The organism is Acidovorax sp. LjRoot74 (assembly GCF_964254355.1).
Classification (GTDB): Bacteria; Pseudomonadota; Gammaproteobacteria; order Burkholderiales; family Burkholderiaceae_C; genus Acidovorax.
In genome coordinates, this window is the sequence record NZ_CAXUTI020000001.1 from 3,897,652 (window position 1) to 3,952,611 (window position 54,960).

General features: G+C 66.4%; 57 protein-coding genes (2 of these 57 cut by a window edge). 22 read left to right on the forward strand and 35 right to left on the reverse strand.

The window, feature by feature from the left end:
• Positions 1–283, reverse strand: the 5' portion of a protein-coding gene (locus ACSQ3O_RS18575) for an efflux RND transporter permease subunit (RefSeq protein WP_137748552.1). Its footprint begins 2,900 nt before the window's first position; the window shows 283 of its 3,183 coding nt (coding positions 1–283); it begins with the start codon at positions 281–283; its stop codon lies off the left edge, out of view.
• A gap of 9 nt (positions 284–292) precedes the next feature.
• Complete coding sequence (locus ACSQ3O_RS18580) at positions 293–1,468, reverse strand: efflux RND transporter periplasmic adaptor subunit (protein WP_436140010.1); 1,176 nt, start codon at positions 1,466–1,468, stop codon at positions 293–295.
• 276 nt (positions 1,469–1,744) lie between these two features.
• Here ACSQ3O_RS18580 and hpnC point away from each other — a divergent pair, with 276 nt between their 5' ends.
• The 12 genes from hpnC (at position 1,745) to ACSQ3O_RS18640 (ending at position 15,027) form a co-directional block, all read left to right on the forward strand.
• Positions 1,745–2,614 (forward strand): squalene synthase HpnC, encoded by an 870-nt coding sequence (hpnC, locus tag ACSQ3O_RS18585; protein ID WP_436141148.1) that lies wholly within the window; start codon positions 1,745–1,747, stop codon positions 2,612–2,614.
• 321 nt (positions 2,615–2,935) lie between these two features.
• Positions 2,936–3,670 (forward strand): hypothetical protein, encoded by a 735-nt coding sequence (locus ACSQ3O_RS18590; RefSeq protein ID WP_436140011.1) that lies wholly within the window; start codon positions 2,936–2,938, stop codon positions 3,668–3,670.
• A gap of 11 nt (positions 3,671–3,681) precedes the next feature.
• Entirely contained in the window at positions 3,682–5,082 is a 1,401-nt protein-coding gene (locus tag ACSQ3O_RS18595) for an L-serine ammonia-lyase (RefSeq protein ID WP_436140012.1), read from the forward strand.
• 152 nt (positions 5,083–5,234) lie between these two features.
• On the forward strand, positions 5,235–6,131 hold the full coding sequence (locus ACSQ3O_RS18600) for an amino acid ABC transporter substrate-binding protein (RefSeq protein WP_436140013.1): 897 nt from the start codon (positions 5,235–5,237) through the stop codon (positions 6,129–6,131).
• A 189-nt stretch (positions 6,132–6,320) separates the two neighbouring features.
• Entirely contained in the window at positions 6,321–6,776 is a 456-nt protein-coding gene (locus ACSQ3O_RS18605; protein WP_249368232.1) for a TRAP transporter small permease subunit, read from the forward strand.
• The gene (locus tag ACSQ3O_RS18610; protein ID WP_436140014.1) at positions 6,773–8,275 is read left to right on the forward strand and encodes a TRAP transporter large permease subunit; all 1,503 of its coding nucleotides are present in this window, start codon (positions 6,773–6,775) and stop codon (positions 8,273–8,275) included. Before ACSQ3O_RS18605 ends, ACSQ3O_RS18610 begins: the two co-directional genes overlap by 4 nt.
• A gap of 37 nt (positions 8,276–8,312) precedes the next feature.
• On the forward strand, positions 8,313–9,155 hold the full coding sequence (hpnD, locus tag ACSQ3O_RS18615; protein WP_137748558.1) for a presqualene diphosphate synthase HpnD: 843 nt from the start codon (positions 8,313–8,315) through the stop codon (positions 9,153–9,155).
• Positions 9,156–9,171: 16 nt separating this feature from the next.
• Complete coding sequence (hpnE, locus tag ACSQ3O_RS18620) at positions 9,172–10,488, forward strand: hydroxysqualene dehydroxylase HpnE (RefSeq protein WP_436140015.1); 1,317 nt, start codon at positions 9,172–9,174, stop codon at positions 10,486–10,488.
• Between the two features lie 120 nt (positions 10,489–10,608).
• A complete protein-coding gene (locus ACSQ3O_RS18625) occupies positions 10,609–11,634 on the forward strand; it encodes a Bug family tripartite tricarboxylate transporter substrate binding protein (protein ID WP_436140016.1) in 1,026 nt (341 codons plus the stop codon).
• A 237-nt stretch (positions 11,635–11,871) separates the two neighbouring features.
• Positions 11,872–12,540 (forward strand): response regulator, encoded by a 669-nt coding sequence (locus tag ACSQ3O_RS18630; RefSeq protein ID WP_121419592.1) that lies wholly within the window; start codon positions 11,872–11,874, stop codon positions 12,538–12,540.
• Between the two features lie 3 nt (positions 12,541–12,543).
• The gene (locus ACSQ3O_RS18635) at positions 12,544–13,941 is read left to right on the forward strand and encodes a sensor histidine kinase (RefSeq protein WP_436140017.1); all 1,398 of its coding nucleotides are present in this window, start codon (positions 12,544–12,546) and stop codon (positions 13,939–13,941) included.
• A gap of 48 nt (positions 13,942–13,989) precedes the next feature.
• Positions 13,990–15,027, forward strand: coding sequence for a Bug family tripartite tricarboxylate transporter substrate binding protein (locus ACSQ3O_RS18640; RefSeq protein WP_436140018.1), 1,038 nt, complete (start codon positions 13,990–13,992; stop codon positions 15,025–15,027).
• 32 nt (positions 15,028–15,059) lie between these two features.
• On the opposite strand, the gene ACSQ3O_RS18645 is transcribed toward ACSQ3O_RS18640, so the two are convergent.
• From ACSQ3O_RS18645 to ACSQ3O_RS18700, 12 genes are all read right to left on the reverse strand, one after another.
• Entirely contained in the window at positions 15,060–15,578 is a 519-nt protein-coding gene (locus ACSQ3O_RS18645) for a nucleotidyltransferase family protein (RefSeq protein ID WP_436141149.1), read from the reverse strand.
• Between the two features lie 130 nt (positions 15,579–15,708).
• On the reverse strand, positions 15,709–15,921 hold the full coding sequence (locus ACSQ3O_RS18650) for a DUF2788 domain-containing protein (protein WP_436140019.1): 213 nt from the start codon (positions 15,919–15,921) through the stop codon (positions 15,709–15,711).
• The gene (locus ACSQ3O_RS18655) at positions 15,918–16,772 is read right to left on the reverse strand and encodes a DUF2189 domain-containing protein (protein WP_298454509.1); all 855 of its coding nucleotides are present in this window, start codon (positions 16,770–16,772) and stop codon (positions 15,918–15,920) included. The genes ACSQ3O_RS18650 and ACSQ3O_RS18655 overlap by 4 nt, the downstream gene beginning before the upstream one ends.
• Positions 16,773–16,895: 123 nt before the next feature.
• Positions 16,896–17,603 (reverse strand): HAD-IA family hydrolase, encoded by a 708-nt coding sequence (locus tag ACSQ3O_RS18660; protein WP_015014902.1) that lies wholly within the window; start codon positions 17,601–17,603, stop codon positions 16,896–16,898.
• Positions 17,604–17,703: 100 nt separating this feature from the next.
• Positions 17,704–18,780, reverse strand: a complete 1,077-nt coding sequence (locus ACSQ3O_RS18665) for a LacI family DNA-binding transcriptional regulator (RefSeq protein WP_436140020.1) — start codon at positions 18,778–18,780, stop codon at positions 17,704–17,706.
• Complete coding sequence (locus tag ACSQ3O_RS18670; RefSeq protein WP_137748569.1) at positions 18,777–19,802, reverse strand: 2-hydroxyacid dehydrogenase; 1,026 nt, start codon at positions 19,800–19,802, stop codon at positions 18,777–18,779. The genes ACSQ3O_RS18665 and ACSQ3O_RS18670 overlap by 4 nt, the downstream gene beginning before the upstream one ends.
• A complete protein-coding gene (locus tag ACSQ3O_RS18675; RefSeq protein WP_137748570.1) occupies positions 19,799–20,749 on the reverse strand; it encodes a sugar kinase in 951 nt (316 codons plus the stop codon). The genes ACSQ3O_RS18670 and ACSQ3O_RS18675 overlap by 4 nt, the downstream gene beginning before the upstream one ends.
• Positions 20,746–21,492 (reverse strand): sugar phosphate isomerase/epimerase family protein, encoded by a 747-nt coding sequence (locus ACSQ3O_RS18680; protein WP_137748571.1) that lies wholly within the window; start codon positions 21,490–21,492, stop codon positions 20,746–20,748. The genes ACSQ3O_RS18675 and ACSQ3O_RS18680 overlap by 4 nt, the downstream gene beginning before the upstream one ends.
• A 62-nt stretch (positions 21,493–21,554) precedes the next feature.
• Positions 21,555–22,334: an amino acid ABC transporter ATP-binding protein gene (locus tag ACSQ3O_RS18685; RefSeq protein ID WP_060984970.1), complete on the reverse strand. Its 780-nt coding sequence runs from the start codon at positions 22,332–22,334 to the stop codon at positions 21,555–21,557.
• Positions 22,335–22,361: 27 nt separating this feature from the next.
• Positions 22,362–23,168: a transporter substrate-binding domain-containing protein gene (locus tag ACSQ3O_RS18690; RefSeq protein WP_436140021.1), complete on the reverse strand. Its 807-nt coding sequence runs from the start codon at positions 23,166–23,168 to the stop codon at positions 22,362–22,364.
• 63 nt (positions 23,169–23,231) lie between these two features.
• Positions 23,232–23,885 (reverse strand): amino acid ABC transporter permease, encoded by a 654-nt coding sequence (locus ACSQ3O_RS18695; protein WP_015014909.1) that lies wholly within the window; start codon positions 23,883–23,885, stop codon positions 23,232–23,234.
• An 11-nt stretch (positions 23,886–23,896) separates the two neighbouring features.
• Positions 23,897–24,568 carry an amino acid ABC transporter permease gene (locus tag ACSQ3O_RS18700; protein ID WP_015014910.1) on the reverse strand — a complete coding sequence of 224 codons (672 nt, stop codon included), beginning with the start codon at positions 24,566–24,568 and terminating at the stop codon, positions 23,897–23,899.
• A gap of 202 nt (positions 24,569–24,770) precedes the next feature.
• On the opposite strand from ACSQ3O_RS18700, the gene hemH reads away from it, so the two are divergent.
• Positions 24,771–25,883, forward strand: a complete 1,113-nt coding sequence (hemH, locus tag ACSQ3O_RS18705) for a ferrochelatase (RefSeq protein ID WP_436140022.1) — start codon at positions 24,771–24,773, stop codon at positions 25,881–25,883.
• A 159-nt stretch (positions 25,884–26,042) separates the two neighbouring features.
• A complete protein-coding gene (locus ACSQ3O_RS18710) occupies positions 26,043–28,535 on the forward strand; it encodes a Lon protease family protein (protein WP_436140023.1) in 2,493 nt (830 codons plus the stop codon).
• Positions 28,536–29,145: 610 nt separating this feature from the next.
• On the opposite strand, the gene ACSQ3O_RS18715 is transcribed toward ACSQ3O_RS18710, so the two are convergent.
• Positions 29,146–30,645 (reverse strand): hypothetical protein, encoded by a 1,500-nt coding sequence (locus tag ACSQ3O_RS18715; RefSeq protein WP_436140024.1) that lies wholly within the window; start codon positions 30,643–30,645, stop codon positions 29,146–29,148.
• Between the two features lie 101 nt (positions 30,646–30,746).
• Positions 30,747–31,007: a hypothetical protein gene (locus ACSQ3O_RS18720; protein WP_436140025.1), complete on the reverse strand. Its 261-nt coding sequence runs from the start codon at positions 31,005–31,007 to the stop codon at positions 30,747–30,749.
• 197 nt (positions 31,008–31,204) lie between these two features.
• Between ACSQ3O_RS18720 and ACSQ3O_RS18725 the strand changes: the two genes are divergently transcribed.
• Both ACSQ3O_RS18725 and ACSQ3O_RS18730 read left to right on the forward strand, forming a co-directional pair.
• Entirely contained in the window at positions 31,205–31,591 is a 387-nt protein-coding gene (locus tag ACSQ3O_RS18725; RefSeq protein WP_436140026.1) for a DMP19 family protein, read from the forward strand.
• Between the two features lie 68 nt (positions 31,592–31,659).
• The gene (locus ACSQ3O_RS18730) at positions 31,660–31,983 is read left to right on the forward strand and encodes a barstar family protein (protein WP_436140027.1); all 324 of its coding nucleotides are present in this window, start codon (positions 31,660–31,662) and stop codon (positions 31,981–31,983) included.
• A gap of 213 nt (positions 31,984–32,196) precedes the next feature.
• Here ACSQ3O_RS18730 and ACSQ3O_RS18735 read toward each other — a convergent pair whose 3' ends face one another.
• The 7 genes from ACSQ3O_RS18735 to ACSQ3O_RS18765 all read right to left on the reverse strand — a co-directional run bounded on the left by ACSQ3O_RS18735 (position 32,197) and on the right by ACSQ3O_RS18765 (position 38,268).
• Positions 32,197–33,084 carry an alpha/beta fold hydrolase gene (locus ACSQ3O_RS18735; protein WP_436140028.1) on the reverse strand — a complete coding sequence of 296 codons (888 nt, stop codon included), beginning with the start codon at positions 33,082–33,084 and terminating at the stop codon, positions 32,197–32,199.
• 248 nt (positions 33,085–33,332) lie between these two features.
• Entirely contained in the window at positions 33,333–34,208 is an 876-nt protein-coding gene (locus tag ACSQ3O_RS18740) for an alpha/beta fold hydrolase (RefSeq protein WP_436140029.1), read from the reverse strand.
• A 94-nt stretch (positions 34,209–34,302) separates the two neighbouring features.
• The gene (locus ACSQ3O_RS18745; protein WP_436140030.1) at positions 34,303–35,856 is read right to left on the reverse strand and encodes a carotenoid oxygenase family protein; all 1,554 of its coding nucleotides are present in this window, start codon (positions 35,854–35,856) and stop codon (positions 34,303–34,305) included.
• Between the two features lie 18 nt (positions 35,857–35,874).
• Positions 35,875–36,294: a DUF2141 domain-containing protein gene (locus ACSQ3O_RS18750; protein WP_436140031.1), complete on the reverse strand. Its 420-nt coding sequence runs from the start codon at positions 36,292–36,294 to the stop codon at positions 35,875–35,877.
• Between the two features lie 52 nt (positions 36,295–36,346).
• Positions 36,347–36,784 carry a hypothetical protein gene (locus tag ACSQ3O_RS18755; RefSeq protein WP_436140032.1) on the reverse strand — a complete coding sequence of 146 codons (438 nt, stop codon included), beginning with the start codon at positions 36,782–36,784 and terminating at the stop codon, positions 36,347–36,349.
• 32 nt (positions 36,785–36,816) lie between these two features.
• Positions 36,817–37,422 carry a hypothetical protein gene (locus ACSQ3O_RS18760; protein ID WP_436140033.1) on the reverse strand — a complete coding sequence of 202 codons (606 nt, stop codon included), beginning with the start codon at positions 37,420–37,422 and terminating at the stop codon, positions 36,817–36,819.
• A 144-nt stretch (positions 37,423–37,566) separates the two neighbouring features.
• A complete protein-coding gene (locus tag ACSQ3O_RS18765) occupies positions 37,567–38,268 on the reverse strand; it encodes a class I SAM-dependent methyltransferase (RefSeq protein WP_436140034.1) in 702 nt (233 codons plus the stop codon).
• Between the two features lie 99 nt (positions 38,269–38,367).
• Between ACSQ3O_RS18765 and ACSQ3O_RS18770 the strand changes: the two genes are divergently transcribed.
• Positions 38,368–39,249 (forward strand): LysR family transcriptional regulator, encoded by an 882-nt coding sequence (locus ACSQ3O_RS18770; RefSeq protein ID WP_436140035.1) that lies wholly within the window; start codon positions 38,368–38,370, stop codon positions 39,247–39,249.
• A 34-nt stretch (positions 39,250–39,283) separates the two neighbouring features.
• On the opposite strand, the gene ACSQ3O_RS18775 is transcribed toward ACSQ3O_RS18770, so the two are convergent.
• From ACSQ3O_RS18775 to ACSQ3O_RS18785, 3 genes are all read right to left on the reverse strand, one after another.
• Positions 39,284–40,204 (reverse strand): alpha/beta hydrolase, encoded by a 921-nt coding sequence (locus tag ACSQ3O_RS18775; protein WP_436140036.1) that lies wholly within the window; start codon positions 40,202–40,204, stop codon positions 39,284–39,286.
• A 14-nt stretch (positions 40,205–40,218) separates the two neighbouring features.
• Entirely contained in the window at positions 40,219–40,986 is a 768-nt protein-coding gene (locus ACSQ3O_RS18780; protein WP_137748584.1) for a coniferyl-alcohol dehydrogenase, read from the reverse strand.
• Between the two features lie 189 nt (positions 40,987–41,175).
• Positions 41,176–42,651 carry a benzaldehyde dehydrogenase gene (locus tag ACSQ3O_RS18785; RefSeq protein WP_436140037.1) on the reverse strand — a complete coding sequence of 492 codons (1,476 nt, stop codon included), beginning with the start codon at positions 42,649–42,651 and terminating at the stop codon, positions 41,176–41,178.
• A 321-nt stretch (positions 42,652–42,972) separates the two neighbouring features.
• On the opposite strand from ACSQ3O_RS18785, the gene ACSQ3O_RS18790 reads away from it, so the two are divergent.
• From ACSQ3O_RS18790 to map, 4 genes are all read left to right on the forward strand, one after another.
• Complete coding sequence (locus ACSQ3O_RS18790; RefSeq protein WP_436140038.1) at positions 42,973–44,895, forward strand: sigma 54-interacting transcriptional regulator; 1,923 nt, start codon at positions 42,973–42,975, stop codon at positions 44,893–44,895.
• A 191-nt stretch (positions 44,896–45,086) separates the two neighbouring features.
• Positions 45,087–45,638 carry a hypothetical protein gene (locus tag ACSQ3O_RS18795; RefSeq protein ID WP_436140039.1) on the forward strand — a complete coding sequence of 184 codons (552 nt, stop codon included), beginning with the start codon at positions 45,087–45,089 and terminating at the stop codon, positions 45,636–45,638.
• A gap of 375 nt (positions 45,639–46,013) precedes the next feature.
• On the forward strand, positions 46,014–46,301 hold the full coding sequence (locus ACSQ3O_RS18800) for a ParD-like family protein (protein ID WP_436140040.1): 288 nt from the start codon (positions 46,014–46,016) through the stop codon (positions 46,299–46,301).
• Positions 46,301–47,101 carry a type I methionyl aminopeptidase gene (map, locus tag ACSQ3O_RS18805; protein ID WP_436140041.1) on the forward strand — a complete coding sequence of 267 codons (801 nt, stop codon included), beginning with the start codon at positions 46,301–46,303 and terminating at the stop codon, positions 47,099–47,101. The genes ACSQ3O_RS18800 and map overlap by 1 nt, the downstream gene beginning before the upstream one ends.
• Before the next feature lie 33 nt (positions 47,102–47,134).
• On the opposite strand, the gene ACSQ3O_RS18810 is transcribed toward map, so the two are convergent.
• The 7 genes from ACSQ3O_RS18810 to ACSQ3O_RS18840 all read right to left on the reverse strand — a co-directional run bounded on the left by ACSQ3O_RS18810 (position 47,135) and on the right by ACSQ3O_RS18840 (position 53,903).
• Positions 47,135–48,163, reverse strand: coding sequence for a phosphotransferase enzyme family protein (locus tag ACSQ3O_RS18810; RefSeq protein ID WP_436140042.1), 1,029 nt, complete (start codon positions 48,161–48,163; stop codon positions 47,135–47,137).
• 196 nt (positions 48,164–48,359) lie between these two features.
• Positions 48,360–49,073 carry an SDR family NAD(P)-dependent oxidoreductase gene (locus ACSQ3O_RS18815; RefSeq protein ID WP_436140043.1) on the reverse strand — a complete coding sequence of 238 codons (714 nt, stop codon included), beginning with the start codon at positions 49,071–49,073 and terminating at the stop codon, positions 48,360–48,362.
• A gap of 177 nt (positions 49,074–49,250) precedes the next feature.
• Positions 49,251–50,813 carry a cryptochrome/photolyase family protein gene (locus ACSQ3O_RS18820; protein ID WP_436140044.1) on the reverse strand — a complete coding sequence of 521 codons (1,563 nt, stop codon included), beginning with the start codon at positions 50,811–50,813 and terminating at the stop codon, positions 49,251–49,253.
• On the reverse strand, positions 50,810–52,126 hold the full coding sequence (locus ACSQ3O_RS18825) for a DASH family cryptochrome (RefSeq protein ID WP_436140045.1): 1,317 nt from the start codon (positions 52,124–52,126) through the stop codon (positions 50,810–50,812). The genes ACSQ3O_RS18820 and ACSQ3O_RS18825 overlap by 4 nt, the downstream gene beginning before the upstream one ends.
• Entirely contained in the window at positions 52,123–52,299 is a 177-nt protein-coding gene (locus tag ACSQ3O_RS18830) for a DUF2256 domain-containing protein (protein WP_436140046.1), read from the reverse strand. The genes ACSQ3O_RS18825 and ACSQ3O_RS18830 overlap by 4 nt, the downstream gene beginning before the upstream one ends.
• A gap of 18 nt (positions 52,300–52,317) precedes the next feature.
• Entirely contained in the window at positions 52,318–53,334 is a 1,017-nt protein-coding gene (locus ACSQ3O_RS18835) for an NAD(P)/FAD-dependent oxidoreductase (protein ID WP_436140047.1), read from the reverse strand.
• Positions 53,331–53,903, reverse strand: a complete 573-nt coding sequence (locus ACSQ3O_RS18840; RefSeq protein WP_436140048.1) for a lipocalin family protein — start codon at positions 53,901–53,903, stop codon at positions 53,331–53,333. The genes ACSQ3O_RS18835 and ACSQ3O_RS18840 overlap by 4 nt, the downstream gene beginning before the upstream one ends.
• 111 nt (positions 53,904–54,014) lie before the next feature.
• On the opposite strand from ACSQ3O_RS18840, the gene ACSQ3O_RS18845 reads away from it, so the two are divergent.
• Entirely contained in the window at positions 54,015–54,257 is a 243-nt protein-coding gene (locus ACSQ3O_RS18845; protein ID WP_137748596.1) for a glutaredoxin domain-containing protein, read from the forward strand.
• Between the two features lie 24 nt (positions 54,258–54,281).
• On the opposite strand, the gene ACSQ3O_RS18850 is transcribed toward ACSQ3O_RS18845, so the two are convergent.
• Both ACSQ3O_RS18850 and ACSQ3O_RS18855 read right to left on the reverse strand, forming a co-directional pair.
• Positions 54,282–54,749: a DM13 domain-containing protein gene (locus tag ACSQ3O_RS18850; RefSeq protein WP_436140049.1), complete on the reverse strand. Its 468-nt coding sequence runs from the start codon at positions 54,747–54,749 to the stop codon at positions 54,282–54,284.
• 80 nt (positions 54,750–54,829) lie between these two features.
• A protein-coding gene (locus ACSQ3O_RS18855; protein WP_436140050.1) for an alpha/beta fold hydrolase crosses the window boundary here: on the reverse strand, positions 54,830–54,960 show its final stretch. 736 nt of this gene lie beyond the right edge of the window; only the last 131 of its 867 coding nucleotides appear in the window; its start codon lies beyond the right edge, outside the window; the stop codon is at positions 54,830–54,832.

The following is a 54,960-nucleotide window of genomic DNA, read 5'->3' on the forward strand; positions in this document are numbered from 1 at the left end:
GCTTGGAATAGCTGCGGATCTTGTCGGCGTAAGGCACCTCCTGCAGCGTGCGCTCGATCTTGTCGGTGACCTGCTCGGCCACCTGCTGGGCCGTGGCGCCGGGCCAGTAGGTGCGCACCACCATCGCGCGGAAGGTGAAGGGCGGGTCTTCGTCCTGCCCCAGCTGGAAATAGGCCGCAAAGCCCAGCAGCATCAGCACCACCATGAGGTAGCGGGTGAGCGCCGGGTGGTCGAGCGCCCATTTGGAGAGGTTGAACCCCTCTTTGGGTTGTTGTTGTGACATGCGTGGCCCTTAGTTGGCAGCCGAGGCTGGTTTTGCTACCAATTCAGGAGCTACTTTCGCTTTACCAGCAGGCGCAGAGGCCGTTTTTGGCTGATAAACCATCACCTTCTGCCCGGGCGAGAGCACATGCACGCCCGTCGCCACCACCTGCATGCCGGGCGTGAGGCCCGCTGCCACCACGGCTTCGTTGCCGTCGGCCGTGGCAATCTGCACAGGCTGCGACTTCACTGTGCTGCTGGCGGGGTCGTACACCCACACGGCGGTGGCCTGGCCCTCCTGGCGCAGCGCGCTGGTGGGCAGCTTGATGGCCGGAATGCCCGCATGGCTCAGCGCCTTGGGCGTGACGTACACCGTGGCGCCCAGCGCAGGGGCTTCTGCGCTGTCGATGGCCACCTTCACCTGGTAGGTGCGCGTGGCAACATCGGCGCTGGCAGCCACCTCGCGCACGCGACCCGCCAGCGTGGCGCCGCCGGACCAGCCGCGCACCGCCACTTCCGAATCCGGCGCAATCTGCGCCACCTTGTCCTCGGGCACGGCAAACACCACATCGCGCGGACCATCCTGTGCAATGCGCACCACGGGCGCGCCCGCTGCCACCACCTGGCCGGGCTCGGCGTCAATGCCCGTGACCACGCCCGACACATCGGCCACCAGCGTGGTGTAGGCCGCCTGGTTGCCCTGCGACGAGAGCTGCGCACGCGCCTGGTCCAGCGTAGCCTGCGCGGCTTTCAGCGTGGCTTCGCGGCGCTCCAGCTCGGCGCCGCTGATGAAGTTCTGGTCTTTCAGGGTCTGGTAACGCTTGAGGTCCGCCGCCGCCAGGTCACGCTGCGTGGTGGCAGATGCCAGCTGCGCACGCGCTGCGTCGGTCGCGAGCTGGTAGTCCTTCGGGTCCAGCTGCGCAAGCACCTGGCCCGCCTTCACATGCTGGCCCAGCTCGGCCTGGCGCTTGACGATCTTGCCTGCCACCCGAAAGCCCAGGCGCGACTCGACCCGCGCTCGCACCTCGCCCGAATACTCCAGACTGGACTGCAGCGCGCCCACCCCCACCGTGAGCAGCTTGACGGAGCGCACAGGCTCCTCGGGCGGCGCGGGGCGCGAACAGGCGGCCAGCAAAGAAGCGGTGGCCAGCACCAGCAAGAACCGGGAGTGCCGTTGGAGGGGCCGCAAAGCGGAGGGTGTGCGCATGGGAAATCCGGTGAAAAAAAGGGCCACAAGGAAAGAGCGACGGAACCGCACGCACAGCACAGGCCTTGCGACCTGCGCTGCAACGGGGCGGGGGCCAGCCTCCTTGTCCCTGAATGGAATGGCTTTTTGATTACTGACTGACCGGTTAGTAATCTATGAGAAGCGCCCCCACCTTGTCAAGCGACAATCCGGGGTGTGAACGACCGCTCCAGCCCTCCCCCCTCGGCAGCTTCCCCTGCAGCCCCCCATGCAGCCGCCCCCGCAGCCACGGCTGCCATGGCCACCGCCGCGCCTGCACCCGCCGCAGCCCTGGCCGCGCCCGTGACGCACTACGAGAATTTCCCCGTGGCGTCCCTGCTGTGCCCGCCCCACCTGCGCCAGCCGATTGCCGCCATCTACGCCTTTGCCCGCACGGCCGACGACATCGCCGATGAAGGCGATGCCACACCCGCCGCCCGCCTGGCCGACCTGGCCGCCTACCTGGCCGACCTGCACGCGATTGCGCAGGGGCAGGCACCCTCGCCCCGCTGGGCGGATGTGTTCCTGCCGCTGCAAGGCGTGGTGCGCAGCCACCGTTTGCCGGTGCCGCTGCTCGAAGACCTGCTCAGCGCCTTCGCCCAGGATGTGGAAAAAACCCGCGATGCCGAAGGCTACGCCGACCGCGCTGAGCTGCTGGACTACTGCCGCCGCTCGGCCAACCCCGTGGGGCGCCTGCTGCTGCACCTGTATGGCGTGCACGACGCGCAGGCGCTGCAGCAAAGCGACGCGATCTGCACCGCACTGCAGCTCATCAACTTCTGGCAGGACCTGTCGGTGGACATCCCCCGCCACCGCCACTACCTGCCGCGCGCCGACTGCGCTGCCCATGGCGCCTGTCAGGCCGAACTGCTGGCCCTGCAAAGCACGCGCGAGAACGCACGCCTGATCGCCGATTGCGCCGACTGGGCTCGCACCACCATGGAGAGCGGCGCGCCCCTGGTGCACCGCCTGCCCGGCCGCGCGGGCTGGGAGCTGCGCCTGGTGGTGCAGGGCGGCCTGCGCATCCTCGACAAGGTCGAGGCCCTCAAGGGCGGCAGCCTGCACACCCGCCCGCGCCTGCACGCCTGGGACTGGCTAGTGATGCTGGGCCGCGCACTGGTGATGTAAGAAGAAAGATTCATGGGCCACAAGGCGCGCTGACATCGGCGCGCGCTCTGGCTGTGAACTTGAGGCAAAAATGGGCCTCTCCGCGCATCCATATTGCCTTAAAAGCTATCAATTTGTGAGCAATTGACTGTCTGCGCCGGATAGCGGGCAGCAGGCTGGCCACGGGCGGGGCAGGGATAGCGCGCATGGCGTCCTCTTTACAGCGCGCTAGTCTTGCGCCCCATGCGGCCAGCCGCCCGGGTCTTACCAGTTCCGGAACACAACAACAAAGACAACAATGTCCGCAAGCCAGTACCCGTGGCTTGCCAGGAGGGCCTTCCGTTGACTGCCAGACATCTCTTCAAGACCCTGCAGTGGGGGCTCATCCTTTTCTGCCTGGTGTTTTCCATCGTCGGGGGCGTGGCCGCAGAGCGGGTGCTGGATGTGCTCGCATGCCAGCCCCACACCAACCCGGCGCTGAGCACCTGCTCATCCCTCACCAACCCCATCGCGCTGCGGCTGGCCCCGTTTCTGTCGGCCGGCAGCATCGTGGACTACCCCTTTGTGCTGCTGCGCAACTTCTGGGCGCTGCTGCTGGTGTGGGGGCTGGCGCTGTATGCCGCGCGCTGGGCGGACCGCAACCCCACCGCCGCGGCGGCCCTGCTGCCTCGCCCGGGCCGCGCCCACCCGGCAGATGTGCTGCGCTGGAGCGTGGGCGGCCTGTTCTGGCTGTTGCTGGCGGGCTTCATCATGTTCATCTTTGCGCTGGGCCTGCCCATCGTGGGCAACCAGACCGCGCGCACCATCCTCGAAAGCCTGGGCTGCTCGCCCGGCACCTTTGACCCCTTCTCATCGCCCTGCATGAGAGCCCCCGGATTCTGGACACCCCGCCTCTCCCTGTACGTCCTCCCCCTCGCAGGCCCCCTGCTGGCGCCCGTGTGGCTGGTCATGGGGTTCTGGGATGTCCTGCTGGGCTGGCTGGCACTGATCGTGGCCACCTACGCACTGAAATCGCACCTGTCGCAGCCTACCCGGCCGCCAGTCCGCCCACACCCATCGGCCAAACCACTGCGCTAAGAACCTTCACCATGTCCGTCAGCGTTTTCGACCTCTTCAAGATCGGCATCGGCCCGTCCAGCTCCCACACCGTGGGGCCCATGATTGCGGCGCGGCAGTTTGCATGCCATGTGCAGGGCACCCTGGGCCTGACCGCCGTGCACCACGTCACGGTGGAGCTTTTTGGCTCCCTGTCCGCCACGGGCGTGGGCCACGGCACCGACAAGGCCGTGCTGCTGGGCCTGGCCGGGCATGAGCCCGACCACATAGACCCCGACCAGATCCAGCCCGCCATTGCCGACATCCGCACCCGGCAAACACTGGCCCTGCTGGGCGAGCACCCGGTGCCGTTTGTCGAAAAGGAACACCTGCTGTTTCGCCGCAAAAGCCTGCCGCTGCACCCCAACGGCATGGCCTTCCATGCGTTTGACGCGCAGGGCACCGAGATCGCCACTCGCGAGTACTACTCGGTGGGCGGCGGTTTTGTGATCGATGCGGCGGGCGAGCGTGTGCTCAACAGCGCCGCCACCGCAGGGCCTGATGCGGCAGGCCATGCCCAGGGCCTGCCCCACCCCTTCCGCACCGGGGCCGAGCTGCTGGCCCAGTGCCAGGCCACGGGCCTGACCCCGGCGCAGCTCATGACCGCCAACGAGCAACACTGGCGCAGCAGCGCCGAGGTGCGCCGCCAGCTCATGGCCATCTGGAAAACCATGGCCGGGGCCGTGCAACGCGGCTGTGCCAGCACCGGCACCCTGCCCGGCCCCATGCATGTGCGCCGCCGCGCGGCCGAGCTGCACCACAAGCTGAGCAGCGCACCCGAGGCCGCGCTGCGCGACCCGCTCTCGATGCTGGACTGGGTGAACCTCTACGCCATGGCCGTCAACGAAGAAAACGCCGCTGGCGGCCGCGTGGTGACGGCGCCCACCAACGGCGCGGCGGGCGTGATCCCGGCCGTGCTGCACTACTACGTGAACTTCTTGCCCAGTGCGAACGAGGATGGGATTGCCACCTTTTTGCTCACTGCAGGCGCCATCGGCATCATCTACAAGGAAAACGCCTCGCTTTCGGGGGCCGAGGTGGGCTGCCAGGGCGAGGTGGGCGTGGCCTGCTCCATGGCGGCAGGCGCCCTGGCCGCCGTGATGGGCGGCAGCCCCGAGCAGATCGAGAACGCCGCCGAGATCGGCATGGAGCACAACCTGGGCATGACCTGCGACCCGGTGGGCGGGCTGGTGCAGATCCCCTGCATCGAGCGCAACGCCATGGGCGCCATCAAGGCCATCAACGCCGCCCGCATGGCGCTGCGCGGCGACGGCCAGCATGTGGTCTCGCTCGACAAGGTCATCAAGACCATGATGCAGACCGGCGCAGACATGAAGATCAAATACAAAGAGACTTCGCGCGGCGGCTTGGCCGTGAATGTTGTGGAATGCTGACGCACCGCAGCATGCCTGCGTGGCAACCAGGCGGCATGGGTACACAATCCGCGCTCGGCTGGGCTTCCAGCCTTCTTGCAGGGCCCGTCTCCGGGCCGTTCTCCCCCGCGCCGTGAGGCGCCCTGTTGTTCTTTTCCCTCTTTTTCTCTTTCATGAAAATTTCTTCGATGCTGCGCCCCTGGGCGCTGATGGCGGCCGTGGTTCTGGCCAACGCCCCTGCGTGGGCAGAAGACACCCTGGCCCACATCGCCAGCACGGGCGAACTGCGCCTGGGTCATCGCGAAAAGTCCCTGCCGTTTTCGTACAAGGACGCCACCAGTGGCAAGGTGCAGGGCTACACGGTCGATATCTGCCTGCAGATCCATGAAGAAATCAAAAAGGAACTCAAGCGCCCCGACCTGCGCCTGAAGTACCTGCTGGTCGATGGCAAGAACCGCATCTCCGACGTGAAGGGCAATGTGGTGGACCTGGAGTGCGGCGGCACGGCCAACACCGCCGCGCGGCAAAAGGAGATTGCGTTCAGCCACCACATCTTTGTGGCCTCGTCCGCCTTCCTGGTGCGCAAAAGCGCGGGCATCAAGACACTGGACGACCTGCAGGGCAAAAAAATCGCCGTGCAGGCCAAGACCACCAACGAGAACCTGCTCAAGGCCAACGAACGCACCTTTGTACGCAAGTTCAACTACGTGCCAGTGGACAGCACACTGGACGCCGTGAACGCGCTGGCCAAGGGCGAAGCCGACGCTGCGTTTGCCGACGATGCGGGCATCTGGATTCCGCTCACCCGCATGGGCAAGGCCATGGACGAATACCAGTTCCTGGAAAAACGCCTCTCGGTCGAGCCCTACAGCATCGGCCTGCGCAAGGACGACCCCAAGTTCAAGGAACTGGTGGACCGCGTGACCCGCCGCATGATCCAGAACGGCGAGATGGCTGCGCTCTACAAGAAATGGTTCAGCTCCGACCAGGGCACGCTGCCCATGAGTGTGTTCATGAAAGAAGCCCTGCGCCGCCCGAGCGACATCGGCGTGGAACAGATCGCGTTCTAACCCACTGTTTTCTCCGAGCCGTACTTCGGAACCAGGCGTCCGTGCGCCAGATGGGGTGTGTTGGAATGCGATCTCCACGCCCGCCGCCACCCTTTGCCCATGCTCGATAACGCAGCGCCCCCTCCACCTCCAACCCCATGGGCCGCACGACGGCTGGAAGATGCGCTTGACTGGGTGGGCTCACTCTTCATGCCTCTGGCTCTGCTGATCGTCGTGCTGCTGTTTCTGCAGTGGCCTCTGAGAGACTGGCTCGGCGCAGGCTCCAGCAAGGCCAATGACCTGGCGCAGGCGATGTTTGCGCTGTATGTGGCAGTGGCTCTGCGGCATGCGGCCCGGCGCGATGCCCACTTGGTCAGCCGCCCCGACCTGACGCACGCTGGCGGCCGATGGCTGCGCACGCTGCGCGGCGTGGGTGCGCCGCTGGCCATATTGCCATGGGCGCTGTTCGTGTGCTGGCAGGGCACCCCCATGGTATGGCGCTCGGTGCGCGGGCTTGAAAGCTTTCCAGAAACCGCCAATCCTGGCTATTTTGTGGTGAAGGTAGCGCTGTTACTGCTGGCCGCTTTGCTCGCCCTGCAGTCACTGGTGGATCTGTGGCGCGCTGTGCGCCAGGCGGCCGCCAGCACGGGAGGGAACACCCCATGAGCCTGCTCGGGCTTCTGCTGCTGGTGCTGGCCCTGGTACTGATGATGACCACGGGCTGGGCCACCTATGCCGTGTTGCTGGCAGTGAGCACCCTGGGTGCGGTGCTGGGCCTGGCAGTGGGCGCATTCGATGCAGGCGTACTGCGTGCCCTGCCCGAGCGCATGGTGGGACTGCTGGAGCATGACCTGTTGCAGGCCCTGGTGCTGTATGCAATGGTGGGCGCCTTGCTCAATCACCTGGCCTTGATCAATGGTCTGTATGGAGGGCTCAGCAAAACGCTGGCGCGGCTCACGGGGCGGCGGGCTGCCTCTGAATTGGCCGGGCTGGGCGTGGGCATGCTCATGGCGCCCATGAATGGGTCGGTGGGGGCCAGCCTGGTCACCCTGTCGCGCACCGCCGAGCGGGCCTGGGCCGCCGAAGGTCTACCGCCCGAACGGCGTGTCACCCTGGTGGCCGTGGCCAGCACACTGGGTGTCATCGTTCCACCCTCGCTGGTGCTGCTTCTGCTGGGGGATGCAATGCTGCGTGCCCACACAGAAGGCCTGACCCTGGCCCGGCAGTTGGGTTTGCCTGCGGCACAGGCTGGAACCCGCATCATCAACACACAGGATGTGCTGCAGGCCGCACTGGCCCCTGGCGCCCTGCTGCTGCTCGTCTGGCTGGGCATCACCTGGTGGGTGGCACGGCGCCACGACCGTGCAGAGCCACCCACCACGACTGCCCGCCCTTCAGCGATGGCCCGCAGCGAGGGCTGGACGCTGTGCATCGTGCCCACGTTCATCATTGCGCTGCTGGCATTGGTGGCCACGGGCCGCATCCGTGCCGTGGAGGCCGCCGCTGCCGCTGGTGTGACATTGTTGGTGTGGGGCCTGGTATCGCGCCAACTCACCCGGCCCGTGCTGGCCCGCGTGCTGGACGATGCCCTGGCCCTCACCGGCGCGCTGTTCGCACTGCTGGTGGCCGCCGTTACCTTTTCACTGCTGCTGCGGGCCTTTGGCACCGATGTGCTGGTGACCGAATGGATGCGCACCCTGCAGGGCCAGCCCGCGCTGGCCATGGCTGCAGTGCTGCTGGTACTGCTGGCGTCGGCCTTTGTGCTGGACGCTTTTGAGCTGATCTTTCTGGTCATACCCATCGTGATGCCCCCGCTGTTGGCCCTGGGAGGGGACGCTGCATGGGTCGCAGCCTTGGCCCTGCTGGTGCTACAGGCCGGTTTTTTGCTGCCACCGCTGGGCTACGCCCTGGTGCTTTCCATGGGGCAGGTGGAACCACGCCCCTCCCAGCGCGCTGTGGTGCTCGCTCTGGCCCCCTATCTCCTCACGCTGGCTGGCGTGGTGGGTTTGGTGCTTGCAGCGCCCGAAACCACCCACTGGCTGCGCACCACGCCCGCAACGGTTCCCCAAATGACCATCGAGGGCGATGACCTGGATGCGCTGATGCGCGAGATGTCTGCCCCACCGGTTGAAACACCAAACGCTGGCGACGCCGCCGCAAAGTGAGGCGATGGCGCCCCGGTGCATGGGACAATCGCGCCCCATGACCCCACAGCAATACGTACAGCAAAAAGCCGTGGCCTCGGGCAGCAGCTTCTATTACGCCTTCCTGTTCCTGCCGGCCCCGCGCCGCGCCGCGATCACGGCGTTTTACGCCTTCTGCCGCGAAGTGGATGATGTGGTGGACGAAGTCTCTGACCCCGGCGTGGCCCGCACCAAGCTGGCCTGGTGGCAGGCCGAGGTGGCCAAGGCCTACGCAGGCCAGCCCACCCACCCCGTGATGCTGGCGCTGATGCCGCTGGCCGCCGACTACGGCATTGAACAACGCCACCTGCAGGCCGTGATCGACGGCTGCCAGATGGACCTGGAGCAAACCCGCTACCTCGACTTTGCGGGCCTAAAGGGCTACTGCCACCTGGTAGCAGGCATCGTGGGCGAAGTCGCCGCACGCATCTTTGGCCAGACCGACCCACGCACCACCGAATACGCCCACAAGCTGGGCCTGGCCTTCCAGCTCACCAACATCATCCGCGACGTGGGCGAAGACGCCATGCTGGGCCGCATCTACCTGCCGGTGAACGAGCTGCAGCAGTTTGACGTGAAGGCACACGAGATCCTCAAGCGCACCTACTCCGACCGCTTCACGGCGCTCATGCGTTTTCAGGCCGAGCGCGCGCACCGCCTGTACGACGAGGCCCTGGCCTTGCTGCCCGATGCCGACCGCCGCGCGCAAAAGCCCGGCCTGATGATGGCCAATATCTACCGCACCCTGCTGCGCGAGATTGAGCACGAGAACTTCCAGGTGCTGCACCAGCGCATCCGCCTCACGCCGCTGCGCAAGTTCTGGCTGGCGTGGAAGGTACAGGCCCTGGGCCGGATGTCATAGCCGTGGGCCCGCGTCCATGAAGGTCGCCGCGAACGTGGCAGTGGTGGGCGCAGGCTGGGCGGGCATGGCCGCCGCCATCGCCCACACCCAAATCGGCCGCGAGGTCACGGTGTTCGAAGCCGCGCGCACAGTGGGCGGCCGCGCACGGGCCGTGCCGGGCGCACTGCCCGGTGGCACGCCCGCCACCCTCGACAACGGCCAGCACATCCTGATTGGCGCCTACGCCGAAAGCCTGCGCCTGATGCGATTGGTGGGCGTGGACATCGACACCGCCCTGCTTCGCCTGCCGCTCACGCTGCAGTTCCCCGACGGCCAGGGCCTGCAACTGCCCGACCTGCCCCCGCCCCTCGATGCCCTGCTGGGCATTGCCCGCGCCAAGGGCTGGGGCTGGCGCGACAAGCTGACGCTGCTGCGCACGGCCACCGCGTGGCAACTCAAGGGGTTTCGCTGCGCGCCTGCGACCTCGGTGGCCGACCTGTGCGCGCCGCTCACGCCCCGGCTCATGGCCGAGTTCATCGACCCGCTGTGCGTCTCCGCCCTCAACACCCCGGCGCGCGAGGCCAGCGGCCAGGTGTTTCTGCGCGTGCTGCAGGACAGCCTGTTCAGCGGGCGTGGCGGCTCTAACCTGCTGCTGCCGCGTGCAGACCTGGGCGCCCTCTTCCCCGAAGCCGCCGTGCGCTGGCTGCAGCAGCAAGGCGGCCAGGTCATCACGGGCCAGCGCATTCAGCGCCTGCAGCCGTTGCCCGGCGGGCGCTGGCAACCGGTCGTGGCGGCCAACGGCACCGAAGAACCTGAAGCGTTCGACCACATTACCCTGGCCTGCCCGTCGTGGGAGGCGAGCCGCCTGGTCGAAAGCCTGGCGGGCACGGCGGGCCTGGCCAGTGCGGCCCGCTGGAGCGCCACCACCAGTGCCCTGCGGTTCGAGGCCATCACCACCGTCTATGCCCACTCACCGGGCGCCCACCTGCCCCAGCCCATGCTGGCACTGCGCAACACCGCTGCCCACCCGGCGCAGTTCGTGTTTGACCGGGGCCAGCTTGATGGCCAGCATGGGCTGCTGGCCTTTGTGGTGAGCGCGAGCGACGGCGACCGGGCCTTGCTGGAGCAGCAGGTGCTGCAGCAGGCCGCCGCACAACTGGGCCTGCCGGGCCTGCAGCCTGTGCAAACCGTGGTGGAAAAACGTGCCACCTTTGCCTGCACCCCCGGCCTGCAGCGGCCCGGCATGCAGGTGCTGCCAGGGCTGACTGCCTGCGGCGACTATGTGGACGGCCCCTACCCCGCCACGCTGGAAGGCGCGGTGCTCAGCGGCACCGCAGTGGCGGCGCTGGCGTAACGCACGCCTTGGCATCCCAGGTGCCCCCGGGAAAACCCCAAGCCGCTTGACAGCATTCCGAAAGCACGCGGCGCACACCATACGCCCTGCAACGCCTTGATGGCTTTCACGGAGACACCCATGCTGTTCGACAACGACATTTACCCCACCTCCCACCCCGCCTTCCAGCCCACCCGCCGCCACCTGCTGGGCGCAGGCAGTGCCCTGGCCCTGGGTGGCCTGCTGCCCAGCGCCGCATCGGCGCAGGCCGCGTGGCCCGCCAAGTCGATCCGCTTTGTGGTGCCCTTTGCCCCCGGTGGCAGCTCTGAGATCGTGGCGCGCTCCACGGCGGCCGAGCTGAGCAAGACCCTGGGCCAGAGCGTGTTTGTGGACAACAAGCCCGGCGCAGCAGGCAACATCGCCATGTCGGAAGTGGCCCGCGCAGACGACCAGCACACGCTGATCCTGGGCCACATCGGCACCCTGGCCGTGAACCCCTACATCTTCGACAAGCTGCCCTACGACGCCAACAAGGACTTCAAGCCCGTGAGCCTGCTGGCCAAGGTGCCCAGCCTGTACGTAGTGCACCCCGACGTGCCCGCCAAGAACCTCAAGGAATTCATTGCCTACGCCAAGAAGAACCCGGCCAAGCTCAGCTACGGCTCGGCGGGCAACGGCAGCGCGGGCCACCTGGCGTTTGAATACCTCAAGATGACCGCCGAGATCTTCATGCTGCACGTGCCCTACCGCGGCACCGGCCCCATGATGACCGACCTGCTCTCGGGCCGCCTTGATGCCGCCGCCGTGGGCGCTGCTGCCTTGCTGCCCTTCATCAAGTCCGGCAAGGTGCGCTGCATCGCCACCGGCTCCACCCAGCGCCTGCCGCAGTTGCCCGACGTGCCCACCGTGGCCGAGCAGGGCTTCCCGGGATTTGAGATGACCCAGTGGTACGGCATGCTGGCCCCGGCCACCCTGCCCAAGGAGCACCTGGACAAGCTGGCCATCGAAACCGCCAAGGCCGTCAAGGCGCCCGACTCCCTCAAGCGGCTGAACGGCGACGCCGCCGAGGCCATTGGTGGCACGCCCGCGCAGTTTGCGCAGTTCATTGCGACGGAGCAGGCACGCTGGCAAAAAGTGCTCAAGCGCGCACAGGTGAAACCGGACTAGAGAAGCACCCTGAGCCGCAACCCGCTCGGCGCCGCAGCCGGAGGCTGCAGCTCTTCGATGCCGTCAAAGCCTGCGCAGGCAGGCTTGGAGCCGCCGCATCTCAGCCCCCAGAGGGGGGACGCCACCCGTGGCCTGGCAAAGCCAGTTCCACGGTGGCGCTGGCGGGGCACGCCAGGCCTGCGGCCTGGGAGTGCAGGCCTCGGCGGCGGCACTGCACAACGGCATTAGCATCCCCCCATGCGCATCCTCCTGGCCGAAGACGACCACAACCTGGGCACCTGGCTCAGCCGCGCGCTGGAGCATGCGGGCATCCAGGTGGAATGGGTGAACGATGGCCGCCTGGCCGACCGCGCACTGCAACAGCACGACAACTACGACGCACTGGTGCTGGACCTGGGGCTGCCCGGGCTGGACGGCCAGGCCGTGCTGCAGCGCCTGCGTGACCGCGACCAGCGCCTGCCTGCGCTGATCCTCACGGCACGCGACTCGCTGGACGAGCGTGTGCGCTCGCTCAACGCCGGGGCAGACGACTTTCTGGCCAAACCCTTTGAGCTGGCCGAGCTGGAGGCGCGCCTGCACGCCCTGGTGCGCCGCGCGCGTGGCAACGAACACCCTCGCCTGGCCTGCGGCGCGCTGGTATACGACAACCCGCGCAAGCAGTTCACGCTGCACGGCGAGCCCCTGGCCCTGTCGCCGCGCGAGCACGCCGTGCTGCGCGTGCTGGTGCAGCGCAGCGGCGAGCCGTTCTCCAAGCAGCAGATTCTGGACCGCGTGTTCTCCGACGATGAGGACGTGCACCCCGAAGCCGTGGAGGTGTTTGTGCACCGCCTGCGCAAGCGGCTGGATGGCAGTGGTGTGCGCATCACCACGCTGCGCGGGCTGGGCTATGCGCTAGAGGCTGACTGAACCATGGGCCTGACCGCACGCCTGCGCCGTGCCAGCCTGTGGCGGCTGCTGGCCCTGCTGCTGCTGCCGCTGCTGGCCGTGGTGACGGGCGTGGAGCTGTGGATGACGCGGCACGATGCGCTGGAGGCCGCCAACGCGGCCTATGACCGCTCGCTGCTCGGGGCACTCAAATCCATTGACGCCAACATCTCCACCGCCTCGGGCGGCCTGTCGGCCGAGCTGCCCTACAGCATGCTCGAATTTTTCGAACTCACGGCCAGCGGCAATGTGTACTTCCGCGTCGCATCGTCCGATGGGCTGGTGGAGCTGGGCAACGCCGACCTGCCCCTGCCACCCGGCACGCTCACGCCCGGCGTGCCGCGCTTCTACGATGCCACCTACTTCGGTGAATCCGTGCGGCTGGCAGCCTACCGCCGCACGGTAGAGGGCGCCGCACCCGGGGCCGATGCCAGCAGCGTGCTGGTGCAGGTGGCCGAAAGCACCCGCTCGCGGCAGGAATTCACCAGCCGCTTTGTGCGCCGGGCCGCACTGCGCGACACGTTGGTGCTGGCACTCATGGTGCTGGGCACGGCCGCCACGCTGGCCGTGGCGCTGCGCCCGCTGGCACGCCTGGCGCGTGAGGTGCAGGCGCGCAGCCCCGATGACATGACCCCCATGGCCGACACCGACCTGCCCGCCGACATCCGCCCCCTGGTGGCCGCCGCCAACCAGCAGATGGCGCGCACGCAGGACCTGGTGGCGCAGCAGCGGCAGTTTCTGGACGATGCATCGCACCAGTTGCGCACCCACCTCACCACGCTGCAGATGCAGATCGACTACGCCCGGCGCGAGGCCGACGCCACCCAGGTGCAGCACACGCTCGACGCCATCGGGGGCGAGATTGCGCGCGCCACGCGCAGCACCCAGCAGCTTCTGGCCCTGGGCCGCAGCGACACGGCGGCGGTCGAGCTTGCCCCGTTCGACCTGGCCGCGCTGCTGCGCGCCGTGGCGCTGGAACTGCTGCCCCGCGCCCGCGCGCGGCAGATCGACTTTGGCATCCACACGCCCACGCCCGAGTTCATGGCCGTGGGCGACAGCGGCCTGCTGCGCGAGGCACTCACCAACCTGGCCGCCAACGCCATTGCCTACACGCCCGAGCACGGCACGGTCACCGTGTCGGCGGCGGGGGACGGCCTGGGCTGGAGCCTCAGCGTGGAAGACAACGGCCCCGGCCTGCCTGCGAGCGAACGCGATGCCCTTGGCCAGCGCTACCGGCGTGGCTCGCAGGCCGCAGCAGGTGGCTCGGGCCTGGGGCTGGCGATTGCGCGCTCCATCGCCGAACGGCACCGGGGCGGCCTGCGGCTGGAGGAAGGCTCTGGCGGCCGGGGCCTGCTGGCCATCCTGTGGTGGCCCCGGGGCTGAAAACCCCCATCCCGCAGCGCCCCAGATTCCGCCAGAATTCGCCCCGCCATGCCGTCCGCACCGACCTCACACCCCACCCTGCCCCGCCGCCGCACCCTGCAGTGGCTGGCAGCACTGGCGGGCGCATCGGCCGCTGCACGCGGGCCTGTGGCCTGGGCGGCCGACGCATCGCAAGAGCCCGCCGAATGCATCGCCCCCTCCCGCCCCGGCGGCGGGTTCGATCTGACCTGCGGCCTGGCCGCACAGGCGGTGCAGGCCGTGCGCCCAACCCGCCCACCACTGCAAACACGCTACCTGCCCGGTGGTATTGGCGCCATGGCGTTTGACCAGATCGCCACCGGGCGGCTGGGCGGGCCGGGCACGCTGGTGGCGTTCTCCAGCGGCTCGCTGCTCAACATCGCGCAGGGCCGCTTTGGCCCCCACCCGGTGAGTGCCGTGCGCTGGATCGCCACCCTGGGCACCGACTACGGCGTGGTGGCCGTGCACCGTGATTCACCCCACCAACGCCTGCAAGACGTGGTGGACGCGCTGCGCAAAGACCCGGCCCGCGTGGTGTTTGGCGCCGGTGGCACCCTGGGCAGCCAGGACTGGATGAAAGCCGCACTGCTGACCCGCGCCGCCGGGCTGGACCCCAAGCGCATGCGGTTTGTGTCGTTTGAAGGCGGCGGCGAGGCGCTCAAGGCGCTGCGCGGCGGCCACATCGGCGTCTTCACCGGCGATGCAGCCGAGGCCCGGCAGGCCCTGGACAAAGGCGCCCCCCTGCGCTTTCTGGCCGTGCTGGCCCAGGCCCGCCTGCCCGGCGCCCTGGCCGACCTGCCCACGGCGCGTGAGCAAGGCGTGGACCTGGTCTGGCCCACGGTGCGCGGCCTGTACATGGCAGCCAGCGCCCCCGACGCCGCCGTGCGCGCCTGGGTGGCCGCGTTTGCCGACGCACTGGCCGCGCCCGGCTATGCCGCGCTGTGCAGCCAGTACGGCCTGTACCCGTTTGCGCGCACCGGCGCTGCGCTGGAGGAGTTTGTGCAGCGCAGCCTGGCCGACTACCGCCAGCTGGCGCAGGAGCTGGGCCTGCGGTCCTGGCCGCGCTGAGGCGGCAATCGGCTGCGGCCCGTAAACCGGCCTCAGGCAGGGCAGATGGACAGCAGCGGCCAGCGCTCGGCAAATCGCTTGGACACCACGCGTTCGCGGTAGGTGCGGGCATCGGCGCGCACCGGGTTGTGGCGAACGATCAAGTGGAACAAGTCGTCCAGCCCGTGGGGAGCCACAACGCCGATGGAGTCGTCAGCGCGCAGAAAAACACCCACACAGGTGGCAATCTCCGGCCAGGTGCCCACGCCATCTTCCAGCGACACCAAGGGCGCCACCTGCTGCCCCAAATGGCACGCAAACCAGTGGTGCACGGTGGCCTGGTTGGTGACCTCCCATGCCACAGACGGCATCTCGCAGCGCAACCGATGTTCCAGCGCCGCGTCGTGTTCTGCACTTTCCACTGTGGGGTCGAAGTAGACAACATCCACGTCATCCAGCGGTGTGGGTTCTGCAAAACCGTGCATGGCATCCCACACCAGCGAGCGCACTGCGCCAGCCCCGATGCACCACGAGTTCAGTTCCAGCTTTCGCACGGCGCGGAGCGCACTCATCAGCGCAGGCGAAGCACGCACCAGCGTGACAAGCTGATGATGGTGACTCACAGGGCGGGCCGCGCGACGCGTCGGTCGGGGGCCGAAGGAAAGATCAGGGCGACCCCGCCCGTCTCACAAGCCAGCCGCTTCACTTCTCCAGCCACCACTGGATCACCAGCTTGGCCAGGAACCCCAGAAACCCCACGCCCAGGCCTAGGAAGAGCACAAAGGTGCCAAAGCGCCCCGCCTTGGACTCCCACGCCAGCTGCCCGATGATGAACAGCATGTAGGCGATGAACGCCCCCACGCCATAGGTGAGGAAGAAGCCCGAGATCTGCGCCTCGGTGAAGCCAAAAATCACGATGCCCCTCCAGGCGTGCGCGCTGGCGCAGCGGGTGCGGCCAGGTCGCGCTCGGGCAGGCTGGATGCGTCCACCAGGTCGCGGTAGGCGTGCCAGCTGGCGTGGCCCAGCATGGGCATCACGGCGATCAGGCCCAGCAGCAGCGAGCCCAGGCCCAGCAAGGTAAAGCCCAGGATGATCGCCGCCCAGAACGCCATGGGCAGCGGGTTGACCACCACGGCCTGCCAACTGGTCAGCACCGCCTGCAGCAGCGTGGCGCGGCGGTCCAGCAGCAGGGGCATGGCCACCACGCTGGACGCAAAAATGGGCGCGGCCATCAGGCTGCCCAGCGCCAGCCAGATTTCAAACAGCCAGCCCTCGCGCGCCATGACCACATGGCGCAGAAAGTCGAGCGGCGTCTCGATGGGCACCGGCGCCAGCAGGGTGATGAGCGCAGCCGAGGTCATGACCCAGCCCGAGGCCGCCAGCGCCAGCAAGGCACCAAACTGCACCATGCACCAGTAGTCGTTGCCCCATTTGTTCACATGGCTGTTCTGCCAGTTGAACCAGGTCTTGAGCACCACGCCCAGGTTGGCGCTTTCGCGGCGCTCCAGCGCGCGGCTCAGCGCATACAGGCTGGTGGCCAGCACCGGCGCCACCACCAGAAAGCCCGACAGCGCCCCCGCCAACAGCCAGAACCGGTGATGCGCCACCGCAAAGATGGCGGCTCCAAACAGCGTGAGCGCCAGGCCATGGGCAAAACTGATCCAGCCCGCCCGCGCCATGTCGCGCCAGGCCAGCACCAGCCAGGTCATGGGCTGCATCAGGCCGATGGTGCGGATGGCGGGCAACGGGGGGGGATTACGGGGCATGGTGGGAGGGGTCGCTGAGCGACGCTGGAGTGTGACGTTATCGGGCCGCAGCATCAACCGCCACGCGCCCAAACCTTGACCTGAGGCAAGAAACCGGGCCGGTGCAGCCGATCAGGCCAACCATCAAGCCAACAGTCGGCACAGCGCAGTGAGGCTGTCCACCGTGGCATGGGGCGGTGTGTCGTCGTGCGGCCAGGGGTGGTTGGCGCTGTTGATCCACACGGCCTGCATGCCCGCGTTCAGCGCGCCCTGCGCATCCAGCGTGGCGTCGTCGCCCACGTGCAGCACCTCGTGGGGCAGCACGTCCACGGCCGTGGCGGCCGCATGGAAGATGCGCACATCGGGCTTGGCGATGCCAAAGTCCGACGCGCTGATGCTGTGGCGAAAGTAGTGGCCGATGCCAATGCGGTGGATATCGGCATTGCCGTTGGACACCGCCACCACCGGGTAGCGCGCTGACAAGAAAGCCAGCGTGTCGTGCGCATCGTCAAACAGCTCCACCCGCTGGCGCTCGGCAAAGAACAAATCAAACGCCGGTTCGGCCAGCGCGGGCTCGTCACCGGCCTGCGTCAGCGCCAGCCGGATGGACTCGCGCCGCAACGCGCTCAGGTCGCCCTTCAGGTCGGGACGCAGGGTCACCATCTGGTTGCGGATGGCGCGCAGGGCCTCGGTGTCCGAGAAGAGTGCCGCTGTGGCGGGCGCGTGGTGGGTCAGCCAGTCCAGCAGCACACTTTCGGCCCGCGTGATGGTGGGCCAGATGGGCCAGAGCGTGTCGTCCAGATCGATGGAGATGGCGCGGATGCGGGAGGTGTCCAGAGAGGGATTTGGCACAGGGCGCACCTGAAGGATGAAGGCGAAAAAAGAGGCCCCGGCGATGCACCAGGGCGAGGGCCGCAAAGCATACCGCAGGCCTTTGCGGAATGCAGTGCGTTCAACCCGGGTCTGGCGCGCCCCCAGGCCCCAACGAAGATCCGCGCACCACCAGCAGCCCGGGCAGCAGGCTCTCGCGCGCAGGGCCTTCCAGGCCGTTGATGCGCTCCAGCAGGCACTGCGCTGCGCGTTGCCCGATGGCATCGGTGGGCTGGGCCACCGCGCTCAGGCCGGGCCGGATCAGCGACGCCCATTCGGGGTCGTCAAAGCCTACGAAACCCACCTGTTGCCCAAACGTCCACCCCAGGCGCGAGACGGACGCTGCCACCCGCAGCGTGACCACCGAATTGCCCGCCACCACCGCGCAGCGCTCACCGGGCCGGGCCTGCCGCAGCAGATCGGTAAGTGCCTGGTCCAGTACGTCGTCGCCCTGTTCGGCCGCCAGCTCCAGCACTGTGCCGCGCACCGCCGAGCCCTTGGAGGACACCAGCGCACGAAAGGCCTCCGTGCGCTCGATGCGGGAACTCACACCCAGCAAGGGCTGGGTGATGTAGAGCAGGCGCTGCCAGCCTTGCTGCTGCAGATGGGCGCAGGCTTCGCGCATGGCGCCCTGGTTGTCCAGCGAGACGAAGTCTGCAGCCAGCCCGGCATGGCGCCGGTCCACCAGCACGGCGGGCTTGCCGTGCAAGGTGTTCACATCCGCCTGCCCCTCGCCCTGCCCCAGCGTATTGAGGATGAAGCCATCCACCTGGTAGCTGGCCAGCGCGTCGATGGCCGCGCGCTCGCGCTCGCGGTCGTTGCCCAGGTTGAACAGCATGACCAGGTAGCCCGCGTCCTGGCAGGCTTTCTCGGCCCCGCGCAGCACAGCCACCGAATAGGGGTTGGTGATGTCGGCCACCACCAGGCCAATGAGCCGCGAGCGGCCATGGCTCAGCGCCTGGGCCATGGGGCTGGGCACATAAGCCAGCTTGGCGATGGCCGCCTCGACCCGCGCGGCAATGTCGGGGCTGAGCAGGCGTTCGCGGTGGTTGAAGTAACGCGACACCGTGGCCTTGGACACACCGGCCTCGGCCGCCACATCGGCGATGGTGGGACGGACGCGCGGCGCGGTGGAGGGCGCGGGTGTCGGCGGGCTCATGCGGGCACGGCGTTGTACACAGCAGCGGGCCGTTCGCCCGCCAGGGCCTGCAGCAGGTTGGTGGTGGCCAACGCGGCCATGGCATGGCGCGTGTCGTGCGTGGCCGATCCAATGTGCGGCAGCGGGGTCACGCGCGGGTGGGTGCGCAGGGGCGACGCCAGCGGCAGCGGCTCGGTGGCAAACACATCCAGCCCCGCTGCGCGCAGCGGGCCATGGTCCAGCGCGTGCAGCAGGTGTTGCTCCACCACGGTGGCGCCCCGGCCGCCATTGATGAAGATGGCGCCGGGCTTCATGGCCGCAAACAGTTCGGCGTTGACCATGCCCCGTGTGCTGTCCGACAAGGGCAGCATGGCCACCACAAAGTCCGACTGCGCCAGCAGCGCAGGCAGCGGCGTGTGGATGGCCTTGCCCTGTAACTCAGGGGCCTGGGTCGCCAGGTCCACCGGGCGGCGGGCGTGGTACATCACCGGCATGCCGAACCCCAGTGCGGCGCGGCGCGCCACGGCCTGGCCAATGCGGCCAAATCCGAGCAGGCCCAGCGTCTTGCCATGCACATCGCTGCCAAACAGGTCTTCTCCAATATTCTTGGTCCACCGGCCCTCGCGCACCAGCTGCGACAGCTCCACCAGCCTGCGGCTGGTGGCCATGAGGAGGGCAAACACCGAGTCTGCCACCGTTTCGTCGAGCACTCCGGGGGTGTGGCACAGCATGATGCCGCGCGCCTGCAGCACGTCCAGCGCGTAGTTGTCCACGCCCACCGAAATGCTGGACACCGCCTGCAGCCGGGGCGCACGTGCCAGCACGGCGGCATCGATGGGAAAGCTGGAGCCGATGAGCCCATGCGCCTGCGCCAGCGCTGCGTCAAACCGCGCGCGCTCGTCGGGCTTGCGCGGGTCGGCCACTGTCACGTCGTGCACGGCAGTCAACCGCGCGAGCTGGTCGGGCGGCAGCTCGCGAAACACCAGCACTTGCTTGCGCGCTGGGCTTGTGCTGCCGTCTGTTGAAGGTAGCGGCAGGCTCACAGGCCCGCCTCCTGCAGCTGGGCGCGGGTGGGCAGCCCCTCGGTGTCGCCCAGCACCTGCACGGCGCGGGCACCAATCCAGGCGCCACGGCGCACGGCGGCGGGCACAGTCAGGCCTTCCAGCAAAGCGCTGATCACGCCCACCGCAAAGCCATCACCCGCGCCCACGGTGTCCACCACCTGGGCCACGGGCACGCCGGGCACGCGGCCGGTGCCGGCCACGTCGCTGTCGTAGTACGCGCCCTCGGGCCCGAGCTTGACCACCACCAGCTTGGCGCCGCGCTCACGGTAAAAGCGTGCCACGCCCTCTGGAGTGGTTTCGCCGGTCAAAAACACGCCCTCTTCCATGCCCGGCAGCACCCAGTCGGCATAGGTGGCCAGGGTGTTGATCCAGTGGCGCATGGTCTCGGGCGACGACCACAAAGTGGGGCGCAGGTTGGGGTCGAAGGAGATGGTGCGGCCTGCAGCACGCATCACCTCCAGCGTGCGGATGGCGGCCTGCAGGCTGGTGTCGGAGATGGCGGCAAACACGCCTGTGGCATGCAGGTGGCGTGCAGACCGAAGCCAGGGCTCGTCCACATCGGCGGGCCCCATCTGGCTGGCGGCGGAGCCCTTGCGGTGGTATTCCACCTGCGGGTCGCGGCCATCCATCACGCGCTCTTTGAACTGGAAGCCCGTGCGCTGCGTGGCATCGCACACCACGTGCGAGCAATCTATGCCTTCGCCCTGCATGGCGGCCAGCAGCGCGCGGCCCATGGAGTCGGTGCCCAGGCGGCTAGCCCAGCCTACCTTCAGGCCCAGGCGCGCCAGGCCAATGGCCACATTGGTCTCGGCCCCGGCCGTGCGCTTGTGAAAGCCGGTGGCGTTCTCCAGCGGGCCCGGCTCGTTGGCTACCAGCAGCAGCATGGCCTCGCCAAACAGTGCAACGTCAGAAGCCGGGGCGGTCATGCAGCCTCCCGTGCCGCGCGGATGAAGGCCACCTGCTCGCGCGTGATGGCCACCAGGTCGTCCCCCACCAGCGGGTATTCAATGGCATGCGGCACATTGGCAGGCAAGGCACGCAACACGGCGCGCCAGGGCGCCAGCGAATCGGCCAGCGGCACCGCCACCCACTTGGCGGGCAGGCGCTGCACGCCCTTGCAATGCACATAGCGCACATAGGGCGCCAGGGCCTGCGCGGCCTGCAGCGGGCATTCGCCCTGCCAGTGCCAGTTGCCCATGTCAAAGGTCATACCCAAATCAAGCCCGGCCTGCGCCTGGGCCGCAAAAAACGCCTGCATGGCGGCGAGCGTGCCTGCGGTGGCGGTCTGGTCGTTCTCGATCACCAGCTCCACCTGCGGGGCGGCCTGCAGCAGGGCCTTGAGGCGTTGCAGCGAGGCATGCGACGAAGGGCTAAAGCCACCAACCGACATCTTCAGGCGCGGCGCGCGCAACACCTGCGCAGCCTGCGCGCCGCGCGCCAGGGCTGCTTCGTCCAATTCGCCCTGCTGGGTCCACAAGCCTTCGGGGCTGGAGTACACCGCTGCCCGGCCCGCCAGCGCGGGCAGCTCAGCAGCCGCGTCACGCAGCAGTTCGCCACGCACCTCCACACCGTCCGCGCCCGCTTGCTGGGCCAGGTCGGTGCACCACAGCTGGCCGTGGCGACCGGTTTCGGCCGCGCCGAAGGAGGACAGGGAAATCAATACCTTCATGTGTTTCTTTCAGGCTCCGCCCCACCGGGGCAGAGGCCATCAACCGCACGACCTGCCAGGTCTCAATGTGCGTGGTGGGAAGTCAGGATCTGGCCCAGGAACTGCCGCGTCTTGTCGTGCTGCGGCTGGCCAAAGAACTGCTGCGGCGGCGCCTGCTCCAGGATCTTGCCGTCGGCCATGAAGATCACCCGGTCGGCCACGCTGCGGGCAAAGCCCATTTCGTGCGTCACGCACAGCATGGTCATGCCGTCTTCGGCCAGGCTAATCATGGTGTCCAGCACTTCCTTGACCATCTCGGGGTCGAGCGCCGAGGTGGGTTCGTCAAACAGCATCACCTTGGGCGCCATGCACAGCGCACGCGCAATGGCCACGCGCTGCTGCTGCCCGCCCGACAGCTGGCTGGGGTGCTTGTGCGCCTGCTCGGGGATGCGCACGCGGGTCAGGTACTTCATGGCCACTTCTTCGGCCTGGGCCTTGCTCATGCCCCGTGACCGCATGGGGGCCAGCGTGCAATTTTCCAGAATGGTCAGGTGCGGGAACAGGTTGAACTGCTGAAACACCATGCCCACTTCAGCGCGCACAGCGTCCACGTTCTTGCCGCCGGCGGTCAGGTCAATGCCATCGACCTCAATGCGGCCCTTTTGCACCGTCTCCAGCCGGTTGATGCAGCGGATCAGCGTGGACTTGCCCGAGCCCGATGGCCCGCAGATCACGATGCGCTCGCCGGGCCGCACCGACAGGTTGATGTCGGTGAGCACCTGGAAGCTGTCGTACCACTTGTTGACCCCTTCCATGCGGATGATCGGCGGCGTGCCGGGGGCGGTCGTGACTGCGTCGCTCATCAATGGCTCCTTATCGTTCAGGCAGGCTTATTGCAGCTTGGGCAAGTCAGCGCCCAGCCACTTTTGGTACAGCTTGTTCAGCTCGCCATTGGCGGTGTTGCGGGCCACAAAGTCGTTCACGGCCTTGGTCAGCTCGTCCTGGCCGGGGCGCATGGCAATGCCCATGGCTTGCTGCAGCAGGTTGAACTTGTTCTCGAAGGTGTTGGCGGGCACGCGCTTGGCAATCTGCGCTGCCACGGTGACCGAGCAGCCAATCGCATCGACCTGGCCCGAGATCAGCGCCTGCATGGCCGATGCGTCGTCGTCAAAGCGGCGGATCTCAGTGCCCTCGGGCGCAGCCTTGGTCACGGCCACGTCTTGGGTGCTGGCACGGGCCACGCCTACGCGCACGGTCTTCAGGTCGGCAGCGCTCTTGATGTTGGCGCCGGCCTTGCCGTACAGCACGATGGTCGCGGCCGCATAGGGCTGCGAGAACTGCACCTGCTTGGAGCGCTCGGGCGTGATCGCGAGCGATGCCACCAGCACATCGACCTTGTTGGTCAGCAAAAACGGGATGCGATTGGGGCCTGTGACGGGCACGATGTTGGCCTTCACGCCCAGGTCCTTGGCCAGCAGCTTGGCCACGTCGGCGTCGTAGCCGTCGGGCTGGTTTTGTGCGTTGGTGGTGCCGTAGGGCGGAAAGTCCACCAGCATGCCGATGGTGATCTCACCCTTCTTCTTGATGTCTGCCACGGACTGTGCCGAGGCCAGCGGCGCAAACGCCGTGAGGGCGGCGCCCAGGCCCAAGGCTACCAAAGCGGCGGTGGCGGTGCGGCGTTGCAAAGAAAAAGTCATCGCATGTCTCCTGGTGGTTGGTGTGAACGAGAACAGAAAGAAAAGAAGGTTGCGGCGCGTGGGTCAGCGCGCCAGAGCACGGGCGCGCTTGCGCTCCATGCGTGCAGCCAGCAGCGACAGCGGCCAGCAGATCACGAAGTACAGCGCGGCCACGGTGGTGAACACATGCAGCGGCTGAAACGTGGCGTTGTTGATGATCTGCCCCGCCCGCGTGATCTCGGTGAAGCCGATGATGGCGGCCAGCGAAGTGCCCTTGATGATCTGCACCATGTAGCCCACCGTGGGCGGCAGCGCAATCTTGAAAGCCTGGGGTAGCACCACAAACCGCATGCGGGCCACGTACTTGAGGTTTAGGGCCTGCGCGGCCTCCCACTGGCCACGTGGCACTGCCTCGATACAGCCGCGCCAGATCTCGGCCAGAAAGGCCGCGCTGTTGAGCACCAGCGCCACGCCCGCCGCCACCCAGGGGTTGATGTCAAACCCCAACACGGGTGCGCCAAAGAAGATGAGGAACAGCTGCAGCAGCAGCGGCGTGCCCTGAAACACCTGGATGAACACGCGCGCCGCATTGCGTGCCGCAGCGTTCTCTGAGGTGCGCGACAGCGCCACCACCAGCCCCAGCAGCGCACCGCCCACAAAGGCAATGGCCGACAGCGCCAGCGTCCACTGCGCGGCCTGCACGATGAAAAGAAACTCGGAGAGTCCGAAGGTACGCATGGTCGGTCTCCTTATCGGCGGTCTGGGTAGTTAAGGACGCGCTGATAAATCAGCTTGAATAGCGCCGAGAAACTCAGCGCCAGCGCCAGGTAGATGGCTGTCACCACGATGTAGATCTCGAAGCTGCGGAAGGTCTGCGACTGCAGGTTGGCCGCCACCGAGGTCAGGTCGTCCGCCGAGATCACCGACACCACGGCCGAGCTGAGCATCAGCAGGATGAACTGACTGGTAAGCGCCGGGTAAATGGCCTTGAGCGCGGGCTTGAGGATCACAAACCGGAAGATCTCCCACGGCTTGAGGTTGAGCGCCTTGCCCGCCTCGATCTGCCCCTTGGGGATGGACTCAATGCCCGCCCGCACGATCTCGGCCGCATAGGCTCCCAGGTTGACCACCATGGCGGTGAGCGCCGCCGTGTAGGGCGACCAGCGCAGGCCGATGGACGGCAGCGCGAAGAAGAAGAAAAACAGCTGCACCAGAAACGGCGTGTTGCGGATGACCTCGATGTACGCGTTGATCAAAAACCTCAGCCAGCCCGGCCCGCCGGTCTTGCCCCAGGCGCAAAAGATGGCCACCACCAGCCCCAACAAGGTGGCGGTGAGTGACAGCTGCACGGTGATCCAGGTGCCCTTAAGCAGCAAGGGCCACGCGGCAAACACGGCATCGAACTGGAACTGGTAATTCACGGTGGACAGTCGTTATTCCAAAGTGCCGCCAGTTTATGAAACCGGTTTCATAACCACATCAGGGAATACCCGATGCGCCCAAAAATGGGGCTGCAAACACCTCAAGTCGCCATGCTTTTCCCTGCTCTCGGAGGCGGTGGTGCGCCAGGCCGCAAATAGGCGCCCGGCCCGCACTGGCCTGGCGCGTGGGTGAAAATGCCGCATGCCTTCCTTCCACCCCGAACCCCCTTACACCCACGGCCAGGCCGACCGCACCGCCGTGCTGCTGTGCAACCTGGGCACCCCCGACGAAGCCACGGCCCCGGCGGTGCGCCGGTATCTGGCGCAATTCCTGGGCGACCACCGCGTGGTGGAGATCCCCAAGCTGCTGTGGTGGCCCATCCTGCACGGCATCATCCTGCGCACACGCCCCGCCAAATCCGCCGCCAAGTACGCCAGCATCTGGACGCCCGAGGGCTCGCCCCTGGCGCACTGGACGGCCAAGCAGGCCACGTTGCTGCGCGGCTGGCTGGGCGAGGCAGGCCACGCCGTGCTGGTGCGCCACGCCATGCGCTACGGCAACCCGTCCATCGCCAGCCAGCTCGACGCCCTCAAGGCCGAAGGCGCCACGCGCATCCTCATCCTGCCGCTGTACCCGCAGTATTCCGGCACCACCACGGCCAGCGTGTTCGATGCCGTGTATGCCTGGGCCGCGCGCACGCGCAACGTGCCCGAACTGCGTTTTGTGAACCGGTACCACGATGCCCCCGGCTACATCGACGCCCTCGCCCGCACCATCGAAACCCACTGGAAGCACCACGGCCAACCCGACCAGCTGGTGATGAGCTTCCACGGTGTGCCCGAACGCACCCTGCACCTGGGCGACCCCTACCACTGCGAGGCCCGCAAAACCGGCCGCCTGCTGGCCGAACGCCTGGGCCTGCGCGAGGAGCGCTTTCGCATCACCTTCCAGTCGCGCTTTGGCAAGGCCAAGTGGCTGGAGCCCTACACCCAGCCCACCATCGAGGCACTGGGCAAGGCGGGCACGCGGCGGGTGGACGTGGTGTGCCCCGGCTTCACCAGCGACTGCCTGGAGACGCTGGAAGAGATCAACATGGAAGTGCGCGAGGCGTTTTTGCACGCGGGCGGGCAAGAGTTTCACTACATCCCCTGCCTGAACGACAACAACCACTGGATCACCGCGCTGAGCCGCGTGGCCCAGCAGCACCTGGCGGGCTGGCCCACCGAGGCCCCCACCGCCGCCGCACTGGCCGATGCGCGCAGCCACGCACAGGCAGGCGGCGCCCCAGCCGGGGCCTGCCCCGTGGCCCATTGATCGTTTACTATTATTTTGATAGCTTAAAAGGCATATCCATCGCGCGCAGACGGCCTTTTTTTTCATATTTTGAAGGCTGCAGCGCCTGCCACCGCGCCGCTGGCACCGCCCAGCGCTGCGGCCTGCCCCCACCCCCATTCCGCCCACATTCCGTCCCCCATGCCCGCCCTTGCCCTCGCCCCCCACCAGCTGCGGCTGACCGTTGACCCCGCCACGCTGGGCTTTGCCAGCACGGCCGAACTGCAAGACCTGCCCCTGCCCTGGATCGGCCAGGAGCGCGCGCAGGCCGCCGCCCAGTTTGGCCTGGGTCTGCACCAGCCCGACTACCACCTGTTTGTGCTGGGCGAAGTGGGCAGCGGCCGCACCTCGCTGCTGCGCCAGGCCATGCAGGCGGCGGCCAGCCAGCGCGCCGTGCCGCCCGACCTGTGCTACCTGCACCACTTCGACCAACCCGACCGCCCCCGCGCACTGCGCCTGCCTGCGGGCCAGGGCCGCCAGCTGCGCCAAGGCATGGCCGACATGGCCAAGAACCTGCAGGCCGACATCCCCAAGCGCCTTGCCGCCGCCGACTTCAAGGCCGAGGCCGAACGCATCGAGAAGACCTGGCAGGCGCAAGAAGGCGAGGCCTTTGCGCAGCTCGACGCGTTTGCCGAGGCGCGCCAATTCCGCCTGTCGCGCGAAGGCGGGCAAATGGTCTTCACCCTCACCGGCCCCAAGGGCCAGCCGCTGACCGAAGCCGAAGCCCGCGCCCTGCCCCGCGAGCGCCGTGCCGAGATCGACGCCGCCGAGCAGGAACTGCGGGCCGAGATTGCCAAGTTTCTCGAAGCCGCCCGCCCGCTGGAGCGCGCCCGTGACGACGCCCTGGCCGCCCTGCGCCGCCAGATGGTCAAGCCCCTGGTGGAACACGCCCTGCACGACATCCGCCAGGGCCTGCGCAAGCAGATCAAGGACACCGTCAAGCTCACCCACTGGCTCGACCAGGTGGAGCAAGCGGTGCTGGACAACATCGACCTGTTCGAGCCCCTGGATGCCGAACGGGGTGGCGACCACGGCACCGATGCCGAAGACGACCGCAAGGACGCGCTCGACGACCTGCTGGCCCGCTGCCAGGTGAACCTGGTCGTGGACAACCACGGCCGCAACGCCGCCCCCGTGGTGGTGGAAGACAACCCCACCGTGCGCACGCTGTTTGGCAGCATCGAACACGGCTCGGAGGCCGACACCGTGCAGGCCGACCACACCGGCATCCACGCAGGCAGCCTGCTCAAGGCGCACGGCGGTTTCATGCAGCTGCACCTGCACGACCTGGCCGCCGAAGAAGGCCTGTGGCAGCGGCTGCGCCGCTTCTTGCGCTGCGGCCGCCTGCAGATCGAAGAAGGCGGCGGCAGCCCGGGCCATGGCCCCGCTGGCACTGTGGCGCTGCAGCCCGAGCCGGTGGACGTGGATGTGAAGATCGTGCTGATCGGATCGGTGGACGAGTACTACGCGCTGCAGGACGCCGACCCCGACGCCGCGCGCCGCTTTCGCGTGAAGGTCGATTTTTCAGACCACTTTGCCGCCACCCCCGCCACCCACCACGCCACCGCCATCCTGGTGGCGCAAGTCTGCAAAAAACGCGGCCTGCCCCACTTCGGCCCCGACGCCGTGGCCCTGCTGCTGGAGCAAACCCACCGCGAGGCCGACGACCAGCGCCGCCAGAGCGCGCGCTTTGCCCACACCGAAGCGCTGGCCATCGAAAGCGCCGCCCTGTGCAAGGCGCGCGGCGGCACGCTGGTGCAGGCAGACGACGTGTTGGCCGCCCTGGCCGCCCGCACCCAGCGCCACAACCAGCCCGAAGAAGAACTGCACGACTCCATCACCGAAGGCGAGCGCCTGATCTCGCTGGCGGGCTCCATCACCGGCCAGATCAACGCCATGACGCAGATCGACCTGGGCGACTACCGCTTTGGCTTCCCCGTCCGCATCACCGCGCGCACCTTTGCCGGGCAAGAGGGCCTGCTCAACATCGAGCGCGAGGTCGATATGTCCGGCCCCATCCACGACAAGGGCGTGCTCATCCTGCACAGCTACCTCACCGCGCTGTTCAGCCACGTGGCGCCGCTGGCGCTCAATGCCTCCATCGTGTTCGAGCAGGAATACAGCGGCGTGGAAGGCGACTCCGCCTCGTGCGCCGAGCTGTACGCGCTGCTGTCCAGCCTGTCAGGCCTGCCCCTGCGCCAGGGCATTGCGGTGACCGGCGCACTGAACCAGCACGGCGAAGTGCTGCCCGTGGGCGGCATCAACGAAAAGATCGAAGGCTGGTTCCGCGCCTGCGCAACAGCAGGGCTGGACGGCACGCACGGCGTGCTGATCCCCGCCCGCAACCAGCGCCACCTGATGCTGGACCGCAGCGTGCTGGACGCGGTGGAGCGCGGGCTGTTCCACGTCTACACCATGGGGCATGTGAGCGAGGGGATTGCGCTGCTGACGGGAGAGGCGTCGGGCATGAGCCCGGCGGAGCTGCTGCAGGCGCAGGCGGATGAGCTGGCCGGGGGGGCGGCCACGGTGGAGGATACGGTGATGCAGCGGGCGGAGGTGACGCTGCGGGCGTATCGGAGGGCTTGTCAGGTGGCGGGGGGAGCGCGTAGGGGGCGAGGGGTTCGGGGGCGGTAGGTAGTGCAGAGGCTTGCGAGGTTGAATGCTCGGTGTTCCGTATATCTGGCGGCTGGTTACAGCCATCCGACCAGTACCATCGAACGCGTACTCTCGACAAACTGAAGACCTCTGCATTCTCTATGACGCTCGTCTCCCTTTTTTCGCTTCGGTTGTTTTGTGGATTGTGGTCGGAGCAGTCTGGCTCCTTCCCCAAAAGCTGAAATTAATGAAGCGGCTCGGACACCTAACCGCGCATCAAATAATTCAACTCGGCAAAGAGGGCGATGTCGAAGTGCAGAGCCTACGAAAGAAGGGCCGGTGGTGGATAGCGGTGGGAGCGATAACACTTCTGCCCCAGCTAGTCGTTCTGAACATCATCAAGACTGCGGGAAATTGAGGGACAACTTTTTTCCGTAACAACGCTCTTGCTCTCACTTAGGGCCCATCTGCAACATTCGGCATGGCGATCTGGACGGCCACAAAGCTGACTTCCAATCGTCCTGCCAGTGGGCCGGACGTTAAGACGCAATCGCATCGGCGCACCGGCGGCCCGAAGAGGTCGAGGGGCGACTGAAAACCACGCTCACTCGCGCAGCACCGCCTGCGTGACGATATGACGAGGACCGAACTAGTCCAGCATGCCGGCGCCGACATTCTCCCGAACCTGCACGCCGAGCATGGATGCGAGCTGCCTGAATTCTTGCGGTAACCGACCTTGGAGCACCAGCATGACGTCAACCTTTGGGCAAGGTACTCTCCCAGCGACTTGCGCCTGGGCTTGCAATACGGCTCGGTACTTGACGACCTGAAAGATGCCGCGCCGATAGTCGTCTGGCATCGCGTCGGAGACCGTCGACTTGACTTCGATGCCAATCCAATGCGTTGGCGTCTCAAAGAAAACATCTATCTCGTCGCCGGACAGCAGTGCGTACTCTTCTCTCGGAATCCAGCCGCGACCAATAGCGCCGAATTCTGCGGGGTGGCTTGAGACATACGCCTTAAGGGCTTTGTGCTCCTTCGACTCGCCCCCTGCCCAACCACCGTGTTTAGGCCCTTTCTGATCACTCAGGCCGGGCTCGATCGGCTCAAATCCCGCGCGCCTTAACACGTCGTTCCAGAGCCCGCCAAATCTCAGAATTCGATCGTACTCGGCGGAGAGCTTGGCGCGCTTTTGGGCGCGAGTCAGCGTGTCGTAATCAGTCCATCGGCCAACGATCCCTTCGTCGGGCAGGCCACGGTTGGGCCCTCTGGACAAAACTACGATCGTGGTCAGAAACGGTACCTCAAATGGCCAGCCCGCTGTGGCGCTCGCAATACATTTGCTCACGAGCCCCAACACTCGGCCGAGGCCGCGAGCCCAGGGAGCTCCGCCATGAGTCCTTCTATCGAGTAGTTCCGCAAGCTCAAGATAGGTCAGGGGTACCAAAACTCCATCGCGCTGAGCAAGGACGTGCGAAACCAATATCGGAAGAGCTAGGCGAGCCTCACGCTCGGACGTGCTTAGATCACCGTCATCGGCAAGCAAATCGTCTTCATCCAATCCGGGATTTGATTCATCCTCGGACGGCAAGGCATAGGTCGGAGGTATACCGTTTGAGGGGTCTGTCAACTCGAAAAGGATGCTCCCGTTCAATGACGGAGGTGTAGGCGAGTTGAATTTTTCCTGGAATGCTGCATCGAGGCCTAGGCTTTGCTCCATTGACTCCAACGTCAATCCAATGATCGGAAGAAGCCGATGGACACGATCAAGCCAGAAGTGCTTGATCGCGCGGTCGCCCCGCTTGAGTGCAGTCTGGTTTGGCTCCGCTTCATAGCCATAGATTGGCGTTCTCTCACGAACGGCCTCGTCGAGGTTCTGACGTGCTTGCCGCCGTCGCTTGCTGGTCGAACCCGCAGACTTACCCACCGGATGACCTAGCCTCACAAAACGTCGCACGGTGCCGGACTGTTGATCAAACACGTCAACAATGCCGTCGCTCCACAGCGTGTTGATCAAGGCACTCTTGTCGCGGGTAAATGCATTCCAGGGCGTATCGAGGCGCGCATATGTCGGCCCCCGGTAATACGTGTCGTAGCCCGAGACCTGCAGCCAGAACCTGTTAAGGTTTTTCTCGACGCGCTCTTCCATGATCTCCCTTTCGATCCGGTGTCGACAATTCGCGGACGGACCAGCTTTCCTCATTGTGCGTCGCCCTGAAGCAGTCACATTCAAACTTCCGCTCCTGGCCGTTAAATGCCTTGTATGCCCTCTGAACGAACCACCGTGATTTTCGTGTAGCGCCCGTGTCGTCCGGCGCATACTGCCCACACATTCACTAGTCCCTCCATTGGGGTGATGTACATGATGTGTTCTGGCCCAAGCTTGGGGGAAAGTGCTTCAGCCACCTGATGCGCAAAAAAGGCATGGACGGCCTTCTCAACATTCGCGCCTTCGCATTGAGTGCCAAAGCTTTCACCTTCGGGTTGTACCAGCAGGGTATAGAGGGCCATGTCGAGTCTCCGATGTTGGCCGAATTCTCCCGCACAGAGATGTGGCCAGGCCGCCGCGTGTTGACGCTCCGGCTGGTGCCGTGCGCACTCTGGCGGATATGCTCTGTGTCTCGCTTAGCAGTTTGCGGGGCCACAGCCACCGCCATGAAGGCTGGGGCCGCTGGGCCAAAACACGATTACAAAAGTAAAGCTTAGCCATGCTCACTTGGGACCTCGAAGACTGGATCACGGACGTGGGCGCCGACCTCGTCGAGAAGCGCTTCGCCAACACATCGAATCTCACGACCATGGAGTCCGCCGTGTACGAGATTTGGCTGCTCGATACAGAGGCACGCAACGGTGGGGTATCGCAGTACTTTTGCAATCATGGGCTTCAGCAATGGGCAGCTTGCCAAACTGCAGTCGTTGCAGTCGGCCTGAATTCGTTTTATGCGTTTGCCGATGCGCTGAACGCCATCATTGGCACAGCGCAAGACCCGTACGAAGTGATCCGAGCGCAAGGTGATCCGGCAGAAGATCTTTGGTATTCCTATCAGTCGGCTGTGGTCCAAGAGTTGAGGTGGCTACACCAAAATGCGCTTTAACCTTTTGGTCAAGCGGACTTGCGCCAGCTTCGCAGGCTGGTCCACTTACTGCGAACGCTAGCCATCCCATGAGAACCATCCGCATCGACGGCACGAAGATTAAAGACCCGGCGTCATTCTTTGACGAGTTCGCCCGTGTGTTTGGTTTCCCCGCATTTTTCGGCCGAAACATGGATGCATGGATTGACTGCATGACTAACTTGGACGAGGAGTTCAATGCGGTTTGCGTTCAGCCAGGTGAACTGGTGTGCGTCGCGCTCGATGGGGCAGCAGACTTCAAGGCGCAATGCCCGGAGATGTTCCAAGCATTTGTAGAGTGCGCATCGTTCGTCAATTGGCGGCGTCTTGAGATTGGCGAGCCGGCAATTCTTGTGGTGTCATTCAATGTCTAGTCGCTGGCGAAAGACAGGCATGGCTAACCCGTCGCTTAACCTGACCTACAACGGCATGTCGCCTACGGGCCTCATTTCATTCTGGCCCTTCGGCGTCCTGCCGTCGCGGGCCGGCTAGCTCGAACGCTGAATGTCTGCTTCTCGATCCCTGCAGCGACGGCTCATGGCCGAAACAGGCATCGACCGAATCGCCACCACGGCGCCAAGCATTAGCTATGCCGCCTCAACGCTCCCCCGCAACCACCCCACAACATCCCCCGTCACCTCATCCCGATTCCTCTCATTCAAGATTTCATGCCGCGCCGCCGGGTACAGCTTGACCGTGACATCGGCCACACCGGCATCCCGATACCGCTGCCCCAGTTGCTGGATCAAGACCCCGCCTGCGGCCAGCGGGTCTGCGTCGCCGGATGCGATGAGGATGGGCAGGTCGCTACGGATGCGCGCGAGTTGTGCGGGGTCGGCCAGGCGGGGCGCGGGGGCGAAGAGCGAGGGGATCACGTCGGGCGGCACGTCCCAGCCGCACCACGGGTCGGCCACGTAGGCATCGACCTCTGCAGCGTCGCGCGACAGCCATTCGTAGCCGGTGCGGTGCTCAAAGCCTGCGTTGAATGCCGCGAGCCCGGCGGGCGCATCGGCGGGGGCGTTGGCCATGGCGGCGGCGAGCAGGTCGAGGGCGGTGGAGCCTGACAGGATGACGCCGGACCAGGTGGATGAATGGTCAATGATGGCCGCCTGCGCTGCGAATGAGCCCATGGAGTGGCCAAACAAAAAGAGCGGGAGCCGCTGCGGCCCATGCTGCGCACGCAGCAGTGCGCCGAACTGGGCCACGTCGGCAATGAGGCCGCCAAAGCCAGCGCTACCAAAGTCGCCCAGCTTGCCACCTGCCGTGCGCCCGTGGCCGCGATGGTCCACGGCGTGGACGATGAAGCCTGCGGCGTTCAGGGCCCGCGCAAAGCGGTCGTAGCGCTCGCCATGCTCGGCAAGGCCGTGGGAGATTTGAACGACGCCCACCGGTTGGCCCGGGGTTTGGGCCCAGGTGTAGGTGGTGACCTGGGTGCCGTCTGCGTTGGACTGGAAGGAGGAGGTGGTGGTGCTCATCGGTTCATTCTGGCACGGGGTCTGGCGAGCACACCACGATGAAATTGCCATGGGCGTGACCGCCGCCGCGTTCAGCAGCACCGCTCAGCAACATGCGTTGTGGGACCAGCGACAACCCATGGCCTGCATCCACCCTTGTGCGCCTTGCCTACCGGCTGGAGCAACGCACAGGGCTTTTTTATTGAATCAAAATGGCGCTTTCCGCCCGTCTGTATTCATTGTTAGCTATTTAATTTATAGCAAACAGGCTACCCACCAGATTGCACGCCCTGTGTGCACGCACCCGGCAACCCGCCAGCCGCAGGTGCACACCCCGGCGCCGCAGCGCGGGGCGCGCGGGCAGCCTGCAACGCATCGCGAATTGCCTGCACCACGGCTTCGGGCTTCTCCAGGGGGATGCCGTGCCCGCTGTCCACCCAAACCTGGGTGGAGCCTGGATAGAGGTGCGCGATGTCAGCGCGTTTTCGTTGCACATCGTCGGCCAGCGCTGGTGAAGCCCCCGGGGTGCGCAGTGCGCTGAGCACAAACACGGGCACAGCGGGGTCCACCGGCAGGCTGGTAACGAGTTGCCCGGTGGCATCCAGCGCTGCCAGCTCTTGTTTGACCACGTCAGAGGTGCTGAGGCGGAAGGCCACTTTCAGCCAAGTCGGCCACAGGTCCGGGTTGCCCGCACCGCGCATCTGGTCGGGGTGGGTGGAATCCACCAGCACCAGCGCCGCCACCTCGCCGGGGTATTTGCGCGCAAACAGCTGCATGTACAACCCGCCCAGCGAATGGCCCACCAGCACGTAGGGCGGGGGCAGCTTGCGGGCTTTCAGAAGTGTTCTCAGCTCTTCGACCACATGGGCCCCGTCGCGGGGGGCGGGCGATGCCTCGCTGTGGCCATAGCCTGCGCGGTTGTAGGCCAGCGCGGTGGTCTCGTGCACGGTGTCTGGCCAGACTTTGGACCACCAATCGAGGCGGGCCCCCAACCCGTTTTCGAACACCACCACGGGTGCGCCCTGCCCCGCCAGGGCGTGCTCCACCTCGCGTCCGCCCGCCGTGTCGGTCACCACGCCCGGCACCGTGGCACAGCCCGCCAGGCAGACGGACAACCACAAGCCCGCCAATCGCCATCTTTTCATTTCGCCTTAACCATTTTGTTGAGTGAAATCGCCCCGCTTGCCGGTGCAAACCAGGGGCTTTGAAAACCTACCGGGGGCACGTCATAGGCGCGCATCACGCCGCCACAAACACCCCGTGCAGCCCCAGCGGCAGCGCATACGGCAGCGTGGCCTGCGCCACGGGGCCGTCGGCCAGTGCATCGGCGGCAAAACACGACAGCAGGGTCTGCTTGCGGGCGTAGTCCAGCGCGGTGCCCAGCACCCAGCCGGGGCCGCGCGCGTCGGGCACCCAGACATGCTCTTCCACGATGGTGTGGCGGCCATAGCGGTAGCGCTGCGAAGCGCCGGTTTCCACGTTGGTGGTGGCAATGGCGCCCCACAGCGGCAGACCGCCCTGCGTGCTGGTGGCATGCACAACCTGGCGGTGCCGCAGCCCCACGCGCCGGGGGTCGATGCGCGGAAACTCCGCCTCCACCCCCAGACTGGCCTGGGTGGCCTGGCCGGTGCGCAAGTCCAGGCGGGCCACGGTCAACACGGGGCCTGCAGAACCGGCGAGCCGGGCGCGCATTACCTCGCGCGTGTCGGTAAGGACGCCAGACGCATCGGCGGCGCGCGCGTAGTCGAGGTGGATCACTGCGCCGGTGCTGTCGGTGCCGCCATTGCCACCACCGCCGCTGCCGGTGTGCTCCTCCCAGGCATTGCCCAGGTGGAACAGGAAGCCTGTGGGCAGGTGGAATATCTGCTGCCGCTTCCAGTCCTGCTTGTTCACCACCAGTGCGCGCATGCCCAGCTCGGGCCGCCACTGGTGCGCGTCGAGCACACTCGCCCCGGCCAAGCGGCGCTGGGCGTCGTACACCAGCGGCGGCAGCAGGAAGACGAGGTGCCCGGCCGTGACCGCAAAGTCATGGACCATGGGCATGTCGCTGAGCGGGAACGCATCAGCCCGCCGCAGCACGCCGTCCGGGCCGATCTCGTACAGCAGCAACAGGCCGTGGTGGGCGTCCACGCCAAAGTTCCAGATCGTTCCGTCAGCCTCCACGCGGGGGTGGGCTGAAAACGGCACGCCCGCCAGGTCTGCGCGCCAGGTCTTGAGGCCCCGGGTCTCCAGCGTGCGGGGGTCCAGGCGGGTGGCCGAGCCGCCCTCCCACAGCGCCAGCACCTCGTCGCCCACGGGCAGCATGCTGATGTTGGCGGGGTTCATGCTGTCGGGGGCGCTGGGCGGTTCGCGGCCCGGGAACACCGTGCCAAAGCCTTCGGTCAACCGGCGGCCCGCACGGACCTCGGCCAGCCGCTTGGCCGTGGCCACATAGCGGCCCTGGTGGTGCACCGTGGTGCCTTCGATCACAAAACGGTGCGCCATCCCGTCGCCATCAAACCAGTGCTGGTAGCGCTCTCCGCCCAGGTCGTGGCCCGCCGGGCCCACACGGTACAGCGTGCCCGCCACGGCATCTGGAAAGCGCCCGCGCACCGACGCTGCTGCCAGCGGAAAGTCTGCCGCCGCAGTCGCAAACGCGGGCTTCCAGCGCGCCCGGGAGGACTCGAACTGGGTGTGCCAGCTGGCGGATGCGTCTTGTTTTGGGGCTTGCGCGTGCGCCGCCCAAGGCGCGAGCCACGGGCCAGCGCCAGCGGCCACAAGCCGCAGCAACAGGTCACGGCGATGTGGGGACATGGATGCGTCTCCAGAGGCTCAGCGCAGGCGGATGGTGATGCCGTGGTCGGCATCGAGCACCACCGCCGCAGCGTCAAAGCTGGGCGGGCCCATGCGGCCCCGCGCGTCGTTGGAGAAGCCGTACCGCTCCGTGGGCAGGCCCAGCAGGTTGGTGTCGAGCTTGGCGTTGCCGTTTTCGTCGGCAAACGACTTGATCACATAGCGCCCGGCGGGCAAGCCGCTGAACACGAGCTGCGCAACACCGTCGCGCAACTCGACCTTTTGCGAGACCACCGCCTGGTTGCTGGCAAACGCATCGGCCGAGTCAAACACGGCCAGGTAGAGCGTTGCTGGCGCGGCGGGGCCGTCGGTCACGCTGACCCGCAGGTCGGCAGCGCTGGCCGCCAGGGGCAGGCATGCCGCAGCGATGCACAGGGCGGTGGTGTGTAGCCGCTTCATGGGAATCTTGGCGTGGGGTTGCGCGGATGGCGGGCAGGTGGGCAGGTGGGCTTCAGCACCGCCCCGCTGCCTTCAGCAAGGCGTTGCATTCCGGGGCTGCGCTGCGGCCACGGGCGGCCGGTGCGGCAGGTGTCGCAGGTGCTGTGCCCCCCGGGTTGGTGCTGCTGTTTTTGCCCGCCACCATGGCCGTGCACACGGCGTCGGAGTGGGGCGTCTGCCCAAAACTCATGGCCTTCTGGAAGCCCGTGGCGCCATACAGGTAGCAGCGGTAGGCCATGCCGTCGAGGGTGTTGACGGTGTAGTTGATGCGGCCACCGGTTTCCTCCTCGCGGTCGGTGATGGTGAACTGGCCGACAGACCGCCCGATGGCCTGGCCTGTGCGCTGCTCCAGGCCCCTCTGGTCGAGGGTGGAGGCGCAGCCCGAGAGCAGGGCCAGGGCGGCAATGGTGGGGGCCACCAGCAAAAGCACAGGGCGCGTGGAAGTCTTCATGGGGTTCCTTGGTTTCATCAGGTTTATCGGTTTCATCGGGTGAAGCAGTTGTCTGCATGCAGGGTTGCCACGCTCGCGGCCACCGCTGACAGCGTGGGTTGGGTGGTGGGAATCTCGTCGCCCAGCAGGCACAGCCGGTTGGCGGCGGGCAGTGCCCAGATGGCGCCGGACCGCGTGCCCGTGACCGTGTGCAGCTCGCCCCAACGGGCCGCCATCGCCGGGTTGGCGTCAGACCGCGCGAAGCTCACCACGCCGAGCTTGCTTGGGCCCACCTGTTGTGATGCGCCCGCACAGCCGTTGCCCGCAAAGATCAAGACGCCTTCGTAGTAGTCAACCGTGGCCCGCCCGGTGGTGCGCGCCCGCAGCGTCTTCTTGAACGACTGCGCACCCACCGGGGTGCAGCCCTTCTGCACCCAGTCTCCTTCCAGCGCGCTGATGCTTGCCACTGGTGCCATGCTCCCCGCGCCGCCGCCCCATCCCCCATCGGACAGAGCCACATCGCCATCACCACCGCTGCGCCCGCTGCAAGCCCCCAGAGGCAAAGTGAGCCCCAGGGCCAAGGTGACCAGGGCAGCAGGCACCATGGCCGCACGGGGCAACGGCGAGAAAGAAGGAGGCATTGGGCACAACGCAGTCATACAAAGCTCCTTGGTGAATTGGGGGAAAAGCAGGAGAAGAAAAAGGAGAAGAAGGAAAAGCAGGCGCGCAGCAGCCCGCCACCGGCCCAGCCCTGCGGGCCCGGCCGTGGTCACGGTGTGTTCAGAAAGGGGAAGAGAGGGCTATCAGCCCGGCTTGCGGGCCACGATGAAGACCCGGATGTCCTTGCCCCGGGTGCCGTGGCGTTCGACAGAGACAACTTCCAGCCCCTGGCGCACAAAGGCTGCCTGCAGTTGCTGCGCGTCGAAACACAGCACCTGCGGCGCCTTGCCAATGGCCTGCATCAGCGGCAGCGCCAGGCGGGGGATGAGCGGGTTCATCTCGGTGATGCACGGCGTCTTGGAGATCAGCAAGCCGCCTGGCCGCAAGGCCCGCACCAGCAGCTTGAGCACATGGTCCAGGTCCTCCACCAGGTGCAGCATGCTGAAGGCCAGCACCACGTCGTAAGCGCCCTGCCCCTGCCCCGGCGCGTCGGCATCGGCCACCGCAAAACCCAGTTGCGGCACGGGCTGGGCGGCCAGCCGCTCCTGAGCAATGGTGATCATCCCGGGCGAGACATCGGTGGCCAGCATGCGCCCCGTGAAGGGCGCCAGGCGCATGGCGGTGCTGCCGGTGCCACAACCGACTTCCAGCACATCGGCTGCAGGGGGCAGCAGCGCCTGCACACGCTGCAAGGTGGCCTCGTAGCCCGCCATGTCGGCAATGGGCTCGGCGGCATATTTGGGAGCGATGCGGTCCCAGAAGCGGGCCTTGCGGGCAAAGAGGGAGGCACTCGCCTCCGCATGTGGCGTGGCACGGAGGGCCGGAGCGATGGAGGGCGTTGGCATGGGCGGGCGGGGCATCGGGCGTTGAGCGATACCGGAATGCTATCCATGCAAAACCCCGCAGGGAACGCCTTAAATTGCAGTGAACATATACATTTACGCATGAACAACCTCGACTGGAACCAGCTCAAGGCGTTTCTGGAAACCGCAGAAACCGGATCGCTCTCGGCCGCCGCCCGCAAGCTGGGGCTGACCCAGCCCACCCTGAGCCGCCAGGTGGCCGCCATCGAACAGCACATGGGCGTGACCCTGTTCGAGCGCGTGGGCAAGGCCATGGTGCTCACACCCACCGGGCTCGACCTGCTGGAACACGCCCGTGCCATGGGCACAGCGGCAGAGGCGCTGGGCCTGGCGGCCACGGGCCGGTCTGAGGCGGTGGGCGGTGTGGTGTCGGTGTCGGCCACCGACGCCGTGGCGGCCTACCTGCTGCCGCCCATCGTGCAGCGGCTGCGCGACCAGGAGCCCGGCATCGCTGTCGAAGTGGTCTCATCCAACGCACTCAGCGACCTGCTGCGCCGAGAGGCCGACATTGCCATCCGCCACGTCAAGCCCGAGCAACCCGAGCTGATCGCCCGCCTGGTGCGGGAGGCCCAAGCCAACTTCTATGCATCGGAAGACTGGGTGGCCACCTACGGCCACCCACGCAGCGCCGAAGAAGCCGCCCACCTGCCCTTTGTAGGCTCCGACCGCAACGGCCGGTACCTGGAGTACCTGCGCCAGTACGGGCTGAATCTGAGCGAGGACAACTTCAGCTGCTACTCCGACCACACCGTGGCCCACTGGGCGCTGGTGCGGCAGGGCATGGGTATTGGCGCCATGATGAAAGAGATCGCGCGCAAGACCCCGGGCATGGTCCGCGTGCTGGACGATTTGCCGCCCGTGCGGTTTCCCATCTGGCTGGTGTCACACCGCGAGCTGCGTACCTCACGGCGGATACGGGTGGTGTTTGAGGCATTGGCCGAGGGCTTGCTGGACGAGGACTGAGTACGGGTTGGCGCAGCGCTGCCACCGACAAATTTCACCCGCCCTGCGCACTGCGCTGGCGCGCAGCGATGAACCGGCCCGCCTGCTCCAGTGAGGCCAGTGCCTCATCCAGCACCGGCGCAAACAGCTGCCAGCAGTGCACCATGCCGTCCCACACGGTGCAGTCCGCCTCCACACCTGCGGCCTTTAGGCGCGCCGCCATGGTCACGGCATCGTCGCGCAAGCGCTCTCGGCTGCCCACCTGCAGTTGCACGGGTGGCAGCCCCCGCAGGTTGGCGCTGTAGAACGGCGTGACGGTGGGCGAACGCACGTCCCCGCCGGGCACATACATGGCGTTGAAAAAACCCATCAGCTCGCGGGTGATGAAGGGGTCGTCCACCGTGTGGTGGGATTCGCCTTCAGCCGCCAGATCCAGCGCGGGCGACAGGGCTACAACGGCTGCAGGCAGAGGCAGGCCCAGGTCGCGGGCACGCAAGGCGGTAGACAGCGCCAAGTTGCCCCCCGCCGAGTCGCCCATCAGCGCGATGGCCGACGCGGCATAGCCGCCCTGCGCCAGCGCCCATTGGTAGGCGGCCAGAGCATCGTCGTGCGCGGCGGGGGCCGGGTGCTCGGGGGCCAGGCGGTAGTCCACGTTGAGCACACGCGCACCACAGAACTGCGCCAGGTACGAGCACAGCGCCCGGTGCGAGGTGAGCGAGCCAAACACAAAGCCGCCCGCGTGGTAGTAGATGACCAGCTTGCGCGGGTCGGCCTGTGGCGTGCTGTGCAGCTCGGCGGTCATCGTGCCGCCTGCACCGTTGGGAATGCGCAGCGCCTGGATGGGCAGCCCCTGTGCCAGGGGCATTTGCGAGTTGCTGGCATCAAACCACGCACGCAACTGCGCAGGGGTGGCCTGCGCGGGTGGCGGGTTTTGTGCGGCCATCTGCAGGATGGCTTCAAGCTGTTGTGCGGACATGGTTGGCCTGTGGTTCAGATGTACGTGGAGGCCAGCCCGCCATCCACGGGCAGGTTGATGCCGCTCACCCAGCGCGACGCATCGCTGCACAGGAAGGCAATCACCGGAGCCACTTCGTCGCTGAAGGCGGGGCGCTTCATGCGGTGCGCGTCTTTCTCCACGCGGTCCTGCCCCAGCATCTGCACAAAGTCGCCCAGGATGGGCGTGAACACCGGGCCGGGGGCCACGCAGTTCATGCGCACGCCGCGCTCCATGAAGATCTTTTGCGACTGGGTGTACGTCCACACGATCAGCGCTTCTTTGAAGTGCTGGTAGCAGGTCTCTTGCGGCACGGGGTTTGCAGCCAGCCACTTCGCGCCTTCTTCAAAGCTGCTGGTGGCACCCAGGGCGCGGTGCAGCTCCAGCCGCGCTGGCCACTCGGCCCCCAGGATGGATGAGATATTGACGATGGAGCCGCCCTCGCCCATGCGCTCCAGCACGCGGTGGGTGAAGTGGCGCAGGCCCAGGTAGTTGACGCGGCCCACCAGGTCGGCGGGCGATGTACCGGGCACGCCCGCAATGTTGGCCAGCGCATCAATGCGGGCGGGCAGCTGCGCCACAGCCGCATCGATGGCGGCGGGGTCGCCCAGGTCCACCTGCACAAAACCGTCAAGCGTGAGGGTGGGCGCATTGCGGTCTACGCCGATCACACGGGCGCCCTGCTGGCGGGCGAGCTTGGCAAAGTCTGCGCCGATGCCGGAACAGCAGCCGGTGACGACAATGGTTTTGTTGTTGAGGGTCATGAAAGTTGTCTCCTGAAATTTCTTTGTATTGCGTGGTGTTGGTGCAGCGCTCCGACAAGCTCCGCGTGAACGGGCTGGGGGTGTGCCAGGGCGCTTCTGCACACCCCACCGTTCGGGCTGAGCCCGTCGAAGCCAGGCCCCCCCGCCCAGCCTTCAACAAGCACAGGCCGAACGGTGGGGGCTGCACCATCAGAAAGGAAAGGCTGGCAGCGCATCCTTCACCGTGATCCACTGCCACTGCGTGTATTCATCAATGTCCGCAGGTCCGCCCACGCTGCCCCCGTTGCCCCCCACGCCAGGACCGCCAAAGGGGTTGGTGCATTCGTCGTTCACCGTCTGGTCGTTGATGTGCACCATGCCCGCGCGCAGCCGCTGGCCGATGGCCATGGCGCGGCCCACGCTGGGGCTGATGACGGCGGCCGCCAGCCCGCCCTGGCTGGTGTTGGCCAGTTGCACGGCCTCGTCATCAGTGCGGAAGGTGACGAGGTTGGCCACCGGGCCAAAGGGCTCTTCGTCAAACGAACGGATGCCGGGCTTGACGCCCGAGAGCACCGTGGGCTTGTAGCCCAGGCCCTCGTAGGTACCGCCCGCCTCCAGCTTGGCACCCTGCGCCACGCTGTCTTTGATGACCTGGTCAAAGCGCAGCAGCTGCTTGGCATCGATCATCGGCCCCAGCGCCACCTGGCCGCTGGCGCCATCGCCCACAGGCAGGTGCGTGGCTTTGCCCACCATGCGCTGCAGAATGCCTTCGGCAATCGACTCGTGCACCAGGATGCGGTTCGATGCCATGCAAATTTGCCCCTGGTGGAACCACGCGCCAAATGCGGCAGCGCTGGCGGCGGCATCCAGATCAGCGTCTTCCAGAATGATGAGGTTGTTGGCCCCGCCCAGCTCCAGCGACACCTTCTTGAGGTGCTGCCCGGCCAGCGCGCCAATGCGGCGGCCCACGGCAGGCGAACCGGTGAAGGCGATCATGGGCACGCGCTCGTCCACCACCAGCGCCTCGCCCGCCTCGGCGTCGCCCGGCACCACCTGCAGCAGGCCCTTGGGCAGGCCTGCCTCTTCAAACACCCGGGCCATGATGAAGCCGCCGCTGACCGGCGTGCGCGTGTCGGGCTTGAGCACCACGGCGTTGCCCAGCGCCAGCGCCGGGGCCACCGAGCGCAGGCCCAGGATGAGCGGAAAGTTGAACGGCGAGATCACGCCCACCACGCCATGCGGCACGCGCCGCGCGATGGACAGGCGGCCCGGCGTGCTGGGCAGCACCTGGCCTTGTGCCTGCATGGGCAGGGCTGCGGCCAGGTGGCACAGGGTGACGGCCTCGCGCACCTCGTGCTGGCCCTTGGGCACGATGCCACCGGTTTCGCGGGCAATGGCCAGGGCCAGCTCGTCGAAGTGCTGCTCAAACATGCTGGCCGCACGGTGGAACACCGCTGCGCGCTCGCGCGGGCCCTGCGCAGCCCACGCGGCCTGTGCTTGTGTAGCCAGGCCAATGGCGGCCTGCATGTCGGCCGCGCTGGCAATACCCACCGTGCCGAGCACCTGGCCGGTGGCGGGCTCGGTCACGTTGCGCTCGCCGCTCAGCGTGGTGTTCCATGCGCCATCAAAGGCCTTGCCCGCCCACAGGCGGTTGTCCAGCAGGCCCGGTTTTTCTGACATTCCCATTGCTTTGCTCCTTGGTGCGTTGTTGGTTGCTTGCTTGCTTGCTCGCTCGCCAGATTGGCGTTGCAGCCACCCCGCACACAGCGCGGCGGTGTGGCCTGTTTTTGCAACGTGCGTACCAGCCAGCCGTGCGCCAGCCCGCGCAAGGGGCCCAAAGCGGGTGTTTTTCAGAGGGAGCGCTACGGACTTTCCCTAGTCGACCAGCGCTTTGGCATGGGCGACTTTTGAGCGCCAAATAGTTACCATTCATCACCAAATTCAGCAGATGCAATGGATCAAATGATCACTTTTTGATCAATTTCTGATCAACTTCCAAAGGACCCCATGCCCCGACGCCGCGTCTCCCTGGCCGACCTGCACCGCACCGCCGTGGGCCAAGGCCAGGCCCTGATGGGCAACGTGCCCGCCCCGCCGCCCCCAGCCCTGGGCGGGTTTGACACCCACGGCATCAGCCAGCACACCCACCCCACGGTGGCCGACATCAGCGAATGCCTGTTCTTCTCGCCCGGCGACGGGCGCATCTGGCTGCAAGACCAGCGCATGATCCTGCTGCACTCCGAGGCGCTGGGCTCGCTGCGGCGCGAGTTGATCGACAGCATTGGCCTGGACAAGGCCCGTGGCCTGCTCACCCGTGCGGGCTACGTGAGCGGCGCCCGCGACGCCCGCCTGGTGCGCCAACAGTGGCCTGATGCCGAGCCCACCGCCGCCGCCATGGCTGGCACCCGCCTGCACGCGCTGGAGGGTGTGGTGCAAGTGGAAGTGGTGCACGCCCGCTACAACGCCGAGCTGGGCGACTACGACGGCGAATTCATCTGGCACAACTCCAGCGAAGACGACGAGCACATTGCCGCCTATGGCGTGGGCGGCTCGCCCGCGTGCTGGATGCAGGTGGGCTACGCCACCGGCTACGTCAGCACCCTGTTTGGCCGCATGATCGTTTTCCGCGAGGTGGAGTGCCGATCGTCCGGCGCGGCACATTGCCGCGTGATCGGCAAATCGGCCGAGCGCTGGGACGACCCCGAGCAAGACCTGTTCTACCTGAACGCCCAAGACTTTGTGGGCACCCCGCCCGCCGCACTGGCCGACAAGCTGCTGGGCAAAGCAGGCCGTACCACCTACCTGGGCGTACCACCGGGCAAGGCCCCCGCAAGCGCTGCCACTCACAACACTCAAGAGCCCGCCGCCCACACCACCATGGTGGGCGCGTCATCGGCCTTTAACGCCGCCTGCCACATGCTGCAGCGCGTGGCCCCCACCGCCGCCACCGTGCTGTTCACCGGCGAATCGGGCGTGGGCAAGGAGATGTTTGCCAGCATGCTTCACCGCATCAGCCCGCGCAGCAGCCAGCCCTTTGTGGCCATCAACTGCGCGGCCATCCCCGAGACGCTGGTGGAGAGCGAACTCTTTGGCGTGGAGCGCGGCGCCTACACCGGCGCAGGCACATCGCGCCCCGGCCGGTTTGAGCGCGCCCACGGCGGCACCCTCTTCCTCGACGAAATCGGCACGCTCAGCCTGGTGGCCCAGGGCAAGCTGCTGCGCGCCCTGCAAGAAGGCGAGGTCGAGCGCGTGGGCGGCACCCGCACCGTGCGCGTAGACGTGCGTCTGGTGGCCGCCACCAACGTAGACCTGCGCCAGGCCGTGCGCGAAGGCAGCTTCCGCGAGGATTTGTTCTACCGCCTCAACGTCTTCCCCATCCACCTGCCCCCGCTGCGTGAGCGGCGCGACGACATCCCGCTGCTGATGAGCCACTTCTTGGCCCACTACCAGCGCAAGCACCAGCGCCAGGTGCCCGGCTTTAGCCAGGCGGCCGTAAAAGCGATGTTTCACTACCCCTTCCCCGGCAACATCCGCGAGCTGCAGAACCTGATTGAGCGGGCGGTGATCCTGGCGACGGACGGCGAGCCGATTGAGCCGCACCATCTGTTTGCGGGCGGCGAGCAAAGCGGCGGCGGGGTGATGTCGCTGCACTTGCAGGGGAACAGCGGGGGGACGTTGCATGCGCAAGGGGTGGCGGGTGTGGGGGCTGCGGTGCAGGCTCCGCAAGCGGCTGGGGCAGCGAGTGCGCGGGCTGGTGTGGCGCCAATGGCTGCCGCTGCGCCGGTGGTGGCGCCGCTGCACAAGGCGGAGGAGCAGATGCTGCGGCAGGCGCTGCAGAGTGCGGGGGGGAATGTGGCGCTGGCTGGGCGGTTGCTGGGGATTAGCCGGGCGACGATGGCTTATCGGGTGAGGAAGTTTGGGATTGGGTAGCGATGACGTGAAGCCGGGCTCCACAGGTACAACTGCGAAAACCTGTTTTCGACTGTCCAAACAGGTCGCATCTCTGCCTCCAGAGCAACCAGCGGTACAACTGCTCGACTTGAAAGATAGGTCTGGAAAGAACCTCGCCTGACCCGTCGAATGGCGTATAGAGAGAACTAGCTAACCATTGCAGCCTCGTCATGAACGAATACACCAAATATCTCTCCGTGAAATCTGCGCTCGAAAATCTTTTTGGACGTGGTGCTTGGTACGCACTCAAAGAATCCAATCACCTCGGAACTTGGCGTAAATATGCAGACAGGACATTTAAAGCGGTTGAGCTATCCATAAGAGACTCCGTTGAGATCTATGACGACGAATGGATGCTCGAGGTGTCTCGATGTTTACAAAACGGCAAAGAGCATCTGGATCTTGCAGATTCGATAGATGAGATCGTTGGGGTACTGGCTGGAACCATGATCGAGATGTCCTTTCTTCAACTTGGCCACATGCCAAGACGAAAAGGCAATCCGGGCCCCTATCCATTGAGAAAAGGGGAGTGGAAGATGAACGGCTTTCGCTCAGTCGCTTATCTTCAAACCAGAGAGCAGAAAGAGGACCGCTTCTTGTCGTTGCAACGTAAAGAAGTCGGCTTTGATCGACAGCTCGACCTCATGGCCGAGTACCGCAGCAGCAGGTCCAAACTCCCATACTCTGAATGGTGTGCCAAGAAATCTGAAGGAACGGAGTAAGACGCCTTCTCGTACTTGCAGCAGTCTCTCCAAGCTGCGGTAGTCATGTCTGACGAGGCCAGCATTGGAGTTCTGGCCAAAACGCCTGCTAGCGCCTGATAGATCGGCGTATGCGGTATCAAAATCATAGCAAACCACGCAGCATTCACGGTAGCAGCCGGTCATCGGTGTAAACGTAGAAGCTGCCCACTCTTCTCACTGGCAGCCCTTCCCGCATCTGCAGCTTGTTCCAGCTGCACCGGCAGTCGGGCGACCAATCTCTGCACCGTTGACCAGGGTTGCAAGAGTTGAACTGACGGTACCTGGGTGCCGCGCACTCTCATATTATGCAAAACATATACAATTCAACTACGTTTCGCATAAAGTCAGCACCTCATGGGCATAGTAAAAATTTCCGATCAGATGCACGAAAACCTGCGTCTGGCCAGCACGGCGCTGAGCCGTTCCATCAACGCCCAGGCCGAGCACTGGATGCGTGTCGGCATGCTGGCCGAGCTGTACCCCGACCTGGACCACCGCGAGATTTGCCAGATGCTTGTGCGGGCCGAGCTGGCGGGTGGGCTGGATGTGGCGCTGGCGGCTCGGGGTGAGCTGGACAGCAAGCCTGCAACCTCTGCAGCAGCCGTCGCCCCCGCAGCCCGCAGCAGAAAGCAACCGCACTGATGGCCCGCGCTGACCGTGGGGTGCCGATCCGTTCGGCCGAAGAACTGGTGATGGCGCGGCGCGCGGCGCAGCTGGCGGCCGAGGTGCTGGCCATGATTGAGCGGCATGTGGTGCCGGGCGTGACCACCGACGCGCTGGACCGCCTGTGCCACGACCACATCGTGAACGTGCAGGGCGCGCGGCCTGCCAATGTGGGCTATCTGGGCTACCCCAAGACGGTGCTGACCTCAGTGAACCATGTGGTGTGCCACGGCATCCCCTCGCCCCAGCAGACGCTGAAGAAGGGCGACATCGTGAACATTGATGTGGCAGTGGAAAAAGACGGCTGGTACGGCGACACGAGCCGCATGTTCTGCGTGGGCACGCCCAGCGTGCTGGCCCAGCGGCTGGTGCGCACGACCTACGAGGCGTTGTGCGCGGGCATCAGCACGGTGAAGCCGGGCGCCACGCTGGGCGATGTGGGCCACGCCATTGCCACCGTGGCGCAGCGCGAGAACTTCAGCGTGGTGCGCGAATACTGCGGCCACGGCATTGGCACCGTGTACCACGACGAGCCCCAGGTGCTGCACTACGGACGGCGCGGCCAGGGGCTGCGGCTGGAGGCAGGCATGGTCTTCACCATCGAGCCCATGCTGAACGCAGGCCAGCGCGAGACCAAGGAACTGGCCGATGGCTGGACGGTGGTGACCAAGGACCGTTCGCTCTCCGCCCAGTGGGAACACATGGTAGCCGTGACGGACAGCGGCTATGAGGTGCTGACGGCGTGGCCCGAGGGCACGGGCAGCTACCCGGCGATTTAGCAGCGATGGGGGCTGCGCGATGGGGTCGCCCCATCAGCCGCGCCGAAGCTCCAGACGGGCCCAGGCGGCCATCACATCGGGCTGCTTCTTGAGCCAGTCGGCAGACATCATGTTGGCGCCCCAGTGGTGGACGCGCGCCACGCCCTCCCCCATGTTCCACAGGTGCCGCAACTGCAAGAACAGGGGCAAGGCGGCGAGGTCAGCATCGGTGACATGGCCGCCCCCGGCGCGGTAGCCAGCCAGGTACTGCTGCCAACGCTTGAGCAATGCGTCGTCAGGCTCCATGGGGGCCTTGCGCGGCAGGTTCGACCACAGCCACACACACAGGTCATAGGCCAGGAACCCAGGCCCGGCGTCGTCAAAGTCAAAGAAGGCCGCACGCTGCACACCCCCGGCATCGGTGTACACATGGTTGTTGAAGCCATGCGTGTCGCCGTGGCACATCACGCGGGTCAAGGTGCCCTCCACCTCCGCCAGCTCGCTCAGAAGGCGCTCAATCAGTTGCCGGTAGGCATCGAGCATGGCAGGGTCCAGCTCGGGATGGGCGGCAAGGTAGTCCAGCGTGCGGCCTGCCAGATGGTGGCCGTCCAGCACATAGCGGCTGGCGGGGCCTGTGTAGCTTCGCGCAGCGCTGTGAATCTGGGCCAGCGTGGCGCCGGTCAGGTGCAGTTCCTCGGGCGTATCGGGAACGGCGCCTTCGCAGTGGCGAAACAGGACCAGCGCACGCGGCCCCTCAGGGAACGGCAGGGTGATGCTAGTTGCTCCGTTAGCAGCCAACATCGGCATGGTCACACCCACACCCTGTGCGTGCAGGTGTGCCAGCAGCGCGACCTCGAAATCAACATTGAACGCGCCGCGCGGCCGAATGGCGCAAAGCCGCGCCACGTAGCGGCTGCCATCCGTGGCCCGCACGGCGTAGTTGTCGTTCAGGTTGCGGCGGATCAGGTAGCACTGCTGCACTGGCAAGCCATAGTGCCGCGCTACCCAGTCGCTTACGGCAGAGGCTGCGGCTGTGGTGTGGGAGGCAATCAGGTTGAGGTCATGAGAGGTGGGGGAAAACATGCGGCATTCTCCATGGATGCAGCATGAAACACCCCTGCGGCATGGTTCGATGTGGTTGCGCCAGAAGGTTTCGTTGACCACCGAGGTTGGCACGAACGGAAGAACAGGCGCACCACAACATTGAGTCTAAAAAGGGCTGCTACCGCCTACTGGTATTGCACCATCAGTATCAAAATCATAGCAATCCGCCTCACCATCACCATGGCAGCTTGTCCCCGCTGTACGCGTAAAACCCACCCGTTTCTTCCACCGGCAACCCATCCAGCACCCGCAGCATGTCCGCCGCTGCGGCCACAGCCGGGCGGCCAATTTCTGCGCCGTTGAACGGTGCCGACAGGGCCGAGTTGACGGTGCCCGGGTGCAGCGCCACCAGCACGGCTTGCGGGCGGGTTCGGGCCACTTCGATGGACGCCGTTTTGACCAGCATGTTGAGCGCAGCCTTGCTGGCGCGGTAGCTGTACCAGCCGCCCAGGCGGTTGTCGCCAATGCTGCCCACCTTGGCCGAGAGCACGGCCAGAAGGCCCCGCTCCTGCTTTGGCAGCAGTGGCGCAAAGTGGGCCAGCACGAGAGCGGGGCCGAAGGTGTTGGTGCGGAAGGTGGCTTCCATCTGCGCGTAATTCAACTGGCCCAGGCGCTTTTCAGGCATGCCGTGGGGACCATGCAGCAGGCCTGCGGCGTGGATGATGCAATGCCATGGGCCTTCGGCCTTGAGTTGTTGGGCAGCGGAGGCGATGGTGGCTTCGTCATCCAGATCGACCAGCGGGCTGGTGTGGCGGCCCAGGCCCACGGCCAGGGCGCAGCGAGGGTCGGACTGCAGGTGGGCAAGAAAGGCGCTGCCGATGGCGCCGGTGGCGCCGATGACGAGGGCGCGGTAGCCCTCAGGCAGGGACTGCAGGGATGGGATGGACATGGTCAAAACCTCTGAGTCAGTGTCTGCCTGCAAACGACCACCGTTCGGGCTGAGCCCGTCGAAGCCGGGGCACGGGGGTGGCCTTCGACAGGCTCAGGCTGAACGGGGGGCGGGTTGCGGTGCGGCCCTTCGACAAGCTCAGGGCGAACGGGGAATGACAAACGGCGAGCATGGCGGCTACAAAGCATCCAGCCGCGTGCGCAGGCTGGCCGCATGCTCACGCAGCGCATCCAGCTGCGGGCCCTGCATCTTTTGCAACTGGCGGTACACCATGCCGAGGCGAAAGTTGTTGCCCAGCGTGCCTTCGTTGCGCGCAAAAAAGTCCCAGTACAGGGCGTTGTACGGGCAGGCCCGCTCACCCACTTTTTGCCTTTTGTCGTAGTGGCAACCGCTGCAGTAGTCGCTCATGCGGTCGATATAGGCGGCGCTGCTCACGTACGGTTTGGTGGCCAGCAAGCCGCCGTCGGCAAACTGGCTCATGCCCACGGTGTTGGGGACCTCCACCCATTCAAAGGCGTCGATGTACACGCCCAGGTACCAGCGGTGCACGGCAGCGGGCTCTAGCCCCGCCAGCAGCGCAAAGTTGCCGATGACCATGAGGCGCTGGATGTGGTGGGCGTAGGCCTGCTCCAGCGACTGGCCCACGGCGTACTGCATGCAGCGCATGCGGGTCTGGCCCGTCCAGAACCACTCCGGCAGCGGCGTGTGGTGGCCCAGGGCGTTGCGCTCGTCGTAGCCGGGCATGTGGGCCCAGTAGATGCCGCGCACGTATTCGCGCCAACCCAATATCTGGCGGATAAAGCCCTCCACGGCAGGTAGCGGCGCAGCGCCTGCGTGGTAGGCGGCTTGGGCGCGCTGCACCACCTCGTGCGGGCGCAGCATTTTGGTGTTGAGCGCGAAGGACAGCAGCGAGTGAAAGAGCCGCGCGCTCTTCGTGCTCATGGCGTCTTCATAAGCACCAAAGTGCGGCAGCGTGGCGGTGACGAAGTGATCCAGCCACGCCAGTGCCTCGGCCCGGTTCAGCGGCCAGCGCAGCGCCTCAGCCTGCGGGTTGCCAAAGCTCTGCACCCCTGCGGACTGGATGGTGGCCCACAGGGCGCTGTGGTCGTGCGTGGGGCGGGCGTCGGGCGGCAATGCGGGGGTGCCAGGCCAGGGCTTGCGGTTGTCGTGGTCGTAGTTCCACTGGCCGCCTTCCGGCTCGCCCGCCTCGTCGATCAGCACGCTGTGGCGCTGGCGCATGCGGCGGTAGAAGTGCTCCATGAGCCACTGTTTGCGGCCTTGGAACACCTCGGCCATTTCGGTGCGGGTGGTGTAAAAGTGCTCGCTGCTGACGGCTTGCAAGGCAAAGGCTTGCTCTGCCCCCCAGGTGCGCAGTTGCTCGTCCAGCCGCCATTCGTCGGGGTGCTGGTATTGCAGCGTGCGCGCGCCGTAGTGGGCCATCAAGGCGGCCAGGTTGTCTGGGATGGACTGGCGGTTGCTGGCGTCGTCAATCGCCACGTAGCGCACGCGGTGCCCGGCCTCGCGCAGGTGGCGGGCCAGGTCGCGCATGGCGGCAAAGATGGCGAGGATCTTTTGCGCGTGGTGCAGCACGTAGTCGGTCTCTTGCCGCACCTCCATCAGCACGTAGACCACGCCGTTGTCCTGCGTGGCAAACCACGAATGCTCGGGGTTGAGCTGGTCGCCCAGCAGCAGTCGCAGGGTGTGGGCACGCTGTGGGGTGGAAGGTTGCTGCGTGCTCATGCCGTGCCCCACATGCGGCGGTAGCTGCCGTCGGCATCGTGGTCTTGCGCCTGCTTGACGGGGTTGAAGCGGCGCCCCCCACGCGGGTCGGTGCCGCGCCCGGCGATGTAGAGCCAATTGGCCTGGTTGCTGTACACGTCGTAGTCCACCAATTGCGATTCAAACCATGCTGCGCCCGCGCGCCAGTCGCTGTGCAGGTCGTAGATGAGATAGCTGGCAGCCACCTGGCGCAGGCGGTTGCTCAAATACCCAGTGGTGGACAGTTCGCGCATGGCAGCATCGACGAGCGGTTCGCCGGTAGTGCCCTGGCACCAGCGCTCAAAGCCACGCTGGTTGTGTGAAGACGGTGGCAGTTCTGACAGCCCGCGCGCCCGATACAGCGCTTCGCCGTATTGCAGGTGCAGCAGCCGAAAGTAGTCGCGCCAGAGCAGTTCAAACCACAGCCAGTAGGTGCCGTCGTTGGCGCCGTGGTCATGCTCAAAGGTTTTCAGATCCGCATAAATCTGGCGCGGAGACAACGCACCCGTGGCCAGCCAGGGCGAGAACTTGCTGGAGTAATCCAGCCCCGTGAGTCCGTTGCGCGTGGCCTTGTAGCTGTGGGGCAGCTTGCGGGCCAGGTACTGCGCAAGGTGGGCCAGCGCGGCGGCTTCGCTGCCATCGCACGCTGGGGTGCCGTAGGGGAAGGACGAGCGTGCATCGCTGCCCTGCGGCGACGCGGGCTGCAGGATTGCTGCAGCGCCCTGCTCTGCGCCCACTGCTTGCAGCACGAAAGCAGGCACATCGGGCGGCGGCAGCAGCCGGGCGGGTACAGGCAATGGTGCGGCGGGGGTGATGCCTGCACGCTCTACCTTCTGGCGAAAGCTGGTGAACACACCCGGCAGTTGGTCCACAGGCCACGGCATGCGCGCCGGGAGCAGCAGGCTGCTGTGCCACACGGTACGCACCTGCAGGCCTGCGGCGCGGAGTGCAGCCACCTCGGCCTGCTCGTAGGGGGCAGCAATGTCTTCGCACACTACGGTGGTGGCACCCACCGCCTGGGCCAGTTGCGGCAAGGCCGTGGCAGGCGGTGCCTGGCAGATCAGCAGCGGGTTGCCCAGTGCACGCATCTTCCCTTGCAGCCCGCGAATCGCCGCAGCGGTGAAGGCGCGGCGGTGTGGGCCGACACGGGCAAAGCCCCAGGGCGTGGATTCATCAGGCGTTGGCAGGCACACCACGGGCAGCAGGTGTGTGGCGCCGCTGGTGAGCGCCGCGTGCAGGGCAGGCTGGTCATGCAGGCGCAGATCGTTGCGAAACCAGAACAGCACGGTGTTCATGCGGTGCCCTCCTCCTCCGCCGACTTGCCCGCGCGCCTGCGCTCGTTGCGGCAGCGGTCGGAGCAGTACTTGACCTCATCCCACACCTTTTCCCACTTCTTGCGCCAGGTAAACGGCAGGCCGCAGTGCATGCACTGCTTTTGCGGAAGATCGGACTTTTTGCGCATGCGCATGGCGGGCCTGTGGGTGTCTTATGCGGGCCGCAGCACCTGCTGCGCCAGCGCACGCCCGCTGAGCCACGCGCCTTCAACCTTGCCTCCGTGCAGCCAGTCGCCACACAGACCCACGCGCAGCGGCGCGTCCCACCAGCAGCCCTGGGTCAGCGGGGCTTCGGTGTCGGCATAACGCCAGCGGTGCGCGGTGGCGGCCTGGGGCGCAGGGCCGCCCAGGGCGGAAAAGGCGGCGAGCAAGGTGGCTGTGACGGCGCTCGCGTCGTCTTCGATGTGGGCATCGCTCCACACGGCGGTGGCGTGCAGCAGCCAGGTCTCTGGCCCGGTGCGGCCAGGCTTGCTGCTGTCGCGCGCCACCCAGCGCAGCGGGCCGGTGTTGATAAAGGCACCGTCCCACGGCAGGGCCAGGGGCGCGGCGTAGCGCAGCATGAGCGCCCAGCTGCCGCGCATGCGCACGCTGGCGGCTGTGGCGGCGCCTGCGGGGGCCACCGGCGCGAGCAGGGGCACGGCCTGGGGCGCGGGCACGGCCAGCACCAAGGCGCTGTAGCGCTGCGCGTGGGGGCCATGCTCGGCCGAGGTGATGGCCCAGCCATCGGCATGGTGCTGCAGGTGTTGCACCGTGGTCTGCCATTGTGTGGTGGCCTGCGGGCCCAGTTGCCGCACGAGCCAGGCTGCGGGCGCCGTCATGCGCGGCGCGCCCACAAAGCGCTCCAGCGGCGTGGTGGGGGTGGTCCAGGTGCTGCCATCAAAACTGGCCAAGCGGGCGTCCCACAGCGCGGCCACACCAGCCTGCTGCCAGCGGGCGACCTCGGCGCGGAACTGGGGGGCGCGGGCGGTGAAGTATTGCGCGCCGTGGTCGCACTGCCAGGGGCCGTTGTCGTCTTCAGCGCGGCGGGTGCTCATGCGGCCAGACGGGCCCCGGCTTTTGTCGAACAGGTGCACCGTATGCCCCGCCTGCAGCAATGCCTGGGCGCACGACAGGCCCGCCAGGCCTGCGCCGACGACGGCAATGGGCAAAGCGTTGGTGGCGCTGCTCATGGCTGCGGGTCCGTGCGCTCATGCGTCACCCAGATGAGGGCCAGGGTGTCGATGCCCAGCGCCTGCGCGCGGGCGATGAGCTGTTCGCGCAGCGTGGGAGGCAGCTGCTTGGTGCGCGACAAGATCCAGCAATAGCTGCGGTCCGGCCCCACCACCAGGGCCCATTCGTAGTTGGCGTCCAGCGCGGCCACGTGGTAGCCGCCGTAGAACGGGCCGAAGAACGACACCTTGAGCGAGGCGGTGTTGGCATCGCCCGTGAACAGGGCCTTGCCCTCGGCCTGGCGCCAGTCGTTCTTGCCGGTGTCAAAACCCCGGTTGAGCACACGCACGCTGCCATCCGCCTGGCGCTGGTAGGTGGCGCTCACGTCGGTCATGCCGCGCTCGAACGAGTGGTCCAGCCGCGCTACCTCGTACCAGCGACCCTCGTAGCGGGCCAGGTCGAACGGGGTGACAGGCGTGATGCCCTCGGGCGGGCGGGTGGACGAGCAGCCGCTGAGGGCGAGCGCCACCACCGCGAGCCCAAGCCAGGCACAACGGCGGAGACTGGATAGGAAGAGGAAGAAGGGCATAAATTACCAATTAGTCACAAAACAAACCAATTGGTATTCTGCCACCACAAACGCTGTTGTGGAGAAAGCCCGGCAGCAGCGGGTGCCATGGCCCGCCCGTAAACTCTGCCCATGACTTTTCAAATCACCGTTTACTCCAAATCCGCCTGCCCCCAGTGCGATTCGGCCAAGAAGCTGCTGCAGTCGCGTTCGCTGCCTTTTGAGGAAATCAAGATCGACGACGAGGCCGAGCGCCTGGCGTTTTATGCCAAGTGCGGGCCATCGGTGCGGCAGATGCCGCAGATCTTCATCAACAACCAGCGCGTGGGCGGGCTGGCAGGGCTGCAGGCTGCACTGGCCCAGATCAGCCAGTAACACCCGCGGTCGCCCCTCCCCTGGTTATTGGTACTTTGCGGCTGTGATGAACTCGCTGAAGGTTTCGCACCAGACGATCACGGTGTTGAACTTCGCGGGGTCCGCTCCCTGCGGCAGCGGGACGATGAAGTTATTGAACGTCTTTACATCGCCCACGCGCAGCATCTGGGGCTTGAGGCGCTTGAAGTCGGCCTCGGTCTCCACAAACTCGGGCGACAGGTAGAGCTTGTAGTCCGGCCCCGGGGCCAGCTTGCCCACCAGGCTGACCGCCTGTGGGCTGATGGACACGGCGCCCTCGCCCCAGTGCAGGGCGTCGCTGTCTTTCAGGTCACGACGGAAGGTGGCGGTCCATTGCGCGGCGGGCAGGCCCGACTGGATTTGCTGCAGCGTCGGCGCATCTGGCGCGATCAGGATCGGCAGCACATACACCCCCAGCGCAAACCCCAAGGCCAGGGTGAGCAAGTGCGAGGCAATAAGCAGCAGAGGTTTCATGGCAACGGGTTCAGTGGACTGAGCCCAATGTACTGCGCAGCGCCCTCCCGTTCAACGCTGCGCAGCCCCCCGCTGTCCGTTCAGGACGCGCGGGCCAGAAACCCGTCCACCAGCGCATAGTGCTCCGGCACATTCAGCGCGGGTGCATGGCCGCAGCCGGGTACCTCCACCACTTGCGCCTGGCCGCGCGCGCCGGGGCCGCGCGTCAGCA

Coding starts and splice junctions, on each gene's coding strand:
- ACSQ3O_RS18840 (WP_436140048.1), bottom strand. CDS start 53,903: ATGCCCTTCTTCCTCTTCCTATCCAGTCTCCGCCGTTGTGCCTGGCTT.
- ACSQ3O_RS18685 (WP_060984970.1), bottom strand. CDS start 22,334: ATGAGCGACGCAGTCACGACCGCCCCCGGCACGCCGCCGATCATCCGC.
- ACSQ3O_RS18820 (WP_436140044.1), bottom strand. CDS start 50,813: ATGAGCACGCAGCAACCTTCCACCCCACAGCGTGCCCACACCCTGCGA.
- ACSQ3O_RS18720 (WP_436140025.1), bottom strand. CDS start 31,007: ATGGCCCTCTATACCCTGCTGGTACAACCCGAAGGTGAAAGCTTTGGC.
- ACSQ3O_RS18835 (WP_436140047.1), bottom strand. CDS start 53,334: ATGAGCAGCGCCACCAACGCTTTGCCCATTGCCGTCGTCGGCGCAGGC.
- ACSQ3O_RS18740 (WP_436140029.1), bottom strand. CDS start 34,208: ATGAAAAGATGGCGATTGGCGGGCTTGTGGTTGTCCGTCTGCCTGGCG.
- ACSQ3O_RS18680 (WP_137748571.1), bottom strand. CDS start 21,492: ATGAAGGTATTGATTTCCCTGTCCTCCTTCGGCGCGGCCGAAACCGGT.
- ACSQ3O_RS18780 (WP_137748584.1), bottom strand. CDS start 40,986: ATGACCCTCAACAACAAAACCATTGTCGTCACCGGCTGCTGTTCCGGC.
- ACSQ3O_RS18800 (WP_436140040.1), top strand. CDS start 46,014: ATGGGCATAGTAAAAATTTCCGATCAGATGCACGAAAACCTGCGTCTG.
- ACSQ3O_RS18770 (WP_436140035.1), top strand. CDS start 38,368: ATGAACAACCTCGACTGGAACCAGCTCAAGGCGTTTCTGGAAACCGCA.
- ACSQ3O_RS18580 (WP_436140010.1), bottom strand. CDS start 1,468: ATGCGCACACCCTCCGCTTTGCGGCCCCTCCAACGGCACTCCCGGTTC.
- ACSQ3O_RS18625 (WP_436140016.1), top strand. CDS start 10,609: ATGCTGTTCGACAACGACATTTACCCCACCTCCCACCCCGCCTTCCAG.
- ACSQ3O_RS18765 (WP_436140034.1), bottom strand. CDS start 38,268: ATGCCAACGCCCTCCATCGCTCCGGCCCTCCGTGCCACGCCACATGCG.
- ACSQ3O_RS18755 (WP_436140032.1), bottom strand. CDS start 36,784: ATGAAGACTTCCACGCGCCCTGTGCTTTTGCTGGTGGCCCCCACCATT.
- map (WP_436140041.1), top strand. CDS start 46,301: ATGGCCCGCGCTGACCGTGGGGTGCCGATCCGTTCGGCCGAAGAACTG.
- ACSQ3O_RS18635 (WP_436140017.1), top strand. CDS start 12,544: ATGGGCCTGACCGCACGCCTGCGCCGTGCCAGCCTGTGGCGGCTGCTG.
- ACSQ3O_RS18640 (WP_436140018.1), top strand. CDS start 13,990: ATGCCGTCCGCACCGACCTCACACCCCACCCTGCCCCGCCGCCGCACC.
- ACSQ3O_RS18595 (WP_436140012.1), top strand. CDS start 3,682: ATGTCCGTCAGCGTTTTCGACCTCTTCAAGATCGGCATCGGCCCGTCC.
- ACSQ3O_RS18645 (WP_436141149.1), bottom strand. CDS start 15,578: ATGAGTGCGCTCCGCGCCGTGCGAAAGCTGGAACTGAACTCGTGGTGC.
- ACSQ3O_RS18655 (WP_298454509.1), bottom strand. CDS start 16,772: ATGCCCCGTAATCCCCCCCCGTTGCCCGCCATCCGCACCATCGGCCTG.
- hpnC (WP_436141148.1), top strand. CDS start 1,745: ATGGCCACCGCCGCGCCTGCACCCGCCGCAGCCCTGGCCGCGCCCGTG.
- hemH (WP_436140022.1), top strand. CDS start 24,771: ATGCCTTCCTTCCACCCCGAACCCCCTTACACCCACGGCCAGGCCGAC.
- ACSQ3O_RS18695 (WP_015014909.1), bottom strand. CDS start 23,885: ATGCGTACCTTCGGACTCTCCGAGTTTCTTTTCATCGTGCAGGCCGCG.
- ACSQ3O_RS18675 (WP_137748570.1), bottom strand. CDS start 20,749: ATGACCGCCCCGGCTTCTGACGTTGCACTGTTTGGCGAGGCCATGCTG.
- ACSQ3O_RS18850 (WP_436140049.1), bottom strand. CDS start 54,749: ATGAAACCTCTGCTGCTTATTGCCTCGCACTTGCTCACCCTGGCCTTG.
- ACSQ3O_RS18690 (WP_436140021.1), bottom strand. CDS start 23,168: ATGACTTTTTCTTTGCAACGCCGCACCGCCACCGCCGCTTTGGTAGCC.
- ACSQ3O_RS18610 (WP_436140014.1), top strand. CDS start 6,773: ATGAGCCTGCTCGGGCTTCTGCTGCTGGTGCTGGCCCTGGTACTGATG.
- ACSQ3O_RS18665 (WP_436140020.1), bottom strand. CDS start 18,780: ATGAGCCCGCCGACACCCGCGCCCTCCACCGCGCCGCGCGTCCGTCCC.
- ACSQ3O_RS18715 (WP_436140024.1), bottom strand. CDS start 30,645: ATGGAAGAGCGCGTCGAGAAAAACCTTAACAGGTTCTGGCTGCAGGTC.
- hpnD (WP_137748558.1), top strand. CDS start 8,313: ATGACCCCACAGCAATACGTACAGCAAAAAGCCGTGGCCTCGGGCAGC.
- ACSQ3O_RS18605 (WP_249368232.1), top strand. CDS start 6,321: ATGCCTCTGGCTCTGCTGATCGTCGTGCTGCTGTTTCTGCAGTGGCCT.
- ACSQ3O_RS18710 (WP_436140023.1), top strand. CDS start 26,043: ATGCCCGCCCTTGCCCTCGCCCCCCACCAGCTGCGGCTGACCGTTGAC.
- ACSQ3O_RS18735 (WP_436140028.1), bottom strand. CDS start 33,084: ATGAGCACCACCACCTCCTCCTTCCAGTCCAACGCAGACGGCACCCAG.
- ACSQ3O_RS18790 (WP_436140038.1), top strand. CDS start 42,973: ATGCCCCGACGCCGCGTCTCCCTGGCCGACCTGCACCGCACCGCCGTG.
- ACSQ3O_RS18830 (WP_436140046.1), bottom strand. CDS start 52,299: ATGCGCATGCGCAAAAAGTCCGATCTTCCGCAAAAGCAGTGCATGCAC.
- ACSQ3O_RS18810 (WP_436140042.1), bottom strand. CDS start 48,163: ATGTTTTCCCCCACCTCTCATGACCTCAACCTGATTGCCTCCCACACC.
- ACSQ3O_RS18815 (WP_436140043.1), bottom strand. CDS start 49,073: ATGTCCATCCCATCCCTGCAGTCCCTGCCTGAGGGCTACCGCGCCCTC.
- ACSQ3O_RS18785 (WP_436140037.1), bottom strand. CDS start 42,651: ATGGGAATGTCAGAAAAACCGGGCCTGCTGGACAACCGCCTGTGGGCG.
- ACSQ3O_RS18630 (WP_121419592.1), top strand. CDS start 11,872: ATGCGCATCCTCCTGGCCGAAGACGACCACAACCTGGGCACCTGGCTC.
- hpnE (WP_436140015.1), top strand. CDS start 9,172: ATGAAGGTCGCCGCGAACGTGGCAGTGGTGGGCGCAGGCTGGGCGGGC.
- ACSQ3O_RS18745 (WP_436140030.1), bottom strand. CDS start 35,856: ATGTCCCCACATCGCCGTGACCTGTTGCTGCGGCTTGTGGCCGCTGGC.
- ACSQ3O_RS18845 (WP_137748596.1), top strand. CDS start 54,015: ATGACTTTTCAAATCACCGTTTACTCCAAATCCGCCTGCCCCCAGTGC.
- ACSQ3O_RS18730 (WP_436140027.1), top strand. CDS start 31,660: ATGAGAACCATCCGCATCGACGGCACGAAGATTAAAGACCCGGCGTCA.
- ACSQ3O_RS18600 (WP_436140013.1), top strand. CDS start 5,235: ATGAAAATTTCTTCGATGCTGCGCCCCTGGGCGCTGATGGCGGCCGTG.
- ACSQ3O_RS18750 (WP_436140031.1), bottom strand. CDS start 36,294: ATGAAGCGGCTACACACCACCGCCCTGTGCATCGCTGCGGCATGCCTG.
- ACSQ3O_RS18795 (WP_436140039.1), top strand. CDS start 45,087: ATGAACGAATACACCAAATATCTCTCCGTGAAATCTGCGCTCGAAAAT.
- ACSQ3O_RS18825 (WP_436140045.1), bottom strand. CDS start 52,126: ATGAACACCGTGCTGTTCTGGTTTCGCAACGATCTGCGCCTGCATGAC.
- ACSQ3O_RS18760 (WP_436140033.1), bottom strand. CDS start 37,422: ATGACTGCGTTGTGCCCAATGCCTCCTTCTTTCTCGCCGTTGCCCCGT.
- ACSQ3O_RS18725 (WP_436140026.1), top strand. CDS start 31,205: ATGCTCACTTGGGACCTCGAAGACTGGATCACGGACGTGGGCGCCGAC.
- ACSQ3O_RS18775 (WP_436140036.1), bottom strand. CDS start 40,204: ATGTCCGCACAACAGCTTGAAGCCATCCTGCAGATGGCCGCACAAAAC.